Origin of the sequence: Duganella guangzhouensis, from assembly GCF_009674535.1 — a bacterium.
GTDB lineage: Bacteria > Pseudomonadota > Gammaproteobacteria > Burkholderiales > Burkholderiaceae_D > Rugamonas > Rugamonas guangzhouensis.
The window spans coordinates 1-56349 of sequence record NZ_WKJK01000016.1 but is presented as its reverse complement, the minus strand read 5'-3'; the positions used below and the strand labels follow the sequence as shown (position 1 = coordinate 56349).

The 56349-nt window shown below is 62.7% G+C and carries 50 protein-coding genes (1 of these 50 only partly in view); 25 read left to right on the top strand and 25 right to left on the bottom strand.

Annotated elements, in window-relative coordinates; all coding sequences use genetic code 11:
• Nucleotides 1–525: the beginning of a tryptophan halogenase family protein gene (locus GJ699_RS25405; protein WP_154381626.1), read on the bottom strand. 1047 nt of this gene lie to the left of the window's left edge; only the first 525 of its 1572 coding nucleotides appear in the window; its start codon is at nucleotides 523–525; its stop codon lies beyond the left edge, outside the window.
• 241 nt (nucleotides 526–766) lie between these two features.
• On the opposite strand from GJ699_RS25405, the gene GJ699_RS25400 reads away from it, so the two are divergent.
• From GJ699_RS25400 to GJ699_RS25380, 5 genes are all read left to right on the top strand, one after another.
• Nucleotides 767–3232, top strand: coding sequence for a TonB-dependent receptor (locus tag GJ699_RS25400; protein WP_154381623.1), 2466 nt, complete (start codon nucleotides 767–769; stop codon nucleotides 3230–3232).
• A 120-nt stretch (nucleotides 3233–3352) separates the two neighbouring features.
• Nucleotides 3353–4279: an alpha/beta hydrolase gene (locus GJ699_RS25395; RefSeq protein ID WP_154381621.1), complete on the top strand. Its 927-nt coding sequence runs from the start codon at nucleotides 3353–3355 to the stop codon at nucleotides 4277–4279.
• Nucleotides 4280–4307: 28 nt separating this feature from the next.
• The gene (locus tag GJ699_RS25390; protein WP_195763646.1) at nucleotides 4308–5120 is read left to right on the top strand and encodes a substrate-binding periplasmic protein; all 813 of its coding nucleotides are present in this window, start codon (nucleotides 4308–4310) and stop codon (nucleotides 5118–5120) included.
• Nucleotides 5117–6253 (top strand): TMAO reductase system periplasmic protein TorT, encoded by a 1137-nt coding sequence (gene torT, locus GJ699_RS25385; protein WP_229262295.1) that lies wholly within the window; start codon nucleotides 5117–5119, stop codon nucleotides 6251–6253. The genes GJ699_RS25390 and torT overlap by 4 nt, the downstream gene beginning before the upstream one ends.
• Nucleotides 6254–6326: 73 nt before the next feature.
• Nucleotides 6327–6566 carry a hypothetical protein gene (locus GJ699_RS25380; RefSeq protein WP_154381617.1) on the top strand — a complete coding sequence of 80 codons (240 nt, stop codon included), beginning with the start codon at nucleotides 6327–6329 and terminating at the stop codon, nucleotides 6564–6566.
• 3 nt (nucleotides 6567–6569) lie between these two features.
• Here GJ699_RS25380 and GJ699_RS25375 read toward each other — a convergent pair whose 3' ends face one another.
• Together GJ699_RS25375 and GJ699_RS25370 are read right to left on the bottom strand one after the other, a co-directional pair.
• A complete protein-coding gene (locus GJ699_RS25375) occupies nucleotides 6570–8003 on the bottom strand; it encodes an MFS transporter (RefSeq protein ID WP_229262294.1) in 1434 nt (477 codons plus the stop codon).
• Nucleotides 8004–8052: 49 nt separating this feature from the next.
• The gene (locus tag GJ699_RS25370; protein WP_154381615.1) at nucleotides 8053–9402 is read right to left on the bottom strand and encodes a GH1 family beta-glucosidase; all 1350 of its coding nucleotides are present in this window, start codon (nucleotides 9400–9402) and stop codon (nucleotides 8053–8055) included.
• 219 nt (nucleotides 9403–9621) lie between these two features.
• Here GJ699_RS25370 and trmB point away from each other — a divergent pair, with 219 nt between their 5' ends.
• Nucleotides 9622–10302: a tRNA (guanosine(46)-N7)-methyltransferase TrmB gene (gene trmB / locus GJ699_RS25365; RefSeq protein WP_154381845.1), complete on the top strand. Its 681-nt coding sequence runs from the start codon at nucleotides 9622–9624 to the stop codon at nucleotides 10300–10302.
• Here trmB and GJ699_RS25360 read toward each other — a convergent pair whose 3' ends face one another.
• The 3 genes from GJ699_RS25360 to GJ699_RS25350 are packed head-to-tail and all read right to left on the bottom strand — an operon-like array spanning nucleotide 10303 to nucleotide 13086.
• Nucleotides 10303–10704: a hypothetical protein gene (locus GJ699_RS25360; RefSeq protein ID WP_154381613.1), complete on the bottom strand. Its 402-nt coding sequence runs from the start codon at nucleotides 10702–10704 to the stop codon at nucleotides 10303–10305. It lies immediately after the preceding gene.
• Complete coding sequence (locus GJ699_RS25355) at nucleotides 10701–11270, bottom strand: hypothetical protein (protein WP_154381611.1); 570 nt, start codon at nucleotides 11268–11270, stop codon at nucleotides 10701–10703. The genes GJ699_RS25360 and GJ699_RS25355 overlap by 4 nt, the downstream gene beginning before the upstream one ends.
• A 31-nt stretch (nucleotides 11271–11301) precedes the next feature.
• A complete protein-coding gene (locus GJ699_RS25350) occupies nucleotides 11302–13086 on the bottom strand; it encodes an amidohydrolase (RefSeq protein ID WP_154381609.1) in 1785 nt (594 codons plus the stop codon).
• Nucleotides 13087–13147: 61 nt separating this feature from the next.
• Between GJ699_RS25350 and GJ699_RS25345 the strand changes: the two genes are divergently transcribed.
• Complete coding sequence (locus GJ699_RS25345; protein ID WP_154381607.1) at nucleotides 13148–15031, top strand: hypothetical protein; 1884 nt, start codon at nucleotides 13148–13150, stop codon at nucleotides 15029–15031.
• A gap of 1 nt (nucleotide 15032) precedes the next feature.
• Here GJ699_RS25345 and GJ699_RS25340 read toward each other — a convergent pair whose 3' ends face one another.
• On the bottom strand, nucleotides 15033–15932 hold the full coding sequence (locus GJ699_RS25340) for a DMT family transporter (protein WP_154381604.1): 900 nt from the start codon (nucleotides 15930–15932) through the stop codon (nucleotides 15033–15035).
• Between the two features lie 103 nt (nucleotides 15933–16035).
• Between GJ699_RS25340 and GJ699_RS25335 the strand changes: the two genes are divergently transcribed.
• The 3 genes from GJ699_RS25335 (at nucleotide 16036) to GJ699_RS25325 (ending at nucleotide 17886) form a co-directional block, all read left to right on the top strand.
• Nucleotides 16036–16959 (top strand): helix-turn-helix domain-containing protein, encoded by a 924-nt coding sequence (locus GJ699_RS25335; protein WP_154381602.1) that lies wholly within the window; start codon nucleotides 16036–16038, stop codon nucleotides 16957–16959.
• An 82-nt stretch (nucleotides 16960–17041) separates the two neighbouring features.
• Complete coding sequence (locus tag GJ699_RS25330) at nucleotides 17042–17431, top strand: BPSL0067 family protein (protein WP_154381600.1); 390 nt, start codon at nucleotides 17042–17044, stop codon at nucleotides 17429–17431.
• 2 nt (nucleotides 17432–17433) lie between these two features.
• Nucleotides 17434–17886 (top strand): STY0301 family protein, encoded by a 453-nt coding sequence (locus GJ699_RS25325; protein WP_154381598.1) that lies wholly within the window; start codon nucleotides 17434–17436, stop codon nucleotides 17884–17886.
• On the opposite strand, the gene recQ is transcribed toward GJ699_RS25325, so the two are convergent.
• From recQ to GJ699_RS25310, 3 genes are all read right to left on the bottom strand, one after another.
• On the bottom strand, nucleotides 17887–19710 hold the full coding sequence (gene recQ, locus GJ699_RS25320; RefSeq protein WP_154381595.1) for a DNA helicase RecQ: 1824 nt from the start codon (nucleotides 19708–19710) through the stop codon (nucleotides 17887–17889).
• 27 nt (nucleotides 19711–19737) lie between these two features.
• Nucleotides 19738–20574: an undecaprenyl-diphosphate phosphatase gene (locus GJ699_RS25315; RefSeq protein WP_154381593.1), complete on the bottom strand. Its 837-nt coding sequence runs from the start codon at nucleotides 20572–20574 to the stop codon at nucleotides 19738–19740.
• Between the two features lie 198 nt (nucleotides 20575–20772).
• Nucleotides 20773–21588: an NAD-dependent epimerase/dehydratase family protein gene (locus GJ699_RS25310; protein WP_154381591.1), complete on the bottom strand. Its 816-nt coding sequence runs from the start codon at nucleotides 21586–21588 to the stop codon at nucleotides 20773–20775.
• Nucleotides 21589–21722: 134 nt separating this feature from the next.
• On the opposite strand from GJ699_RS25310, the gene GJ699_RS25305 reads away from it, so the two are divergent.
• Together GJ699_RS25305 and bglX are read left to right on the top strand one after the other, a co-directional pair.
• A complete protein-coding gene (locus GJ699_RS25305) occupies nucleotides 21723–23540 on the top strand; it encodes a glycoside hydrolase family 2 protein (RefSeq protein ID WP_154381589.1) in 1818 nt (605 codons plus the stop codon).
• The gene (gene bglX, locus GJ699_RS25300) at nucleotides 23537–25759 is read left to right on the top strand and encodes a beta-glucosidase BglX (protein ID WP_154381587.1); all 2223 of its coding nucleotides are present in this window, start codon (nucleotides 23537–23539) and stop codon (nucleotides 25757–25759) included. Before GJ699_RS25305 ends, bglX begins: the two co-directional genes overlap by 4 nt.
• 9 nt (nucleotides 25760–25768) lie before the next feature.
• On the opposite strand, the gene GJ699_RS25295 is transcribed toward bglX, so the two are convergent.
• Nucleotides 25769–26476 (bottom strand): substrate-binding periplasmic protein, encoded by a 708-nt coding sequence (locus GJ699_RS25295; RefSeq protein ID WP_154381585.1) that lies wholly within the window; start codon nucleotides 26474–26476, stop codon nucleotides 25769–25771.
• Nucleotides 26476–27372, bottom strand: a complete 897-nt coding sequence (locus GJ699_RS25290) for a LysR substrate-binding domain-containing protein (protein ID WP_154381583.1) — start codon at nucleotides 27370–27372, stop codon at nucleotides 26476–26478. The genes GJ699_RS25295 and GJ699_RS25290 overlap by 1 nt, the downstream gene beginning before the upstream one ends.
• 122 nt (nucleotides 27373–27494) lie before the next feature.
• On the opposite strand from GJ699_RS25290, the gene GJ699_RS35015 reads away from it, so the two are divergent.
• The 3 genes from GJ699_RS35015 (at nucleotide 27495) to GJ699_RS25280 (ending at nucleotide 32305) form a co-directional block, all read left to right on the top strand.
• Complete coding sequence (locus tag GJ699_RS35015; RefSeq protein ID WP_267877741.1) at nucleotides 27495–27629, top strand: hypothetical protein; 135 nt, start codon at nucleotides 27495–27497, stop codon at nucleotides 27627–27629.
• 158 nt (nucleotides 27630–27787) lie between these two features.
• Nucleotides 27788–28657, top strand: coding sequence for an ABC transporter ATP-binding protein (locus GJ699_RS25285; RefSeq protein WP_154381581.1), 870 nt, complete (start codon nucleotides 27788–27790; stop codon nucleotides 28655–28657).
• A gap of 9 nt (nucleotides 28658–28666) precedes the next feature.
• Nucleotides 28667–32305 (top strand): ABC transporter permease/M1 family aminopeptidase, encoded by a 3639-nt coding sequence (locus GJ699_RS25280; protein ID WP_154381579.1) that lies wholly within the window; start codon nucleotides 28667–28669, stop codon nucleotides 32303–32305.
• 9 nt (nucleotides 32306–32314) lie between these two features.
• On the opposite strand, the gene GJ699_RS25275 is transcribed toward GJ699_RS25280, so the two are convergent.
• The 5 genes from GJ699_RS25275 to GJ699_RS25255 all read right to left on the bottom strand — a co-directional run bounded on the left by GJ699_RS25275 (nucleotide 32315) and on the right by GJ699_RS25255 (nucleotide 36239).
• Entirely contained in the window at nucleotides 32315–33025 is a 711-nt protein-coding gene (locus GJ699_RS25275; RefSeq protein WP_154381577.1) for a LytR/AlgR family response regulator transcription factor, read from the bottom strand.
• Nucleotides 33019–34083, bottom strand: coding sequence for a sensor histidine kinase (locus GJ699_RS25270; RefSeq protein WP_371867668.1), 1065 nt, complete (start codon nucleotides 34081–34083; stop codon nucleotides 33019–33021). Before GJ699_RS25270 ends, GJ699_RS25275 begins: the two co-directional genes overlap by 7 nt.
• A gap of 87 nt (nucleotides 34084–34170) precedes the next feature.
• Nucleotides 34171–34449: a YkgJ family cysteine cluster protein gene (locus tag GJ699_RS25265; RefSeq protein ID WP_229262293.1), complete on the bottom strand. Its 279-nt coding sequence runs from the start codon at nucleotides 34447–34449 to the stop codon at nucleotides 34171–34173.
• 12 nt (nucleotides 34450–34461) lie between these two features.
• Nucleotides 34462–35226 (bottom strand): alpha/beta fold hydrolase, encoded by a 765-nt coding sequence (locus GJ699_RS25260; protein ID WP_154381575.1) that lies wholly within the window; start codon nucleotides 35224–35226, stop codon nucleotides 34462–34464.
• On the bottom strand, nucleotides 35223–36239 hold the full coding sequence (locus tag GJ699_RS25255) for a M14 family zinc carboxypeptidase (RefSeq protein ID WP_154381573.1): 1017 nt from the start codon (nucleotides 36237–36239) through the stop codon (nucleotides 35223–35225). Before GJ699_RS25255 ends, GJ699_RS25260 begins: the two co-directional genes overlap by 4 nt.
• Nucleotides 36240–36413: 174 nt before the next feature.
• Here GJ699_RS25255 and GJ699_RS25250 point away from each other — a divergent pair, with 174 nt between their 5' ends.
• Nucleotides 36414–38495 (top strand): putative bifunctional diguanylate cyclase/phosphodiesterase, encoded by a 2082-nt coding sequence (locus GJ699_RS25250; protein WP_154381571.1) that lies wholly within the window; start codon nucleotides 36414–36416, stop codon nucleotides 38493–38495.
• Nucleotides 38496–38502: 7 nt separating this feature from the next.
• On the opposite strand, the gene GJ699_RS25245 is transcribed toward GJ699_RS25250, so the two are convergent.
• On the bottom strand, nucleotides 38503–38940 hold the full coding sequence (locus GJ699_RS25245; protein ID WP_154381569.1) for a hypothetical protein: 438 nt from the start codon (nucleotides 38938–38940) through the stop codon (nucleotides 38503–38505).
• A 223-nt stretch (nucleotides 38941–39163) separates the two neighbouring features.
• Between GJ699_RS25245 and GJ699_RS25240 the strand changes: the two genes are divergently transcribed.
• The gene (locus GJ699_RS25240; protein ID WP_154381567.1) at nucleotides 39164–40780 is read left to right on the top strand and encodes an ATP-binding cassette domain-containing protein; all 1617 of its coding nucleotides are present in this window, start codon (nucleotides 39164–39166) and stop codon (nucleotides 40778–40780) included.
• Here the strand turns inward: GJ699_RS25240 and GJ699_RS25235 are convergent.
• Nucleotides 40761–42743, bottom strand: a complete 1983-nt coding sequence (locus GJ699_RS25235) for a glycoside hydrolase family 97 protein (protein ID WP_154381565.1) — start codon at nucleotides 42741–42743, stop codon at nucleotides 40761–40763. The genes GJ699_RS25240 and GJ699_RS25235 overlap by 20 nt on opposite strands.
• Nucleotides 42744–42858: 115 nt before the next feature.
• On the opposite strand from GJ699_RS25235, the gene GJ699_RS25230 reads away from it, so the two are divergent.
• Complete coding sequence (locus GJ699_RS25230; protein ID WP_154381563.1) at nucleotides 42859–43911, top strand: serine hydrolase domain-containing protein; 1053 nt, start codon at nucleotides 42859–42861, stop codon at nucleotides 43909–43911.
• A gap of 3 nt (nucleotides 43912–43914) precedes the next feature.
• Here the strand turns inward: GJ699_RS25230 and GJ699_RS25225 are convergent, their stop codons facing one another.
• Nucleotides 43915–44412, bottom strand: a complete 498-nt coding sequence (locus tag GJ699_RS25225; protein ID WP_154381561.1) for a hypothetical protein — start codon at nucleotides 44410–44412, stop codon at nucleotides 43915–43917.
• Between the two features lie 198 nt (nucleotides 44413–44610).
• Between GJ699_RS25225 and lpxO the strand changes: the two genes are divergently transcribed.
• The 6 genes from lpxO to GJ699_RS25195 all read left to right on the top strand — a co-directional run bounded on the left by lpxO (nucleotide 44611) and on the right by GJ699_RS25195 (nucleotide 50259).
• Entirely contained in the window at nucleotides 44611–45510 is a 900-nt protein-coding gene (gene lpxO, locus GJ699_RS25220; RefSeq protein ID WP_154381559.1) for a lipid A hydroxylase LpxO, read from the top strand.
• Between the two features lie 203 nt (nucleotides 45511–45713).
• Entirely contained in the window at nucleotides 45714–46580 is an 867-nt protein-coding gene (locus GJ699_RS25215) for a branched-chain amino acid ABC transporter permease (RefSeq protein ID WP_154381557.1), read from the top strand.
• On the top strand, nucleotides 46577–47566 hold the full coding sequence (locus GJ699_RS25210) for a branched-chain amino acid ABC transporter permease (protein ID WP_154381555.1): 990 nt from the start codon (nucleotides 46577–46579) through the stop codon (nucleotides 47564–47566). The genes GJ699_RS25215 and GJ699_RS25210 overlap by 4 nt, the downstream gene beginning before the upstream one ends.
• A complete protein-coding gene (locus GJ699_RS25205; protein WP_154381553.1) occupies nucleotides 47563–48315 on the top strand; it encodes an ABC transporter ATP-binding protein in 753 nt (250 codons plus the stop codon). Before GJ699_RS25210 ends, GJ699_RS25205 begins: the two co-directional genes overlap by 4 nt.
• Nucleotides 48308–49009 carry an ABC transporter ATP-binding protein gene (locus GJ699_RS25200; RefSeq protein ID WP_154381551.1) on the top strand — a complete coding sequence of 234 codons (702 nt, stop codon included), beginning with the start codon at nucleotides 48308–48310 and terminating at the stop codon, nucleotides 49007–49009. Before GJ699_RS25205 ends, GJ699_RS25200 begins: the two co-directional genes overlap by 8 nt.
• 59 nt (nucleotides 49010–49068) lie before the next feature.
• Complete coding sequence (locus GJ699_RS25195) at nucleotides 49069–50259, top strand: ABC transporter substrate-binding protein (protein WP_154381549.1); 1191 nt, start codon at nucleotides 49069–49071, stop codon at nucleotides 50257–50259.
• Here GJ699_RS25195 and GJ699_RS25190 read toward each other — a convergent pair.
• From GJ699_RS25190 to GJ699_RS25170, 5 genes are all read right to left on the bottom strand, one after another.
• Nucleotides 50240–50800: a hypothetical protein gene (locus GJ699_RS25190; RefSeq protein WP_154381547.1), complete on the bottom strand. Its 561-nt coding sequence runs from the start codon at nucleotides 50798–50800 to the stop codon at nucleotides 50240–50242. The two genes, GJ699_RS25195 and GJ699_RS25190, sit on opposite strands and share 20 nt — an antisense overlap.
• Nucleotides 50801–50918: 118 nt before the next feature.
• Nucleotides 50919–51869, bottom strand: coding sequence for an aldo/keto reductase (locus GJ699_RS25185; RefSeq protein ID WP_154381545.1), 951 nt, complete (start codon nucleotides 51867–51869; stop codon nucleotides 50919–50921).
• Between the two features lie 10 nt (nucleotides 51870–51879).
• A complete protein-coding gene (locus GJ699_RS25180) occupies nucleotides 51880–53784 on the bottom strand; it encodes a RiPP maturation radical SAM C-methyltransferase (RefSeq protein WP_154381543.1) in 1905 nt (634 codons plus the stop codon).
• On the bottom strand, nucleotides 53781–55022 hold the full coding sequence (locus GJ699_RS25175) for an aKG-HExxH-type peptide beta-hydroxylase (protein WP_154381541.1): 1242 nt from the start codon (nucleotides 55020–55022) through the stop codon (nucleotides 53781–53783). The genes GJ699_RS25180 and GJ699_RS25175 overlap by 4 nt, the downstream gene beginning before the upstream one ends.
• Before the next feature lie 83 nt (nucleotides 55023–55105).
• Complete coding sequence (locus GJ699_RS25170; protein WP_154381539.1) at nucleotides 55106–55321, bottom strand: hypothetical protein; 216 nt, start codon at nucleotides 55319–55321, stop codon at nucleotides 55106–55108.
• A 156-nt stretch (nucleotides 55322–55477) separates the two neighbouring features.
• On the opposite strand from GJ699_RS25170, the gene GJ699_RS25165 reads away from it, so the two are divergent.
• The gene (locus tag GJ699_RS25165) at nucleotides 55478–55642 is read left to right on the top strand and encodes a hypothetical protein (RefSeq protein ID WP_154381537.1); all 165 of its coding nucleotides are present in this window, start codon (nucleotides 55478–55480) and stop codon (nucleotides 55640–55642) included.
• Nucleotides 55643–56349 lie beyond the last annotated feature (707 nt).

Here is a 56349-nt window from a genome sequence, read left to right as displayed (position 1 = left end):
GCCGGCGTCGAAGTGATAGGCGTAGTTCAGTGGTCCCATGAAGTCGCTGTCCGCAGCGCGCTTGGGCGCGTGCGAGGCGTCGGCCACGCGCTTCTGCATGGTGGTGGCGGCCGCAAAGGCCACGCCGGGGCCGGCCGCACCCTGCAGCCAGTAGGGCAGCAGTTCCGGTCCGCCGGGGCGCTGGCTGGGCAGGCTGAAGGGATGGAAGTAATGGTCGGCACCGGCCGCTCCCGGTTCGCGTACCCAGTGGTTGAAGCGGATGCCCTGCTTGAAAGTGCCATTGCATTCGCGGATGAAGCGCGCCTCGTCGATGCCGATGGTGGCCAGCGTGCCGCGAATCGACGGGAAAGTGCCTTCGCCGACGCCGATGATGCCGATGTCCTTCGATTCCACCAGTGTGACGCGCACCGCGCCATCGGCGCCGGTGCCCAGTTGTTTGGCTAAAAAGCAGGCGGTCAGCCAACCGGCGGTGCCGCCGCCAACGATCAACACTTGCTTCACGCCATGCTTTGGTAACGTTTTCATAGCCTTTGGGTCTCCTGTGCGCCGCACCGTTGCCCGAGCGCAAATCGCCCTGAAACAACGCTGCAACAATTTTTAAATTGACATCTCCGATTTGAATTATGTACCATGAAATCGATTTCACAAATAAAGAAAACGATTTCAGTGAAAATGAAAACGTTTTCAGTTAACATGAAATCGTTTTCCACGATAAATGGTAGCACCGCCCCATCCCCCCGGCGATCGCTACGCAAAAGGAGACTTGATGAACGTCCACGTACCGCAGTCCGGCAAGCGCCTGCTGTCCCCGATCCAATTGGCCATTCTCGCCCTGATGGCCGGCACCAACGTAGCTTATGCCGCGGAAGCGGCCGATGCACAGGCGGCTCAGGCCGCGACCGTCGCCGAGCAGGCGGCACCCGCAGCAGCCGCAACCAACAGCGGCCAGATCACCGAAGTGTATGTCACCGCGACCAAGCGTACGACCTCGCTGCAGAAAACCCCGGTGGCGGTGACCGCGCTGAATGCGGCCGCGCTGGACGACAATCATGTACAAACCATCCAGGACGTGGTGAACCTGGTGCCGGGCTTCTCGGCCACCGGCCAGGGCGACCATGGCGTCATCACCATGACCATGCGCGGCATCGGCAATGACTCGGCCAAAACCGAGTACGCCGACCCGGAAGTGGCCACCTTCGTCGACGGCATTTACTCGCCGCGTCCGGAAGGCGCCACCGCGCTGCTGTTCGATCTGGAAGCGATCGAGGTGCTGCGCGGCCCGCAAGGCACGCTGTGGGGCCGTAACTCCACCGTCGGCGCGGTCAACATGCAGACCGTGAAGCCTGAAATCGGCAGCAACGCGGGCAACTTCGAGCTGGGCTACGGCAACTACACCCGCCTGGGCGCGCGCGGCGCGTTCAATATTCCGCTGAGCCCAACCATGGCAATGCGGGTGTCGGTGGTGCATGAACAGCACGACGGCTATGTCGACTATCAGGCGCCGGTGATTCCATCGCTGGCCGCGCAGCAGGCCGCCGCCGCGCCGGTGATCGCCGCCTGGAACGCGGCCCATCCGGGCAGCCCGATCGCGTTTCAGCCGCTCAACCCGAATCTGTACGTGCGCAACGGCCAGAAGTACAACGCCCAGGATCAGAGCGCGGCGCGCCTGAGCTTCCTGTGGCAGCCATCGGCCGACCTGAAGTGGAATATCTCGTACGAGCACTACATCGATCGCGGCACCCCGAACATGAACCTGCTGCAGAACCAGCGCGCGGGTCAGGACTTCTGGTCGGCGCTGATCGACACCGCGCCTAACGTCAACCGCGATTCCAACTCGGTGCGCAGCCGCGTCGACTGGCAGATCAACAACGATATCGCCCTGGCCTACATCGCCGGTTACTCGCGCTTCAACGGTTCGTCGACCTTCGACCAGGATGGCGGCGCCAATCCGGCCACCAGCTACACCACCGCCACCAGCTCGGCCAGCTCCGGCTACCAGGCGAACAACACGGTATGGTCCAAGTACAAGAACTACAGCCATGAACTGGAAATCATGTCGACCGGCAAACGCGACGTCGACTGGCTGCTGGGTCTGTACTATGCCAACGAAGACAACGGCATTCGTTTCGATATCCCGATCATGAACGGCACCGAGCAGGGCACCGTCAGCTGGCAGGGCGCCTTCATTCAGCCAAAAGAAACCGTGGATTCGAGCGCGGCCTTCGGCCAGGCAACCTGGAATCTGGCGGACGCCTGGCACCTGACCGGCGGCTTCCGTTACACCTCGGACAAGCGCAAGAACATCGGCGGTACCGCCAGCACCCTGGCCGCCGATGGCCCGCAAGTGCCGCTGAGCCCAGCGATCGATCCGCTGTCGCCATCGTCGGGCTTCACCGTCTATCAGCATAACGATGGCGAATACACCGGCCACAAGCTGACCGGCTTGGCGCGGGTCAGCTACGACATCGACAAAAACAATATGGTGTTCGCGTCGATCTCGACCGGCTACAAGTCCGGTGGCCTGCAGGACGGCGGCCGTCCATATGGCGCGGAGACCTTGACCAACTACGAAATCGGCTCCAAGTCGACCTTCCTGGGCGGCAAAGTGCGTATGAATAACTCGGCCTACTACGAGAAGTTCAAGGACTTCCAGTTCAGCGCACCGATCACCAACGCTGACGGCACCCGCGGCCTGGCCACCAACAATGCCGAAGGCGCGAACGTCTGGGGCCTGGAAACCGAGATCGCCGCCAAGATCACGCCGGCTGACCGCGTGCAGTTCACCGCCGCCTACACCCATGCCACGCTGAAGCACCTGGTCGGCGGCAGCAACGACTACAAGCTGCCGGTCTGCCCGCTGGACCCTAGCATCACCTGCCTGGACGTGAGCGGTAACACCATGCCGCACACGCCGAAGTTCAGCGCGCAGCTGCAGTACCAGCACAGCTTCGAGCTGGCCGAAGGCACGCTGATCCCGCGCATCAGCACCCACTACGAAACCGCCAGCTGGCTGAGCGTGTTCAATCTGGGAGATCCGGACCGCCAGAAAGCCTATAACCGTACCGACATCGGCCTGCGCTACGACGCCCAGTCCAAGTGGTACTTCGACGCCTTCGTCCGCAACGTCGAAGACGGCAAGATCAAGACCAGCGCCATGAACGCCAACGGTCCGTGGCAAGCGCAGTACCTGCCGCCACGCACCTTCGGCATCAACGTCGGCCGCTCGTTCTAAGCAAAGAGTTTTTCATGTAGTCCAGTGTTGTCTGTGGTTTTACCGCCCCTCGCGCCTCCCCGGCCGAGGGGCTTTTTTTTATGCGATACTGATAGCCGTGTGATTTGCCTTGAGGTGTAGATGCCTGTCCTGAGTGCTGTCCTTGCCGCCGCCCTGGTTGCCACGCCGCCTTGCGTGGAGCCGCCCGCCGATCCATCCAATACCTACGATGTGCCGCATACTTACGAGAAGCTGGTGCGCGAATTTCCCTTTATTCAAATCGCCAGCGATGCGCTGCCGGACGGCGTGACCAAGCTGGCCGACCAGGTGTATGCGCAGTACGGTGCGCGCTGTCTGAAGCTGGATGCGTATCTGCCGGCCGGCGAGCGCTTGCCGGTGGTGGTCTTTGTGCATGGCGGCGGCTGGAAGGCGGGCTTCCGTTCGGAGTTCGTGCCGATGGCGCTGCGGCTGACGCAGCGCGGTTATGCGGCGGTGACGGTCAGCTATCGGCTGTCCGGTGAAGCACCGTATCCGGCGGCGGTGCAGGATGTGCAGCAGGCGGTGCGCTGGGTGCGCGCGCATGCGCGGCAGTTGCATATCGATCCGCAGCGCATCGTGCTGGCCGGCGGTTCGGCCGGTGGCCAGATCGCGGCGCTGGCCGGCGTCACCGGCAAGGATGGCGCCGAGGTGCAGGCCATCATCAATATCGATGGTCTGTCCGATTTCACCAGCGAGCTGGCGCTCAAGTATGAGGATGATCCGAAAAAGAATCCGTCGTCGGCCGGCGCCTGGTTCGGCGGCCGTTATGCCGATCAGCCGGCGCGCTGGCGTGAGGCGTCGCCGATCCGCTACGTGCGCGCCGGCATGCCGCCGATACTGTTCATCGGCAGCGCGCAGCCGCGCTTCTCGGCCGGGCGCGAACAGATGATGGCGCAGATGACGCAGCTGGGCGTGGCCAGCGACAAGCTGCTGCTGCCCGATACGCCGCATTCGTTCTGGCTGTTCGATCCCTGGCTGCAGCCGACGGTGGAGGCCAGCGTGGCATTCCTGCGTCGGCAATTGCCCTAGCCCATGCTAGTATGAAGCCACTATGCGCGTGACCACTCCTCTCTTGCTGGCATTGATCCTGGCGCTGGGCGCCGGTGTGTCGCAGCCGGTGCGCGCGGTGGAGCGGTTGGCGGTGGGTGCCAGTTTCAGTCATATTTTTGAGCAGGGCGCCGATGGCCAGTGGCAGGGGCTGGGCGTGGATGTGGTGCGCGCGCTGGCGGCGCGGGCCGGCGATACAGTGCGCTTCAAACTGTATCCGTGGCCGCGCGCGCAGGCGATGGTGGAGGCGGCGCAGGCCGATATTCTGGTCGGCCCCTACAAGTCGCCGGAGCGGCTGGCGCGCTTCAGTTTTCTGGATCATCCGTTTTACCGCGACCGCATGATTTTCTATGCGCGCCGCGATACGCAAATCAACTGGCAGGGCGAGCTGGCGATGCTGAAGCAGCGCCGCATCGGCGCCGTGCGCGGCTGGCATTACGGCCCGCAGTTCGAGCAGGCGCGCCCGCAGCTGGATATCAGCGAAGTGCCGCAACTGGAAAACGGTCTGCAGATGCTGAACCTGGGCCGGGTCGATCTGCTGGCCACCAATGAACGCAATACCACGCAACTGGTCGAGAGCCTGCACCTGGGCGATACGCTGACCGTGCTGTGCCCCGATATTACACAGCTGGATGGCTATCTGGCCTTCCCGCGCAGTTCCAAATTTGCCGCAGTGCGCGCGCGTTACAATGATTTGTTCAACGCGATGGTGCGCTCGGGCGAGCTGGCCCGGCTGGGCGCGCGCAATGGCGTGCTGGTGCCGCTGGGCGATGGCGCGCCACGCACCGGCGCCTGCGGCGATCTACATAAGGTGCAACGATGAAGACGATTTCCCTGTCACTGCTGGCGGCATGCAGTCTGGCGATGGCGATGATGCCGGCGCTGGCCGAGCAGCCGGCCAGGTTTGCGCCGATCCCGGTCACCTCGATCTACCGCCCGCTGCAGCCGAACGGCACCGCCGACGATGCGCTGGCCAGCGGCCGCCTGGTGCACGGGCAGTACGCACCGGCGCTCCACGCCAGCAAGCGCTGGCGCATCGCTTTCCTGTTCCCGCATCTGAAAGATCCGTACTGGAGCGGCGTGGCGTATGGCGTCATCAGCGAGGCACGTCGGCTGGGCGTGGTGGCCGACATCCTGCCTGCCAGCGGCTACGACGATCTGCAGGGCCAGTTGCACAAGATGGATGAAGCCATCGCCGCCAAATACGACGCCATCGTGATTTCGCCGATCAGCCTGACGGCCAACAATCCGTCCATCGTGCGGGCGCGCGCGGCCGGCATTCCGGTGCTGGAACTGGCTAACGATAGCCGCAGCGACGAGTTGCACCTCAAGATCACCACCTCGCTGCGCGCGATGGGCATGGAGGCGACGCGCTGGGCCATCCGCGACGCCCAGCAACGTGGCCTGAAGTCGATCAACATCGCGTTGCTGCCGGGGCCGATGGGCGCTGGCTGGGTCAAGGGCGAAGTGGATGGCACGCGTATCGCGTCGCAGGAGGCGCCGATCGAAGTCAATATTCTGGACATCCGCTACGGCGACAGCGAACGCGGCCTGCAGGCGCAGCTGGCCAAGGCGATCCTGGTCAAGCATGGCAAGCGGCTGGATTATCTGATTGGCTGCACCGGCTGCGCGCCGGCGGCATTGGAGCCGCTGAAGGCGTCCGGTCTGGGCGACCACATCCGCGTGGTGGCCTATGACCTGACCGGCGAAATCGCTCACCTGATCCGCAACAAGGAAATCTACGCGGCGGCCGACACCAAGGGCGTGAGCCAGGCGCGGGTGGCAGTCAACGCCGCCGTCAACTTGCTGGAGGGCCGCAACAAGGAGCAGCCGCACACCATCCTGGTCAAGCTGGGCATGCTGGATCAGCAGAACTGGAGCAGCTATCCTTTTGATACCTCGATTGCGCCGGAAGGCTACAAGGTCCAGCTCTCATATGACCCGGCAAAAGAATGAGGGCTACCGTACGCGCACGCGAACCCATCTTGCGTTACTCTATGCGCCTGCGATGTACAACGAGGAGGACATCATGATACCCGAGCACGACAGACGCCAGCAGCTGCGGCCGCAAACGTCGGACACGGCTGGCTGGCATTCCTATGATTTCATCGTTCGGCAGGCGCTGCAGGTGCAGCGCGATGTCGGTACCACGGGCGCGGTGGAATTGCTGCAGAACATGGGCCTGAACCCGCAGGTCATCGCCCGGGTGCTGGCGCCGGAGCGCCGCATCCGCGAGGAAGACCTGCGTTCGCTGTCAGGCGAAGCCTGAGCCTTATTCCTTGTGGTGGAAGGGTGCGAACCAGGTCACCAGGAAGGATGGGATGGTGGCGGCCATCACCAGCCAGAAGTAGTGCACATAGCCCAACGCTTGCTGCAGGTGGCCGCTGACCACGCCGGTCACCATCATGCACAGGCCCATCAGGCCGGTGCCGAAGGCGTAGTGGGTGGTGGTGTACTTGCCCGGTGCCAGCTGCTGCATCAGGTAGATCATGAAGCCGACCGAGCCGAAGCCGAAGAAGAATTTTTCCACCGCCACACCGGCGCAAATCACCACCAGGTTGTCCGGCTGGTAGATCGACATCAGCAGGAACGTCACATTGGGGATGTTGACCGCGCAGCACAGCGTGAACAGCGTCTTCTGCAAGCCGCGGCGGGCCACGAAGATGCCGCCCAGCAGCGAACCCAGCAGCACGGCGATCAGGCCGTAAGTGCCGTAGATCAGGCCCAGCATTTCATTCGACAGCCCCAGCCCGCCCTTGGCCACCGGATCGACCATGAAGAAGGGACCGATTTTTTCCAGCAGCCCGATGCTGAGGCGGAACACGAAGGCAAAGCCCACCATCAGCCACACATCGCGCTTTTGGAAGAAGGTGATGAAGGAGTCCTTGAGGATGAAGGCCGCGTCGGCCACCGAGGTCGGCGCGTTTTCGGCCTTGGCGCCGTCCGGCATCACGCGCATATGCCACAGCGCGGTGACGATGGTGATGGCGGCCACGATGAAGAAGATGATGCGCCAGGAATCGATCCACTCCGGTCCGAACACGCCGGGCTGGTGATGGAAGTAGTGGGTGTGCAGCCAGCCGCTCAGGTACACCATGCCGCCCGAGGCGACGATGGGGCCGATGTTCCAGCTCAGGCTCTGGATGCCGCAGAACAGCGACTGGGTTTTGGTGTCGAGCGCGGTGACGTATACGCCGTCCGAGGCGATGTCCTGGGTCGCGCCCACCAGCGACAGCAGGCCGAACAGGAACACCATGATGACCATGTAATCCGGCAGCGACATCGCCAGCGCCACGCCGGCAAAGCCGACGCCGACGATCAGCTGCGCCGCCAGCACGAAGAACTTCTTGGTGCGGTACATTTCAACAAAGGGCGCGAACAGCGGCTTGATGGTGTAGGCCAGAATCAGATAGCTGGCGTATTGCGCCGCCTGGCCGTTGTCCATGCCCAGGTTCTTGAACATGATGGAGGTGACGCTGGTCAGCATCATATAGGTCAGCGCCATCGCGAAGTAACCGCTCGGCACCCACAGCATGGGCGTGCCGCGCGCGAACATGGCGCGCAACAGTGATGGCGGGGCGGATGCCGGCGCCGGATCGTTGGCGGCGGGCTGCGGTGGTTGCGGCATGGCGGATGGCGCGGTGCTCATGGTGTCGTCCTCGTTGTTCTCGGTGGAGTGTATCACCGGCTCTGCGGCCAGCTTCAAACGGGAGCCGCCGGCTTTATGGGCCGGCGGCGGTACTACGTTGCGTTGCTCAGGCAGCGTGCGCAGCGTTCAACTGCGTCTGCGGACGTTGTTGGATCAGGTAGTCGCGATACCACAGCGCGCTGTGCTTCAGCGTGCGCTTCTGGGTCGCGTAGTCGACGTGGACGATGCCGAAACGTTTGGCGTAGCCCGAGTTCCATTCAAAGTTGTCCAGCAGCGACCACAGGAAATAGCCCTGGATGTTGACGCCCTGCAGGCGGGCATCGTTCAGCGCTTTCAGGTGGCGCAGCACGAAATCGATGCGGGCCGCGTCCGGTACTTCGCCGTTGACGATGGTGTCCGGATTGGCCATGCCGTTTTCGGTGATGTAGATCGGCGGCAGTTCGTAGGCCGCGTGCAGCTTCAGCAGCAGCTCGGTCAGGCCGTCCGGATAGATTTCCCAACCCATGTCGGTTTTGCCCAGTTTGCACTCGGGCTGGCGCGGCGGGGTTTCGGTCGAGCAGAAGGCGCGGAAGTAGTAGTTCACGCCCAGGAAGTCGATCTTCTGGTGGGCGATTTCCAGATCGCCGTCCTGCACCACTGGCGAGTTGTCGCCATGGACCTTCAGTGCGTACTCCGGATACTTGCCCTTGAAGATAGGGTCCATAAACCATTCGACCGAGCGCGAATATTCGAATTCGGCGGCGGCCTTGTCGGCCTCGCTGTCGGTGGCTGGGTCGGCGGTCCATTGATTCAGCACGATGCCCAGCTGGGCGCTGCTGCCGACCTTGCGCATGGCGGTCATCGCCAGGCCGTGCGACAGCACCAGGTGGTGCGATACCTGAATCGATTGCTTCAGATCGGCCACGCCCGGCGCGAACTGCGCGTTACCGTAGCCCAGATTGGCCGTGCACCACGGCTCGTTGTGCGTTGCAATCGTTTTCACGCGATTGCCGAAGCGGCGCGCCACTTCCGCCGCGTATTCGGCGAAATGGTAGGCGGTGTCGCGGTTCAGCCAGCCGCCTTCATCCTGCAGACCCTGCGGCAGATCCCAGTGGTACAGCGTGATGTGGGCGTCGATGTTCTTGCTTTCCAGTTCCTTCAGCAGGCGGTCGTAGAAATCCCAGCCGGCCTCGTTCCACGCGCCCTTGCCCTGCGGTTGCACGCGCGACCAGGCCATCGAGAAGCGGTAGGCGTCCACGCCCAGACCGGCCATGATGGCCACGTCTTCCGGGTAGCGGTGGTAGTGGTCGCAGGCGACGTCGCCATTGGTGCCGTCGATGACCTTGCCGGGAGTGTGGGAGAAAGTGTCCCAGATCGAAGGGCCTTTGCCGTCGGCGCTGGCGCCGCCTTCAATCTGGAAGGCGCTGGTGGCGACGCCCCAGGTGAACGAGGGTGGAAATTGCGTGAAATCGGTCATGTATTTATCGTTTTACAGGATTGACGGGTGCGGAAGGGAGGACATAGCAACGTTTGAAAACGATTTCACGCCTCAGATGATGATTAGACCTCAACTGTCAGTGAGTGTCAATCGATTTGAAAAAACGGCAGACCAAGCCTGATATAATGCCGCCTCAACAAATTCTGCCGATTTCCGACCATGTCTTCCGATACGCCTAAAGACGCCCCAGCGCGGGGCATGCTGTACGACCCGAGCGAACACCGCATCCGCAGTTTCGTCACCCGTGCCGGCCGCCTGTCGACCGCGCAGGCGCGCGCGCTGGAAGAACAGGGGCCGAAATTCCTGATCGAATACACCAAGGCGCCGCTGGATTACCAGCAGACCTTCGGCCGCAAGGCGCCGGTGGTGTTGGAAATCGGCTTCGGCATGGGCGGCACCACCGCGCACATCGCCGGCGTGATGCCGGAGAAAGACTTCATCGGCGTCGAAGTGCACACGCCGGGCGTGGGCAGTCTGCTCAAGCTGATCGACGAACAGGGGCTGAGCAACCTGAAAGCGATCCAGCACGACGCGGTGGAAGTGCTGAACTTCATGATCCCGGATGGCTCGCTGCACGGCGTGCACATCTACTTCCCCGACCCATGGCACAAAGCGCGTCACAACAAGCGTCGATTGATCCAGTCGCCGTTCGTCAAAGTGCTGGTGCAAAAGCTGGAGCAGGGCGGCTACCTGCACCTGGCCACCGACTGGGAAGACTACGCGGTGCAGATGCTGGAAGTACTGAGCGCCGAAGAAGGCTTGCAGAACACCGCCGACGGCTACGCGCCGCAGCCGGCCTATCGTCCGCTGACCAAGTTTGAAAACCGCGGCCTGAAGCTGGGCCACGGCGTGTGGGATCTGGTCTTCACCAAGAAGTAACTACTTCAGCAGCGCCTGATTCAGGCGCTGCATCCATTGCTCAGGCACCACCTTGGTACACCACAGGCGGCGTTCCGAGCCTTTCGGTTCATCCCGGTAAATCACTTCCGAGAACTTGCCCTTGTCATCGCGACCGGGCAGGGCCACCCACGCCAGCATGCAGGCGCGTTCATGATTCGCCTGCAGAATCACCAGCTGCTCCTTGGCCGGCATAGGGCGGATTTCGTAATCGATGTTGGCGGCCTTGAGCGCGGCCGTCACCTTATCGATGGCCGGCCCGCGCGGCGCGCCATGCTCGGTAAAGTGCTGCGGCGGCCGATCGTTATAGTAAATCACCAGCGGCGGCTCAGCCGCCCAGGCCGGAACCGCGACCATCAGCATAGCGAGCAGACGCATCATCATTTCTCCAGCGGCTCCACATCCAGCACCACCACATACTGCAGACGCTTACCCTGCCACATCGTCCCACCGCGTATCTGCGCATCACAAGTCGACAACTGCCCTGCCGCCTCCTTCTTGCGCAACAGCTCACGGAACTTGATCGACGCCTTCTGCGACAGATAACCCACCATCTGACGCTGAATAAACACCGCCACCGCCTCATTCTCATAAGCATTGCGATCATCCGGCATCAGCGTCGCCACAAACACAGCCGAGCCCGTGTCCACTTCGGGGTCAGACCCCGAAATAGGACATTCGATCGCACTCGATTCAATGTCCGATTTCGGGGTCTGACCCCGAAGTAGGACATGCAGGGTGGGTTGGTAGCGCGATTCGGTCATGACTTCGACCATGAAGCGGCCGCCGTCGGTCCAGTGCAGCGCGGGGGCGCTGTCGGGTAGCTTGGGTTCGTAGGGCACGCCGGTCGGCTGCGGCAGGGGCTTGGCCTGGTTGGGGTTGGTCTTGATGATGGCGTAGACCACCGCTGCCGTGGCGACGATGATGAGCAGGGAGATGAGGAGCTGCATGGCGTGCTGTTTTTAGACAAAGGCCGTTATCTTACCGCATGCCTTTGGACTCATAGACGATTTTGCCCCCCACTACGGTTTGCAGTACTTTGATGTTGGCGATGTCTTCGGCCGGTATGGTGAAGAAGTTGCGGTCCAGGATAATGAAGTCGGCCAGCTTGCCCACTTCCAGTGAGCCGACCTGGGTCTCCGAGCGCAATGTGTAGGCGGCGTTCAGGGTGATGGCGCGCAGTACGGCGGCGCGTGGCATGCCCGGCTGCTCGGTGAGGCGGCCGGCGTAGTCCTTGCCAGCGTCCGGCGCGGCGGTGCGGGTGACGCCGACTTTCAGCGCGAACCATTCATCCAGCGGGTCGACCGGCCAGTCGCTGCCATAGGCGATGCGCGCGCCGGCATTCAGCAGCAGCGCTTGCGGTTCGACCAGCGCGTAGCGCCTGGGTCCCATGTAGTCTTTCAGCGCGCCGAGCGTGTCCGGCGCCGGTTTGCCCCACTGGAAGGACAGCACCGGCGTCACATCCAGTTGGGCGAAGCGCGGATAGTCGGCCGGGTCGACGATTTCATCGTGCGCCAGCGCTGGGCGTACCCGTTTGCCTTCCGGCGTGGCGCGCAGGTCTGCGATCGCGTCCAGCGATTCGCGCACGGCGCGGTCGCCGTCGACGTGGATGTGCGGGTCGATGTGGGCGTGCGCCAGTTCTTTCAGCGTGGTGCGCAAGGCTTCGGCTGAGAAGTAACTGGCCGGGCCGTTGCTCGGGCCGGGCTGCCAGTCCGGCTTGTCGGCCGTGCCTTTGTTGACCAGGTAAGGTTCGATCATGGCGCCGGTGAAGGCTGGTGCGGAGATTACGCCGTCCATGAACAGCTTGGCGTGGCGCACTTGCATCGATGGCGCCACTTTAGTCGCTCCCTGGTCGAATTGCTTCTGCTGCTTGAGCAGTTCGGCCACCGCGCTTTGCGGCGTCGCACCTTTATCCAGATCGATCAGCACCGCGAAGTGGGCGCGCGCGGTCAGCTTGCCCTGCTTTTGCAGCGTGGTGTAGGCGGTCATGGTTTCCGGATCGGTGTAGGCGTCCAGGAAGCTGGTGATGCCTTGCTGGCGCATCGCCGCCAGCGCGGCCTTGGTGGCGGACAGGTTCTCGGCGTCGGTCAGCGGCGGCAGTAAATTCATGGCCATGTCCTGTGCCGCGTCTTCCAGCAGGCCGGTGGCGTTGCCCTTGTCGTCGCGGGTGATTTTGCCGCCGGACGGATCGGGCGTATCGCGTTCTATCTTCGCGGTTTTGATGCCTTTGGAATTCAGCAGCGCGGAGTGGCCGAACGAGGAGCGCACGATGATGGGGCGGTCGGTCTTCAACGCGTCCAGCGTGGCGGCGGTGGTTTCCACGCCGTCCGGCAGCATCCCTTGCTGGAACCAGTTCACCACGATCATCCAGCGCTCCGGTCCCGATTTTTTGTCGCGGTCCAGGCAGGCCTGAATGCGCTGCTGGAATTGCGCCACCGTCAGCGATTCGTAATTCAGGCTGCAGTTGAGCAGGCGGCTGCCGCCCGATTGCGGATGCATATGACCGTCGATCAGGCCGGGCATCAGCATGCGGCCCTGCAGGTCGATCACTTCGGTCTTTTTGCCGGCCAGCTTTTGCGCGCCGGCGTTGTCACCGACGTAGACGATGCGGCCGCCGCGCACGGCCAGCGCCTGTTGCACGCTGTCCTGCGCATCCACGGTGTAGATGTAGCCGTTGCGGTAGATGGTCTCGGCCGGCTTGGGTGCGGCGATCGCTTCGGTACCAAGGCCACTTGCAAGAATAAGTAAAAAGAGTTTCTTGATCATCTGTTTCCCGAAAGTTGATGATAGTATTTCTGCATTCTTTTTTAACATCATAAGGCGATTCATGCACAGCCCACTAAAAGCGGTACTTGTATTACTCAGCTTCGTCACGGCGTCTGCTCAGGCTACAGTCTATTACGTTGACAGTGTAGCGGGGAACGATAGCAATAATGGCGCATCGACTTCCACGGCCTGGAAAACCATCGACAAAGTGAATAGCGCCACGTTGCTACCTGGTGATTCGGTGCTGTTCAACCGTGGCGGTGTTTGGCGTGGAAATCTGCAGTTAAAGCCTGGCTCGGAAGCGGGTGGCAAGATCGTGTATGGTGCTTACGGCACTGGCAACAAGCCACGCCTGTTAGGTTCCGTGGCGTTGAAAGACACCGCCGATTGGCTGGAGACCGCCAGCGGCAGCCATATATGGGAGTCGCAGGTCGGCACGTCGGGCTCCGAGGTGTTCAACGGCAGTGCATATTCGACGGCTAGCATCGACAGCGTCACCAAAGTGGCGTACGCGAAGATTTCTACCGATACTGCAAATCACTCTTCCGAAGCCACGCAGAGTGTGAAATTCGAACGCAGTGCTGATGTGAGCACCCAGTACAGCGATGTCATGATATTCAAGCCAGCAGCGCCTATCGTCGCAGGGCAGTGCTATAAGCTCACCTTCAATGCGCAGGCCGACACGCCGGTAACGCTGGCCTGGCCCGCCATCAAGCTGATGAAAAACGGCGGCAATTTCGATTCCTACGGTGATGCCGTGATTGGTGTCGCGCCGACCATCGGCGTCAACTGGGCCACTTACGAGGCCTATTTCAAGCCTACCGTCAGCGCTTCCGACGCGCGGGTCAATATCTACCTGGGCAAACTGCCGACGGGCATCACTCTGCGCGTGGATACCTTCCGGCTGCGCGTGTGTGACGGCAGCAAACTGCTCACCAGCGATGTCGGCAATCTGATTTTCGATGAGACTCAGGCCCAGGTCGGGTTTAAAAAACTCAATGTCACGGACCTGGCACAGGCTGGCGATTTCTGGTACGACGCAGCGCGCGGCAAGGTGCGCCTGTACTCCGTACTGAACCCGGCGGATGCCAACCCGCAGCTGGAGGCCGCGCTTAACAAGAGCATCGTTGGTGGTGCCAGCGATGTGGAGGTGCGGGATCTGGATTTACGCTACGGCGGCGCGCACGGCATCGGATTCGCGAACAACACCCAGCGCGTGCTGGTGGATGGACTCGATATCTCTTTCATCGGCGGCAGCTTGCTGACGTCGACGCTGCGTTATGGGAATGGCCTGCAGTTCTGGTTGTCGACGCAGAACGCGGAAGTGCGCAACACCCGTATCTCGCAGGTGTATGACGTTGGTTTGACGGCGCAGGGCGACGCGGTGAATACCGTTGACGGCATCGTGTTCCGCAATAACTATGTCATCAATTCCGAGCAGTGTTTTGAATTGTGGACGCGCACCGAGGCTTCGTCCATGAGTAACGTTACCTTTACCCGCAATACCTGCGTTGGATCGGGCCATGGCTGGAGTCATCCGCAACGCGGCGCGAACGGCTACGATGTACTGATGTATAAAAATACCGCGGTCACGTCGAATATCGCCATCACCGACAATATCTTCTACAACGCGGTTGACGCGGTGGTGCGTCTGGATGTCCCCTGGAATAGCTACCAGGCCATCAACTTCAGCGGCAACTGCTACTATCCTCAGCAAAGCAGCGTGGCCACGCAAGGGCTGCTGCTGAATTACACCGCCTACGACGATGCGCAATATACGATATTGACCAAGAACGTATCCACCTTTAACTCGACCTTCGCCACCAATACCTCGGCATCGACTTACGGCGATCCTCAGTTGATCATGTCGGCGGACGGCGTGTGGGTACCGAATCCGGTGGGAGGCTGTGCCGCCAAGGGCTACGCCGTCCCATCCGGAAGCTGAGTTATTTGGCCGGCGCAGGCATCGGCTTGCCTGCGAAGGCCGGCAGGAAGGCCAGCAGGTTCCCGGCCAGGACCAGCGCCAGGCCGCCCAGCGCGAGCGGTGTCCACTGATAGCCTTCGTAGACAGTGGACACGCTCAGTGCAACGATGGGGAACAGCACGGTGGAATACGCCGCGCGGTCAGGTCCGATGCGGCCGACCAGTACCAGATAGGCGGTAAACGCGATCACCGAGCCGGGTATCGCCAGGTACAGCAGCGCGCCCAGGTAGCGCGGCGATGGATCGAGCGCAAACGGCATGCCCAGTGCCAGCGCCGCCACGCCCAGCGTGGTGGAACCGATCAGCATGGCCCAGGTGTTGGTCAGCCATGGCGTCAGGCCGAGCGATTGCATGCGGCTGGACAGCAGATTCCCGCACGAGAAGCACAGCGTGCCGCCGACGCTGAGCGCAAGGCCCAGCAGCGTATCCGAGTCGTGCCAGTGGCCGGCCATCTGTGGCGCGAACAGCAGCAGGATGCCGCCCAGGCCAAGCAAAGCGCCCAGCATCACCTGCGGTTTGATCGGGCGGCCAAGGAACAGCCGGCCGTTGAGGGCGTTCCACAGCGGCGCGGTGGAGAACACCACGGCTTCCAGCCCGCTGGTGATCCATTGGCTGGCGTAGTAGAAGCACAGGAAGTTCAGGCAAAACAGCGCGATGCCCTGGGCGAACAGGTAGCGCCAAGCGGCGCGCGGCGGCAGCCATTGCCGGCGCGCGAGCAGCAGGCCGGTCATCAGCACGGCGGCTGCAATCCAGAAGCGGAAGGCGATCGATACCGGCGCCGGCACCACGCCGAGCTGGAAGGAGATGGCGATCCAGGTGGTGCCCCAGATCAGAACGGTGAGGGCATAGAGTAGAGTATTCATGCCGCCAGCATGCCGGGCCGGCGGCGTGGCGGCTTGTCTGAAATTGCGCATTTCGGCGCGGCGGCCGGCAGCGCTGGCGGCCGCGTGCTAGACTTTCCCCATCATGTCTATCCGTCCCGCCATTGCCAGCGTTCTTGAATCTCCCAAGCCGGAAGGCGCGCTGTCGGGCTCCGTGTTCAAGACCATGTCGGAAACCGACGCCACGCTGGAGCGCTTCGCCTGGCTGGGCGATGAGCTGGCGGTGGCGATCTGGCGGCGCGACACGGAACGGGCCGAGACCAGTTACGACAAGCCGGGCCACCACACATTGTCCTGCTATATGAATGGCGGTCATCGCACCGAGCGCTGGGAGCTGCCCGGCCTTTACGGCGGGCCGAAACGTCTGTGCACGCTGCCGGACTGGCACGAGTCCAGTTGGACGGTGCGCGGGCATATGCACTTCATGCATCTGTACTTCCTGCCCGAGCACTTCACGCGGCGCGCGGTGGTGGAGCTGGACCGTGAGCCCCGCGAGCTGACGCTGAGCGACCGCACTTACTTCGAACATGAAGGCATCGCCCGCATGTGCGGCGCGCTGGCGTCGATGTCGTGGGAGGGGCCGGACGCGCAACTGCGCGCCAACGAGGTGGCGCATGAGACCTTGAGCCAGCTGCTGCTGGCGCAATCGGTGCCGCAACATCAGCAGCGCGTGCGCGGTGGACTGGCGCCGGTGGTGCGACGGCGGCTGGCCGATTACATCGAGGCGCATCTGGGACGGAACATCACGCTGGGCATGCTGGCGGAGCTGGCGTGCATGTCGGAGTATCACCTGGTGCGGATGTTCAAGCTGTCGTTTGGCATGACACCGTCGGCCTGGATCGCGGCGCGCCGGGTCGACCGTGCGCGCCTGCTGCTCAAGATCAGCGATCAGCCCTTGCAGCAGATCGCCGATGCCTGCGGCTACGCGGACCTGAGCCACTTCAGCCACCGCTTCCGCGACGCCATCGGCGCTTCCCCCAGCCGCTATCGCAGCATCGTGCTTGCCTAGTTCCTCGACGTCTGAGGCCAATCAAATTCTCTTTATGCCCAATGGGCGATAGTGGGCGTTCGCGCTATCAAAGGAGATCCTCATGCCATACGTGTATTCCAAGGTTGATAACCTTGAAGGCAGTTCGAAGGTTGGGACGCATCAATGTGTAGTGCTGATTCAGCACTACACCGATGCCGGTCCGGCTAGTGGCTGGCGCCAAGGTGAAGCAGTGTTTGGCAATCAGATGATTCGTAAAGGGACGGCGATAGCGACCTTCAAAAATGGTCGCTATCCTAATGAGAAGCATGGGAATCATGCGGCGTTCTTCCTGCGTCAAGCGATCAATGGCATCTACGTTATGGACCAGTGGAGCGATAAAAAGAAGCCTCGAATCTCCGCGAGGTTTCTGGAGTCACAGGGTACGAATAAAGATGGTAGTTTTAAGAATCCGAGTAATAACGCCGATGCCTTCTTTGTGATCGAGCACTGATCATGAAAGCTAACCTGAGCAAAGGCGTACGAACGACCTTGGTAGCGGTGCTCTTGGTGCCTGCGCATGTACTCGCCGCTGAGGTATCTCCGTTAACCTGCCCAGACGTCATTCCGGCAGTGGCAATCAAGGTTGATCCGGTGTTAGAGAAGTGGGCGCCAAGTGTGCCAAGTGATTTTCGACTGAGCGCCGCAGGCTTTAATAATGGCCCACCTGAAAAGCATGCTGATCTTAAACCGGACTCTGTTACCGAGAAAAGACAGCGCTCTGTCGCGATCTGGCGATTTGATGGAGACGGGTTTGTCGATGGTCTCTGGCTGGCTTGCTCTTACGGCGGTGCAGCTGGCGAGGTCGTTTTGGCTCGCAAGCTGCCAAGCGGCTACCGCAGCTGTTCGGTCACTTATAGTCCCAGTCCCAAGGCCGGCGCACAAGTGATTGATATCGCCTGTCGCTGATTATTCCATCTCGTTGATCAGATCGACGATCTCTTCGCCGTAGGAGGCGAGCTTTTTCTCGCCGACGCCGGAGATGCCACGCAGGTCGTCCAGCGCGGTCGGGCGGGCCTTGGCGATTTCGCGCAGCGTGGCGTCGTTGAAGATGATGTAGGCGGCGACGTTGTGTTCGCGCGCGGTGCCCATGCGCCACGAGCGCAGGCGATCGAAAATCTTTTGTTCGTCGGTCGACAGGTCGGTTTCCACATAGCCCTTGGCGGCGCGGCTCGGCTTGGCCGCCTTGACCGGTTTCTGGTACTGCCGCAGCTGCACCTTCTGCCCGCCCTTCAGCACCGGACGCGCGGCGTCGGTCAGTTTCAGCGAGCTGTATTGTTCATGGTCGACCGTCAGCAGCCCAAGCGCGATCACCTGGCGCAGGATGGCGCGCCATTCCTGTTCGCTGCGGTCGGCGCCGATGCCGAACACCGACAGCGAGTCGTGATGCCAGGTCTTGATGCGCTCCGTCTCCTGCCCGCGCAGCACGTCGATCACGTGGCCGGCGGCGAAGCGCTGGTCGACCCGGTACACCGTCGACAGCAGCTTTTGCACCGGCACCGTGCCGTCGAACGACACCGGCGGAATCAGGCAGGTATCGCAATTGCCGCAAGGGCCGGCCTGTTCGCCGAAGTAGTCGAGCAGGCGCACGCGCCGGCAGCTCAGCGTCTCGCACAGGCCCAGCATGGCGTCCAGCTTGTTGCCCAGCACGCGCTTGAAGGTTTCGTCGGCTTCGGATTCGTCGATCATCCGTCGCTGCAGCACCACGTCCTGCAGGCCGTAGGCCATCCAGGCGTTGGCCGGCATGCCGTCACGGCCGGCGCGGCCGGTCTCCTGGTAATAGCCTTCGATACTTTTCGGCAGATCGAGGTGGCAGACGAAGCGCACGTCCGGTTTGTCGATGCCCATGCCGAAAGCAATGGTGGCGCACATGACGATGTTCTCTTCGCGCAGGAACTTGGCCTGGTTGGCGGCGCGCTTGGCGTGGTCCATGCCGGCGTGGTAAGCCAGCGCGCGCACCCCGTTCTCGTTGAGGAATTCGGCGGTCTCCTCGACCTTCTTGCGCGACAGGCAGTAGACGATGCCGCAATCACCGCCATGTTCGGCGGTGATGAAGTCCAGCAGCTGCTTGCGGCCATTGCCCTTTTCAACGATCGCGTAGCGGATGTTGGGACGGTCGAAGGAGGAAACGAATTGCGCCGCGTCGTCCAACTGCAGGCGATGGACGATTTCGGCGCGGGTCTGCGGATCGGCGGTGGCGGTCAGCGCGATGCGCGGCACGTCCGGGAACTGCTCGTGCAGGATCGACAGCTTGATGTACTCGGGCCGGAAGTCATGACCCCATTGCGACACGCAGTGCGCTTCGTCGATGGCGAACAGCGATATCTTCGAGCTCTGGAACAGGTTGAGGCAGCGCTCGGTCATCAGGCGCTCGGGCGCCACGTAGACCAGGTCGATCTCGCCGCTGCGCACTAGCCGCTCGATGCGGCTGGCTTCTTCGTAGGTCTGGGTGGAGTTGAGGAAGGCGGCGCGCACGCCGACTTCTTCCAGCGCGTCCACCTGGTCCTGCATCAGCGCGATCAGCGGCGACACCACCACGCCAACGCCGTCGCGCAGCAGCGCCGGGATCTGATAGCACAGCGACTTGCCGCCGCCGGTGGGCATCAGGACCAGTGCGTCGCCACCGCCGGCCACGTGGCCGACGATGTCCGCCTGCTGGCCGCGGAAGGCTGGATAGCCAAACACGGTTTGCAGCAAATGGAGTGCGCGTTCGTTATTGTCCTGATGAATCATGATACTGCTACTGCTTTACAAAAAAGATTAGTCGGCCCAGACGATGGTGCCAGTATACGCGGTCGCCAGCACCAGCAGGCCAAAAGCGATGCGATACCAGGCAAACACGGTGAAAGTATGCGAGCTGATATAGCGCAGCAGCCAGCGTACGCACAGGAAGGCCGAGATGAAGGCCGACACGGTGCCGATGGTGAACAGCGGCAGGTCGGCGGCCGACAGCAGCGCGCGTTCCTTGTACAGCGAGTAGACGGTGGCGCCGACCAGGGTGGGAATCGCCAGGAAGAACGAGAACTCGGTGGCGACCTTGCGCGACAGGCCGAAGATCATGCTGCCCATGATGGTGGCGCCGGAACGGCTGGTGCCTGGAATCAGCGCGAAGGCCTGGGCGACGCCGATTTTCAGCGCATCGACCGGGGTCAGCTCGTCGACCGAGTTGATGCGGGCGGCGGCCGGATTGTCCTTGGCGCGCTTTTCCACCCACAGGATGACGAAGCCGCCTATGATGAAGGCCAGCGCCACCGGCACCGGCGCGAACAGCACTTGCTTGATGGCTTTGTTGAACAGCACGCCCAGCACGGCGGCCGGCAGGAAGGCGATCAGCACGTTGATGGCGAAGCGTTGCTGTTTCGGATCGCCCAAGCCGGTCAGCACTTCCAGGATGCGGGCGCGGAATTCCCAGATCACGGCCAGCATGGCGCCGGCCTGGATGACGATCTCGAACACTTTCATTTTCTCTTCCATGCCCTGGAAGCCCAGTAGATGTTCAGCCAGGATCAGGTGGCCGGTGGAGGAAATCGGCAGGAATTCCGTGAAACCTTCAACCAGGCCCATGATGAGGGCTTTCAGCGCGAGAACGATATCCATGAATTTAGTATTTACACGTGGAAGTTTGGAGAAATAGGAGCGGCGAGGAGGGCGCCGGGGTCGAAGCTTACCATGTTCGACGCCGTCTTTTGCCAATCTGACTCAAGCGTAATGGCATCGGACAAAAAAAATCCCCCATCAGCCTGCGCTGCGGGGGCAAAGACAAGCGACTGGAGAGTCGCGAGAACGCGGTACGGTTTATTTGTACATCGGGCCGGCGGTGACGAAGGGGCCGCCCTGGTAGATGGTGGGCGCGTCGCCTGGCGCCGGATAGTTGGCGTTGTCCGGGAACTGGCCGGCGAATTCGGCGGAGCTGTGCTTGGGCACATAGCCCAGATGCGCCGCGTGCTTGTTGTCCCACCATTTGGTGGCGTTGTTGGAGGTGCCGAAGGTGATGGTGTGGCCGACGCGCGGCGTGAACAGCGAGCAGCGGATCAATTCCACCAGGTCGTCGTAGGCCAGATAGGTGACCATCATGCGCGGGTTCTTCGGCTCGGGGAAGGAGGAGCCGATGCGCAGGCACACGGTTTCGGTGCCGAAGCGGTCGTAGTAATAGCGTGACAGCGCTTCGCCGAAGGCTTTGGAGATGCCGTAGAAGCCGTCCGGGCGCAGCGGCATGTTGGCGTCCACCAGTTCGGTGGTCTGGTAATAGCCCACCACGTGGCTGGAGCTGGCGTAGATCACGCGCTTGACGCCGCACTTGTGCACCGCTTCGTACAGGTGATGCAGGCCGAGGATGTTGGCGTTCATGATAGGCTCGAATTTGTCTTCGACCGAGATGCCGCCAAAGTGCAGCACGGCGTCCACGCCTTCCATCATCTGCATCACCTTGTCGCGGTCGCCCAGGTCGCCGATGACGATTTCCTCGCCCTCGCGCGCAGGGCCGAGATCCTTGACGTCGTTTAGGCGGACGATGTCGGCCCAGGCCTTGGCGCGTTCGCGCAGCACGGTGCCGAGACCGCCGCCGGCGCCGGTGAGGAGGATGCGTTTGAAGGGTTTGCTGGTGTTGGTCATGTTGGTTTGGTGATTTATTTGGTGATTTAGTTAAACGTTTAACTTCAAGTATAAACAAGCTTCTGGAAAAAATCACCTGTTTTGATAAAACGTTGTACAGTATCCGAGTTTCAATAAAAACAAGGAGACTGCGCATGAGGAGATTTCTGTTAGCGGCGTGCCTGGCTGTCAGCGCTGCGGTGGCCACTGCAGCACCGCTGCAAAACATCTACGGCCGCCAGCATCAGTTGCTGGATGGGCGCTGGAATTACATCGTCGATCCGTATGAAACCGGCTTCTACAATTATCGGCGTGAGCCCTACGACCAGTCGGCCAGCGGCGTTGGCGGCTTTTACGACGACCGCAAGCCGCGCGACAAGGACGATGTGGTGGAATACAGCTTCGACGGCTCGCCCACGCTGGCCATTCCCGGCGACTGGAATTCGCAGAATGCGAAGCTGGAATTTTACGAAGGCACGGTGTGGCTACGCCGGCAGTTCAACGCCGCGCCGCAGGCCGGCAAGCGCTATTTCCTGTACTTTGGCGCGGTCAATTACGAGGCCCACGTCTACCTGAACGGCAAGAAGCTGGGCAGCCACAAGGGCGGCTTCACGCCTTTCCAGTTCGATGTCACCGGCCGTTTGCAGGCCGGCGAGAATACGCTGGTGGTCAAGGCCGACAACACGCGCCATCAGGACGATATCCCCACCGTGAACACCGACTGGTGGAATTACGGCGGCATCACGCGCGACGTGCTGCTGGCCGAAACGCCGGACAGCTATATCGAGGACTACCAGATCCAGCTGGCCAAGGGCGACATGGGCCGCATCGAAGGTTATGTGCAGCTGGCCGGCGTGCAGCACGCGCAAGAGGTGACGGTATCCATCGCGGAGCTGGGCGTGAAGACGGCGGTGCGCACCGACGACCATGGCCGCGCCGTCGTCAGCATCGCGCTGCCGAAGGCGAAAGTGCGTTACTGGTCGCCGGAAGATCCCAAGCTGTACGCGGTCAGCATCGCCGCCGGCGCCGACAAGCTGGATGACCGCATCGGCCTGCGCAGCATCGTCACGCGCGGCCAGGACATTCTGTTGAACGGCAAACCGGTGTTCCTGCGCGGCGTGTCGCTGCATGACGAGAATCCGCTGATTCCCGGCCGCCTGCGCGGCGCAGGCGACATGCGCATGATGCTGCAATGGGCCAAGGAGATGAACTGCAATTACGTCCGCCTGGCGCACTACCCGCACAGCGAGGAGATGATACGGCTGGCCGATGAAATGGGACTGATGGTATGGGCCGAGGTGCCGGTGTACTGGACCATTTCGTGGGACAAGCCGGAAGTCTACGCCAACGCCGCGCAGCAGCTGACCGATCTGGTGGTGCGCGACAAGAACCGCGCCAGCGTGGTGATCTGGTCGATCGGGAACGAGACGCCGGTGAGCGCGCCGCGCAATGTCTTCATGGGCAAGCTGGCCGATACGGTGCGGTCACTGGATGGCACGCGGCTGGTGGGCGCGGCGCTGGAAGTGCATCGCAACGGCGACGTGGTGACGGTGGAAGATCCGCTGGCCGACAAGCTTGATCTGGCCAGCTTCAATGAATACGCCGGCTGGTACTGGTCCAATAACCGCGAGATGCTGAAGTTCTCGTTCAAGGTCAATTACAACAAGCCGGTGCTGGTGACCGAATTCGGTGCCGATGCGCTGGGCGGTTATCACGCCGACAGCGACACCAGGTGGAGCGAGGAATATCAGGATCAGCTTTATAAAAACACCTTCAAGCTGTTGGATGCGATACCGGGCCTGCGCGGCATGACGCCGTGGGTGCTGACCGATTTCCGTTCGCCGCGCCGTCCGAATCCGGTGTATCAGGATTACTGGAACCGCAAGGGCCTGATCTCGGAGACCGGCAAGAAGAAGCAAGCCTTTTATACGCTGAAGTCCTACTACGAACAGAAACAGGAACAGTACAAATGAAGACACGACACATCGTTGCCGCGCTGGGCGCGGCGTTGTCTCTGTGCGCGCAGGCGCAGGTGCAGGATGCGCAGATCGAGCGCAAGGTCACGGCGTTGATGCAGAAGATGACGGTGGCGGAAAAAGTCGGCCAGTTGAACCAGCTGTCGGACAGGGAGGCCACCGGCCCTGTCACCAGTGAGTACGCGGCCAAGCTGGAGGCGGTCCGCAGCGGCAAGGTCGGCTCGCTGCTTAACGTGGCGGGCGTGGCCAGCACGCGCGCCATGCAGGAACTGGCGCTGCAATCGCGGCTGAAAATTCCGCTGCTGTTCGGCCTCGATGTGATTCACGGCTACCGCACCGTGTTCCCGGTGCCGCTGGGCGAGGCGGCGTCGTGGGACCTGGAGGCGATCGAACTGTCGGCGCACATCGCCGCCAAGGAAGCTTCGGCCGCCGGCGTGCACTGGACCTTCGCGCCGATGGTGGACATCGCGCGCGATCCGCGCTGGGGCAGGGTGATGGAGGGCGCTGGCGAGGATACCTATCTCGGCTCACAGATCGCGGTCGCGCGCGTGCACGGTTTCCAGGGCAAGAAGCTGGGCGCTACCGATGCCGTGATGGCCACCGCCAAGCACTTCGCGGCCTACGGCGCGGCCATCGCCGGCCGTGATTACAACGCGGTCGACATGAGCGAGCAGCAGCTGTACGAGGTGTATCTGCCGCCGTTCAAGGCGGCGGCCGATGCCGGCGCCGCCACCTTTATGAACTCATTCAATTCGTTGAACGGCGTGCCGGCCACCGGCAACAGCCTGCTGCAGCGGGACATCCTGAAAGGCGCGTGGAAGTTCAAGGGTTTTGTAGTCAGCGACTGGGGCTCGGTGCGTGAGATGGTGCCGCACGGGTACGCAGCCGATTTGTCGGATGCCGCCGTCAAGGCCATCAACGCCGGCAGCGACATGGACATGGAGGGCTATGCCTACACCCAGCATCTGGAGCAGGCCATCAAGGACGGCAAGGTCAAGATGGCGACGCTGGACGATGCCGTGCGCCGCGTGCTGACCAAGAAGTTCGAACTGGGCCTGTTCGATGATCCGTATCGCTATTCCGATCCGGCGCGTGAGCAGGCGGTGCTGGGCAACGATGCGCACCGCGCCGCCGCGCTGGACGTGGCGCAGAAGTCGCTGGTGCTGCTGAAGAACGACGGCCATCTGCTGCCGCTGGCGCGCAGCGGCCAGCGGATTGCGGTGATTGGCCCGCTGGCCGATTCTCGACGCGACCTGGAGGGCGGCTGGGTGCCGGGCGACGAACGCACGCGCGCCCGCGTGATCAGCATCCTCGAAGGCATGCGCGGCAAGGCGCAGGTCAGCTATGCGCAGGCGTGCGCGCCGGGATGTGCCGGCACCGAAGGCTTTGCGGCGGCGGTTGAAACGGCGTCGCAGGCGGACATCATCGTGCTGGCGGTAGGCGAAACCTGGGACTTGAGCGGCGAGGCCAAGTCGCGCACCGACATCTCGCTGCCGGGTCAGCAGGAAGCGCTGTTCAGAGTGTTGAAAGCCACCGGCAAGCCGATCGTGGCGGTGCTGCTGGCCGGCCGTCCGCTGGTATTCAACACCATCGCCGATCAGGCGGACGCCATCGTCTACGCCTGGTTCCCCGGCAGCGAGGGCGGCAACGCGGTGGCCAATGTGCTGTTCGGCGATTACAACCCGTCCGCCAAGTTGCCGATTACGCTGCCGCGCAGCGTGGGACAGATTCCGCTGTCGTACACGCAGTACAGCACCGGGCGGCCGGTGGTCAACAAGAAGGACATCGTCTACAAGTCGGCCTACATCGATGCGCCCACCACGCCGCGCTACGCTTTCGGCCATGGCCTCAGCTACACCGACTTCAAATATTCCGGCCTGACGCTGAGCAGCCCGAGCATGGCCGGCAGGCAGAAGGTGACGCTGTCGTTCGATCTGGCCAACAGCGGCAAGGTGGAGGGCACGGAGATTGTGCAGTTCTACCTGCGCGACATGGTGGCGTCGGTGGTGCGGCCGTTGAAGGAGTTGAAGGGATTTCAGAAAGTGCATCTGAAGCCGGGCGAAACGCGCCGTGTCAGCTTTACCATCGACCGCGATACACTGTCCTTCTACAACAGCAAACTGGCGTGGGGCGCGGAGGCGGGGGACTTCAAGCTGATGGTGGGCAGCGCTTCGGACGATATCCGGCTGGAGACCAGGCTGACGCTGACGCGCTGATGCGCTGACTCAGCGCAGGCGCAGTATCTTGGCCAGCTCGCCGCTCTTTTCCAGCGCGTGGATGGCGGCGTTGACCTCGCCCACGCTGATGGCGCTCTTGCGCGAGACGGCGCACATGGTCATCACATCGTACACCGTCAGCATGTGATAGCCGGGAGGGATATTGCCGGCCTCCACCTGCTTGTTGAAGATGGTGGTCGGCGTGACCAGGTAGTCGAAGCGGCCGGCCACCCATTTTCGGATCGACAGCGGGGCAGAGGGCGCGTCGTCACGGATGTAATCCTGGCCGATCACCTTTTCCAGTTCCGGATAACGGAAGCCCAGCACCATGCCGAGCCGCTTGCCGCGCAATTCCTGCAGTGAGGCGGGCGGCTTGACGCCGGGGCGCGTGATCACCACTTCGCTGATCGGGATGAAGGCGCGGGTCCAGTCCACGTCGCCCGGCAGCCATTGCGGCAGATAGCTGCACAGAACATCGCCGTCGCCGTTTTCCAGCGCCGCCATCACGCGCGTGCGCGGCAGCTCGACGTATTGCAGCGGACGTCCCAGCTGGCGCGCCAGCGCGGCGCCCAGCTTGTCCTGGAATTCGGTCTTGGGCGGCTGGTTCGGGGACGGCATGCCATCCACCTTTTCCACATAGCGCAGCGGCGCCTTGTCGGCGGCGTGGGCCGCCGGCAGCGCGGCCAGCGTGGCGGCGAGCAGCATGTGCGCCAGCATCAGCACAAGCCTTTCTGCATCTGTGCCACTTCCTCGCGCAGCCAGTCGCAGAAATGGGTGATCTTGCTCATGCCGCGCATGTCGCGGTTGACCAGGATGTGGTAGCCGCGGATATATGGCGCCGAGGCGCAGGCCACCTGCTTCAGCGTGCCGTTGCACAGGTCTTCGCTGGCGATGGCTTGCGACACCAGAGCGATGCCCTGTCCCGCCACGGCCGACTGCACCATCACCGCAAAGTTGGTGAAGCTGCGCGAGAAGTTGAACTGGCCCTTGAGCGCATTGTTATGCCGCAGCAGGGCGATCCAGGTATCGGTGGTCTGCTCGTGCAGCAGCGGGTAGCGGTGCAGCGTGCTTAATGTGATCTCGCTTTCGCCGGGTGCTAGCAGCGACGGGCTGTAGACCGCCACCAGCCGGTCTTCGAACAGCAGATCGGGATCGCCCGGGATGACGTCGTAGGTGCGCAGCGCGATGTCGGTGCGGCCATCCTTCATGTCGGCCAGCTGGTCGCTGGAATCGATGCGGATGTCCAGCTCCGGATAGCGCTGGGTGAAGCGGGCGATGCGCGGCACCAGCCATTTGATGGCCAGCGAGTGGGTGGTCGAGATACGCAGGATTTTTTCCTCATCGCCGCCCTGCAGGGCGCCGATCTTGGTATTCAGTTCGCCCAGTACGCGGCGCACGGTGGCGGCCAGTTCCTGGCCTTTTTCGGTGAGCGTGATATGGCGCGGATGGCGCACGAACAGCTCGAAGCCCAATGCCTCCTCCAGCTGCTTGACCTGCAGGCTGATGGCGGCCGGCGTCTTGTGCAACTCCTGCGCCGCCAGCTTGAAGCTGCCCCAGCGCGCTGCGCAGTCGAAGTCGATCAAGCCGGAGAGGGAGCGCAGCAATTTGGGCATGGCTAAGTTTTTCTTGCGCTCGGGTCGAAAATAACTCGTTTGATAACAGTTTAGGCCTGTCCGAAAATATAACCCATACCCAGACAAAACTCCATGCACAAGTTTTCTTAACCGGAGCCATCATGACCCAGCCCGCCGCCCCCACCCTCAAACCGGCCAACGCGCCACCCGCCGCCAGCCAGCCGCCAAGCCCGTTTCCGGCCCGTTACTCAGCCGAATTAATGAAAATGCTGTCGCAATTGGTGATGTTGCGCTGAAGCATCGGAAAACCTGGCGTTTTGAGATCAAGCGCTGCACCATTCATCCGGATTAAACGCCGTTCATCATGTATCTCGACCACTCCTCCGATTGTGTGTCGATGAACGGCCTGGCTGTACTACCCTCGCGGCTTATCGCTACCCTGAGGAAGAAGCCAATGCTGTGCCTGCGCAATCTGCATAAAACCTATGCCAATGGCGTACACGCCACCCGCGATATATCACTGGAGATACCGACCGGACTATTTGGCCTGCTGGGGCCGAATGGCGCTGGAAAGTCCTCGCTGATGCGCACCATTGCCACCTTGCAGCGACCCGACAGCGGCAGCATCCATCTCGATGGCATCGATGTGCTGGCCCAGCCGCTGGCGATGCGTCGCCAACTGGGGTATCTGCCGCAGGATTTTGGCGTCTATCCCAAAGTATCGGCACTGGAGTTGCTCAATCACTTCGCTATCCTGAAAGGCATCACGGCGCGTGGCGAACGGCGCGAGATGGTGGAAGCGCTGTTGCAGCAAACTAATCTGTGGGAGGTGCGCCGGCGCGCGGTACACAGCTATTCGGGCGGCATGCGGCAACGCTTCGGTATCGCCCAGGCGTTGCTGGGCGCGCCACGGCTGGTGATCGCTGATGAGCCGACGGCGGGGCTGGATCCCGATGAGCGCAACCGCTTCCTCAATTTACTGGCCCGCATTGGCGAGCAAGTGGTGGTGATACTCTCCACCCACATCGTGGCAGACGTCACCGATCTGTGCCAGCGCATGGCCATTATCGCGGCCGGGCGGGTGGTGGCCAGCGGCGAGCCGCAGGTTGCCATTGCCGCTTTGCAGGCATCGATCTGGCAGCGCAGCATCAGCGAGTCGATGCTGGACGATTATCAGCAGCGCTATACCGTTCTCTCCTCACGCTTACAGGGCGGCAAGCCGCACATCCGCGTGCATGCCACCGAGGCGCCCGGTGATGGATTTGTCCCATGCCCGCCTAGCCTGGAAGACCTGTACTTCCTGACGCTACGCGGCGCGCGTTAAGGAGGCGCCATGTGGAGCGAATTCTTCCGTTTTGATCTGCGCTACCAACTACGCCAGCCCATGCTGTGGATGGTGACGCTGGTACTCATGTCGCTGGGCTGGTTCTCCGCCAGTAGCGATGCCATCCGCATCGGCGGCGCGGCTGGAGCCGCCTATTTGAACGCGCCTGTCCTCATCGCCAATCAACTGGGGATATTGAGTGTGCTGGCACTGTTCCTGGTCACGATGCTGATCGCCGGCAGTGTGTTGCGTGATACGGACAGCGGCATGTCGGATTTGCTGTATGCCACTCCCATGCATAAAAGTGCGTATTTGCTGGGGCGCTTTCTGGCCGGCTGGGTCTGTTGTCTTGTGGTGTTTGTGCTCGTGACGATGAGCATGCTGGTCGCGAGTGCGATTGGCGGTGCCGATCCCGAGCGGATCGGGCCAACCTCGCTGTGGCCCTATGTCTGGAGCATGGGCGTGCTGGTACTGCCGAATTTGCTGTTCGTGACCGCCTTGCTGATGTTGCTGGCTGCCTTGACCCGTTCACTGTTGATGGTCTACGTTGGGGTGCTGGCATTTATGGTGCTGTGGTCGGCGGCAGGCTTGCTGGCGCAACGCCAGGAAGGCCTGCTGCTGGGCTCTCTGCTGGATCCGTTTGCACTACGTGCGCTGGCGCATGCCACGCGTTACTACACCAATGCCGAGATGAATCAACGCTTGCCGGAGCTGAGCGGTGCATTGCTGGCCAACCGCCTGCTATGGATGCTGGTCGCCTTGACCCTGCTGACACTCACCGTATGGCGCTTTCAGCCCCTGCACGCTGGTACGGCGCGGCAGAGCTGGCTGGGCCGGATGGCCAGCCGTCTGACGCGCACGCCAGGCCGCGGGCAGGCGGTTACCGCGCCAGCGCAGCCCGTTGCTGCCCGCTTGCGTCGTGCGCCGCGCTGGAAACTTTCCAGCGCATGGCGGCAATGCTGGAGCATGCTGGCGCTGGATCTGCGCGGCATCCTGCGCAGCCTGCCTTTCATGATCATGCTGCTGCTGGGCCTTGCCAACTTCGTGGTCAACTATCTGGTGGGGGGAATCCGCATCGACAGTGTTCCTTATCCGCTAACGCGCTTGATGCTGCAAGAACTGGATGGCGGCCTGAATCCTGCACTGGCGCTGGTGCTACTGTTTTATAGCGGCGAACTGGTGCACAAGGATAGGCAGGCCCGGATCGATGCCCTGAGCGATGCGATGCCGGTGGCGGACTGGGTGCCGCTACTCGCCAAGTGCGGCGCACTGCTGGTGTTGGTGCTGGTGTACATGGGAGCAGGCGTGCCGGTCGCCATGCTGATACAGGCCGTGCAGGGCGGGGTCGACTATCAGCCAGGCTTGTACGTGCAAGGCACGCTACTGGCAGCGAGCTGGTATGGTCTGATGGCGCTGGCCTTGCTGGCGTTACAGGTGCTGGCCGGGCATCGCTATCTGGGCTATGCCTTAGGGGAGGCATTGCTGTTGTCCGAGCGCCTGTTGCAGGGCATGGGCATGGATAACCATCTCTACAGTTATGCCGCGTTGCCGACATTGGTGTATTCGGATATGAATGGCTATGGCCATTATCTGGCGGGCTGGAGCTGGTTTGTGATGTATTGGACCTTGTTTGCGCTGGCCTTGCTCTTGCTGGCGCAGGCGTTCTGGCAACGTGGTCAGATGCCGCGCTGGCGCCTGGCCCTGGCCCTGGCCCTGGCGCCGAGCGGAGCCTTGCGCGGCTGGCGCGGCGCCGCCCTGCTGGTGTGCCTGGCAGCCTGGGCGGCGTGCGGCCGCTGGATCGATTACAACACCAGCGTGCTGAATCTGTATCTGAGTCCGGCTGAACGCCTGGATTGGCGGGCCGATTATGAAAAGACCTGGCGCAGTACGCTGGCGACTCCCCAGCCACGGCTGGTCAGCGTGCAAACCGAGGTGGCGCTGTTTCCGCAGCAGCAGCGGGCCGAGATTCGTGGGCACTATCTATTGCAGAACAAGGAAAGCACGGCCTTGGCTACCTTGCAGTTGCAGCGCAGCAGTGGTGCGGACGGTGGCATGGTGTCGCGCGTCGACACGGCATTCCTGAATTTGCCACCGCATACGGTGTTACGCGACGACCAACGTCACGGCGTTTTGTTGCTGCGATTGGCGCAGCCCTTGGCGCCGGGCGCGCAACTGGCGCTGGACTTCACGGTCAGCATTCGCCATCCCGGTTTCACCAACAGTGGCAAGCCAGTACCGATCAATGACAATGGCACGCTGTTCACGTTCGACGAGTTTTTCCCGCAACTGGGTTATCAGGCGGCACGTGAGCTCGACGACCGCAATGCGCGCCGCGCGCGCGGACTGGGCGAGCCGCACCGTCATCCCGCCCGCACCGAGCAGGCTGCCGTGCGGGACAATTATCTGAAGCCACTGGGGATACAGGCGGACCTGGTCGCGTTCGATGCCATCGTTTCCACTGCGGCCGACCAGACCGCGATGGCACCTGGCAGCTTGCTGCGTCAATGGCAGCAGCAGGGGCGCAACTATTTTCATTACAAGCTGGTGCGTCCGACGCTGCCTTTCCTGTCATTCCAGTCGGCGCGCTGGAGCGTGCGTTCGGCGCAGTGGCAAGGCATACCGATACGCGTTTACTACCATCCTCAGCATCCCTACAACGTGGAGCGGATGCTGGCCGGCGCCCGCGCGGCATTGGCATATAACAGCCGTCACTTCGGACCCTACCCCTATGATGAGTTGCGGATACTTGAAACACCGCTCTATCAGAGCTATGCACGCAGCTTCCCTATGACCATCCCGATCTCGGAGTCGCTGGGCTTTATCAATGATGTGCGCGACCCGGCGCGTTTCGATCACGTATTCTATGTGACCGCCCACGAGGTGACACATCATTGGTGGGGCGAGCAAGTGATGGCTGCGGATATGCAGGGCGGGCCGCTGATCACTGAATCGCTGAGCGAATATGTCGCGCTGATGACGGCCGAGCAGCAATATGGCAAGGCGGCGGTGTTACGCCTGTTGCGCTGGAATCTGGACGAATATCTGCGTGGTCGCGGCGCCGACCATAACGGCGAGGTCGCGCTGGCCGAGGTTGACGATCAGGTCTATCTGCAGTACCGCAAAGGTAGCCTGGCTTTTTACCGCCTGCGTGCCGAGCTGGGTGAGCCCGCCGTTAATCTGGCGTTGCGCCGCCTGCTGGAGGCCCATCGCTATCAGCCCGCACCGTATGTCACCAGCAGCGACTTGCTGACCGAGCTGCGCCTGCAAAGCCCGCCCGAACGACAGCAACTGCTGACGGATTTGTTTGAACGGATCGTTGTGTACGATAACCGTATAGTCGCGGCAAGTGCCCGCCAGCGTGCCGATGGCCGCTGGGAAGTGCCGCTCAAGCTCAGGCTGGCCAAACTGGTGGCCGATGCCGGCGGGCGCGAAGTGGCGCAGGCCTATGATGAGCCGATAGAGCTGGTGGTGTATGGGAGTTCGGGCCAGCAGCTTTACCATGGCTGGCACCGGCTGCCTGCGGGCGATGCCAGTCTGACGCTGGTGCTGGATGGCAGCCGCGAGCGTCCGGCACGGGTGGCGCTCGACCCCGGGCAATTGCTGATCGACCGCAATCTGGCCGATAACAGCCGCCAGATCAGTCCCTGAGCATCCGGGCTAGAGCTGATGCTCCTGTTTGAACGCGCTGCTGCGGCGGCGCGACATCTGTAGCCGCATCTGGTTGTGCAGTACCAAGGTCAGGCCACCCGTCGGGGCTGTGGTGATCTGTGAAACGCTGCGCAGGTTGACAATCTGGCTGCGGTTGATGCGGATGAACTGGCTGGGATGGAGCCGTGCTTCGAGCTGACTCAAGGAGCGCAACATCAGTGGCCTGTGCTGTTCGAAGTAGACCCGGGTGTAATTGCCCTCTGATTCAAACAGCGTGATCTGGTCCAGCGCAACGAACCAGCAACGCTCGCCCTCCTGCAGGAAGATTTTTTCCTGCGCGGCGGTCGGCTCGCCGCTTGACGCCGGCGCTGCTGGTGTCACCTTTTGCAACGCCTGTTCCAGCCGTTCCGGTTCGATCGGTTTGAGCAGATAATCCAGTGCATTGACGGCAAATGCACGCAGTGCATAGTGATCGTAGGCGCTGGTGAAGATGACCGGCGGGACGCGATCCAGCGCCGCCAGCAGATCGAAGCCGGTGCCATCCGGCAGCTGGATGTCGAGCAGGATCAGATCTGCCGGATGGTTGGCGACGGCTTCCAGGCCTTGCTCGATGCTGGCCGCCTCCGCCACGATGTGACAGTTGACGCGGCTACGGCTGAGCAGGCGCCGTAATTCGTCCCGCGCCAGGCGTTCATCATCAATCAGCACGACTTTTAGCATCCCGCCTCCTCAGGCAATACGATGGTGGCATAGACCCAGCCGGCGTCGGCCGTCAGGGTACAGCGCGCCGCCGGGCCGCATTGCAGCAGCAGTCGTTGCCGCGCATTGGCCAGCCCCAGCCGGGTTGATTGGCTGTGCTCGGCTAGCTGGCCCTGATTGGCGACACAGATTTCCACGGCGCCATCGCGGCGCCGCGCCTCCACGCTGATCTGGCATGGGGCTTTGCTGCGTTCGACGCCATGGCGGATGGCATTCTCCACCAAGGTCTGCAGCACCAGCGGCGGCAGGCGCACCTGGCCCACATCGTCCTTGATGTGAGCGCTAAAGACCAGCCGCTCGGCAAAGCGTAATTGCTCCATCGCCAGATAAGCCTGTACCGCTTGTAGTTCGTCGGCCAGTGGCACCAGGGCAGTATGATGGGTTTGCAGAGTGTGCCGCATCATGCTGGCAAGCGAGTTGATGGCACGCGCACAGGCGTCGGCATCCTGATACGCCAAGGCGCGTATGCTGTTCAGGCTATTGAAAAAGAAATGGGGATTGATCTGCGCTTGCAGCGCGCGCAGTTCGGCATCCTTGACGCTGACGCCCAGTTGCAGCTTTTCCAGTGCGAAGCGGTTGGCGCGGCGGCGCGTCAGGGCCACGGCGTAGCACAAGGTCCAGATGGCGAACACCACGAACCACAGCAGCAATACCAGCACAAGATTGATGGCGATGGCGGCGCGGCCATCGTCGAAGATCGCCGCGTGATTGAAAATCAGATCGACGCAGAGCAGCACCCCGGTTTGCAGCAGCGTCATGATGGCCACGCCCGACGCGATGGCCGCGAGTGGCAGGCGCTTAGGCTGCTCCAGCCAGCCGCGCCGCTGCAACTGCCGGCGCCATAGATGGGATAGTCCCAGCCCTGCCAGGGTACAGATTAGCTTTGCCGCGCTCATGCGTAGCGCACTGTGCCAGTCACCTAAAGAGGAGGACAGAATGCTGAGCAGGCCCAGTACCCCCCAGCCCATGAGCTGGCAAAACCAATAGTCGCGCTCGTAGGTGGTAGAGCTGGCGTTCACACGAAGCTTTTCAAAGACGGAATGTTGCTATAGTAGCATGCCTGGCTTGCGGTTGAACGGATAGCGCCAGAACGCATGGGCGTTTCTTTAAGCTGGCGCGGTAGCCCGTTCCAGCTCATCCAGCCAGTGGATTGCTTGTTCCCGGCTGGTCCCGCACATTTCTTCGGACGGCTGCAACCCGGCGCAGAAGGCCGGCCTCTCTGGCTTGCCAAAGACGCCACATCGATTGTCGTCGGCTAGCTGAATACACCGAACCCCAGCCGGCTTGCCATTCGGCATGCCGGGGATGGGACTGGTGATGGAGGGGGCCGTGCAGCAGGCGCCGCAGTTGGGCCGGCACTCCAGGATGGCGGCAGAGTTTTGCATAGGGGCGCTATTTTACCGCGCTTTGTCTTGCGCCAGCCATTGCGCCACCGCCTGCGCCACCCAGTCGCCGGCGTCCAGCGGCAGGTCGTGGCCGGCGCCGGGGTGCACCATGTGCGCGGCTTGCCAGGCGCTGGCCAGGCTGGCCGAGCAGCGTGGATCGACCAATTGGTCGCCGGCGCTGCTCAGCACCAGCAGCGGCATCGTTGGCCGCGTGGCTGGGGCGCGGAAGCGCGCCGCGGCCCACAGCTGGCGCAGCGCGTTGGCGCGGGTGACCGGGTATTCGCGCTGGAACGTCAGCCAGCGGGTCAACACGCCTTCGCGCTGTGCCTGGTCGCCAGCGCGACTGGTCAGGCGCAGGATCAGCCGTTCCTGGTTTTCCACGCCGCCTTGCCACAGTTGCTTGAGGATGGCCGAGTAATTCTGCCAGCGCAGCCGCTGGTGGAAGCGGCTGTACGGCCGCATGCTGGTGTTGACCAGCACGCAGCGCGCGATTTCCTGTGGATAGCGGCTGGCCCATTCCACCGCCACCATGCCGCCCAGCGATAGCGCCAGCAGCGAGTACGGCGCCGGCACGCCGCGCGCGCGCAGTTCGGCGCGGCAGTATTCCACCATCGCCACCACCGTGGTCGGGCTGCGCTGCGCATGTAGCTGGCCATTGCCCGGCAGGTCGGGCGTGACGATGACGGCGCCCGGCAGCGCCTGCGCCAGCTCGCCCGGGAAGCGGCCCCAGTGGCGCTGCTCGCGGATCAGGCCACGCAGCAGGATCCAGCTGCTCATCGGTAATACCACTGCGTCAGCGCGCGCCGGTGGTGGAAGGTGCGGGCCATGCCTTCCGGCGTCCAGCGTCCGTGGCTGCTGGCGGCGCGCATCAGGAAGTCGAACAGGATCAGGTGGCGCCGCAGCACCCGCTGCAGGCGGTGGCGCGCGGTCGGGTTGAAGATGGCGATGCGGTCGAAGATCTGGCGCGGGTTCTTTTTCACCCACAGCCACGAGCCCATCTCCAGCGTCAGCGGCAGGAACACGCGCGGGCTGTAGCTGGTGCCGTTCAAATACAGGTAGTCCCACAGGTCGCCGTGGGTACGGTACTGACGGCTTTGCGGTTCGAACACGTAGTTGTGGTTGGGGTAGGCCTGGCTGAATAATTGTTCCAGCGCGCCGATGTCGGCCAGGTGCGGAATCGGGGTGGTGGTATGGGCGTGCGGGAACCAGATGCGGTCGCGCAGGCCAAAGCCGGAATGGCAGTCCAGCGCCATGCTGAACTGGCGCGTCAGCAGTTCGCGCTCGACCAGCTCGCACACGGCCTGGCTTTCCGGTTCCATCGGCGCGCCGGCGGCGCCGCGATACCACGGCAGGTGATGGCTGTAGCGCTGGCCGCCCAGCATGAAGGGCACGCGCTCGATGGCGCTCAGCGGCGCATTGCGCATCAAGTCGACACCCTGCGGATTGCAGCGCGTGGCCTGCCACATGCCGCCTGGATTCACCAGCGGCATGAACACCAGCCGCATCGACTCCAGTTGCTGGTGCAGCGTGCTGTCCCAGCGCAGCCGCGCTAGCAGGCTTTCGAGGAAGGACAGCACCACCTGGGTGCCGATCCGCTCCAGCCCGTGGATGCCGCCGAAGAAGCCCAGCGCCGGCACGTCCGGGCTGGGGTTGCCGAGGGCGATGGCGTAGACCGGGAAGCTGCGGCCATCCATCTGTACCGTGTGGGGCGTCGCCACTTCAAGATGCCGTCCGCCTTCATCAATCAGACGTTTGAGGGTGATGAGCTCGGGCAGATTCTTCTCGGGCATGGCAGGCGACGCAAAAAGAGATGAGCGACAGTGTAGCCGATATTGCCCACGGCATCGTTACCGTGCCATTGCGGAGCACCGATTCGGTACGACCGGCCGTATGCGCGAACCCCGGATATGGTACTGTGGACCGATGGCCGCTGATCTGCGGCGACGAAGGGGACGATGATGGACATGAGGCTGTTGATCGTCACGTCCGATCCTGTCGAGCGAGCTCAGCTGGAGCGGCTACTCGGTCCGGCGGCGGATGACGCCACCCGTACCGTGCTGAGCTTTGCCGACACGCTGGCCGAGCTGCGGCTGCCGCCACGGCTGCCGTTGCCCGACCTGGTGCTGCTGAATCAGCATGTGGAGGGCACCGGCCCGGCCGAGGTGTGGCGCGCGCTGTCGGTGCACTATCGCCACCTGCCGGTGGTGATCCTGGCCGATCAGGAACGCCTGGCCGAGGCGCGGCGCGCGTTGCGGCGCGGCGCGCTGGCCTTCATCAAGGTGGCCGTGATCGGCCGCGAGTTGCTGCTGCCCTTGTTGCGGATGGCGGTGACCGCGATGCGCCAGCGACGCGCCGTCAACCGCGCCGCGCCGGGGCGCGAGGTGATCGACGCCATGGCCGATGGACTGTTGACCACGGACGCCCGCGGCCGTATCGAATATGCCAACCCGGCGGCGGTGCGCCTGCTGGGCGGCTCGCTGGCGACGCTGCGCGGACGCGCCATCAATGAGCTGATGGCCTTGCGCGACTCCGGCACCCATGCCGCGCTGGAACATCCGGTGCTGCGGGTGCTGGCCACCGGCGGCATCGTGCGGCTGCCCACCGCCAGCATCCTCGAACAAGGCCAGCGCGCCGACATGACGATCAGCGACGCCACCGCGCCGATCCGCGACAACAGCGGCGCCGTCAGCGGGGTGGTGATGACCTTTTATGACAGCAGCGAGACACGGCAGTTGCAGGCCCAGGTCGATCACCTGGCCTGGCATGATTATTTGACCGGCCTGCCGAACCGCTTTGCCGCCGAGCTGCATCTGGAACAGATCCTGGTCGAGGCCCGGCAGCGCCAGGTGCCGCTGGCGGTCATGTATCTGGATCTCGACAAATTCAAGGCGGTCAACGATGTGCATGGCCATGCCGCCGGCGATGCGCTGCTGGTGGCGGTGACGGCGCGCCTGCGCGGCTGCTTTCGCAGCATCGACCTGATCAGCCGTCAGGGCGGCGACGAATTCCTGATACTGATGGCGCCGGGCACCAACCGGAACGAGGTCGCCCAGGCCGCCGCCCGCATCCTGGCTGCCCTGGCGCGACCGTGCAAGGTGGAGGACAATCTGCTGTCGATCGGATGCAGCATCGGCATTGCGCTGTATCCGCAGCATGGCGAGCGTGGCGAATTGCTGCTGCAGCATGCCGACGCGGCGCTGCGCAGTGCCAAGAGCAGCGGCCGCAACACCTGGAAGTTTTTCAGCCGCCGCTTGATGGAGCGCGTGGTTGAGGGACGGCAGATCGACGACGGCTTGCGGCGCGCGCTGGACGAGCGTCAACTGATGCTGCACTACCAGCCCAAATTCCGTCTGCGCGATGGCGCCCTGTGTGGCTGCGAGGCGCTGTTGCGCTGGCATCATGCCGAGTGGGGCTGGGTGGAGCCGGAGCGCATCATCCGCAGCGCCGAGGCGTCGGGGCTGATCGTGCCGCTGGGACGCTGGGTGCAGCAGCAGGCGGTGGCGCAAGCCGTGCAATGGGAGCGCGCCGGTTATGCCCACTGCGCGATCGCCATCAATGTGTCGGCACTAGAGGTGATGCAGGCCGACTTTGCCGCCTTCCTGCAACAGCAAGTGGCGGCCGCCGGGCTGGCGCCACAGCGCTTGCAACTGGAATTGACCGAGTCGGCGCTGATGCAGGACTTGCCGGGGGCGGCCGAGACGCTGCGGCGCTTGAGCATGAGCGGCCTGTCACTGGCGATCGACGATTTTGGCACCGGTTATTCCAGCCTCAGCTACCTGGCCGAGCTGCCCATCGATTTGCTCAAGCTGGATCGCAGTTTCGTGCACCACATCGATGACGCCGCGCCGCGCCGCCAGACCCTGCTGCACGCGGTGCTGACGCTGGCCGAGAATCTAGGGGTGCTGACGGTGGCCGAAGGCGTCGAAACAGCTGCCGAGGCCGCCTTCCTGCAGGACGCCGGCTGCGCGCAGGGCCAAGGCTTTCACTATAGCCGCGCGCTGGATGCGGACAGCTTCACGCAGCGCTATCTGGCGACGCCGGCCTGAGCACGCCTTAGCCGTTTTCAGGCGCGCGCCGGCGCCGGTGCGGCTCGAACAGCACGCGCATCACGGTGGCGGTATTCAAGCCGTACATGCGCAGCAGGCTTTCAGCATAATGACGATCGGCGCTGCTCGATAGCGCGATGGCGCGCTCGACCGCCACAGCCGCCGACTGATTGCTGCGCGGCGCCGGTTTGGGCGTGTCGACGGCGGCCCGCTGCGTCATGCCATGTTCCGCTTGCTTTGCCCGTGCATCGCGCACGGCCGGGTGCAGCGCATCGCCGCAGCGGCGGGGACCGTCCTTGGACAAGACCCTGACCGCCGTGGCCGGCTTCACCTGCCGGCCGGCCAGATAATGCCAGGCACGGATGCATCCCCACTGGGTATCGATCTGGATCGCGGCATTGATGACTTGCGCGGCCTGGAGGTCGACTCTTTTCTCGATAGACATAAGGACTCCTTGCACCGTCCAGCCTGTACACCAGGTTGGGCCGGCCAGGCGGCAGGCCCCACTATACGCCGATTGCGCGCCAGCGGGTTGCCGTCGTGACCCTGTGTGTTATAGTCGACGTTCACCACTCATGAGGTATTCGTCCGATGCGCAAATGATGCCGCAGTCTTGCTGACCGCGTGTCCCCACCGGGGACGGTTTTCACACATCATTTGGAATCCCCATGACGAATACCTGTCTGACGCTGCAAGGCGTCTGCTTCACGCTGGCCGATGGCCGCATCCTCTTTCATGATCTGAACGAAGTCTTCGACCAGCGCCGCACCGCGCTGGTGGGCGCCAACGGCGCGGGCAAGAGCGTGCTGGCACGGCTGCTGGCCGGCGCCTTGGCGCCATCCGCCGGCCACTGCCTGCGTGGCGGTACGGTGTATTACCTGGCGCAGCAGATCGCGCCGGCCGCCACGGTGGCCGAGCTGGCCGGCGTGCAGCCGGCGCTGGCGGCCTTGCGGCGCATCGAGCACGGCAGCGCCGATCCGGCCGACTTCGATCTGCTGGCGGAGCGCTGGGACTTGCGCGAGCGTCTGAAGGCCGAACTGGATCGCTGCGGCCTGCCGCATCTGCAGCCCGACACGGCGGCCGCGACGTTGAGCGGCGGCGAGGCCATGCGCGTGGCGCTGGCCGGCGCCTGGTTGTCCGATGCCGATTTTCTGATCCTCGATGAACCCAGCAACCATCTTGACCACGCCAACCGGACGGCCCTGTTGGCACAGTTGCGGCGCTGGCCGAACGGGCTGCTGGTGATTAGCCACGATCGCGCGTTATTGGCGCAGATGGAGCGCATCGTCGAGCTGTCGCCGCTGGGCCTGCGCAGCTATGGAGGCGATTATGCCTTCTACGCCGACTGCAAGCGCGCCGAAACCGACAGCGCGCAGCGCTTGCTGGAGCAGCGCAAGCTGGAACGCAAGCGCGAGACGCAGGCCATGCGCGAGCAGCAGGAGCGGCAGCAGCGCCGCCAGGCCCATGGCGCCAGTGAGGGGCGCGATGCCAATCAGGCCAACATTCTGCTGGGCGGCCAGAAGAACCGCGCGCAGGCCAGCGCTGGCAAGCTGCGGCAGCAGCACGCGGTACAGCAGGAACGTCTGTCGCGTCAGGTGCGCGAGGCCGCGCGGCACATCGTGCCGACTGGCGCCATCGCCATGCACGCCATGGCCGGGGAGCAGGTTGCGCGTCAGCGCATGGCGCAGCTGGATAGCGTGGTGCTGCCTTATGGCGTGCCGGACGCGCTGTCGCTGACCATCAGCGGCCAGCAGCGCATCGGCGTCACCGGCGCCAACGGCAGCGGCAAATCGACTCTGCTCAAGTTATTAGCCGGCCAACTGGCGCCGCGCTCAGGTCATTGCGAGGTACGTGCGCGTACGGCTTATCTCGATCAGCAACTGGCGCAGCTGGAGCCGCAGCGGTCCGCCGTGGCGCATCTGCTGGCGGTTAACCGCGAGGCTGGCGAAGCCGCGCTGCGCACCCATCTCGCGCAAATGGGCATGGACGCGCAACTGGCGGCGGCGCCAGTCGGCACGCTGAGTGGCGGCGAGCGCCTGAAAGTGGCGCTGGCCTGTGCCTTGTATGCGGCGCCAGCGGCACAATTGCTGTTGCTGGATGAGCCGAGCAACCACCTTGACCTGCCAACGCTGCAAGCGCTGGAAGCCATGTTGCGCCAGTATCGGGGCGCGTTTCTGGTGGTGTCGCATGACGAAGTGTTCCTGCAGGCGCTGCAATTGAGCCATCGCCTGCAGGTGGGCGCCGATGGTTGGACGCTGGAGGCGGTTAGCGAGGAGTGGCCTTGAGTACCGCCACCGCGCCGCCGGATGGCGCCAACGTGAGTGTCAGGGTTTGCCCGGCGCTGACGGTGCTGCCGCTGGCGGCGAGATGGTTGGCGTCGGCGCCGTCCTGCAGCAGTTGCGCGCTGTAGCTGCCCTTGTCGAGGAAGGACAGCGGCACTTTCAGCGTGCGGCCGGATTCGTTGGTCATGGCACCGATATACCAGGTGTCGCCCTTGCGCCGCGCCGAGACGATGTACTCTCCGATGTCGCCGGCGAGGATGCGGGTTTCATCCCATGACGTTGGCACGGTCTGGATGAATTGCGCGCCATCGGCCCAGCTGCCGTCGGCGTTCTTGTAGGCAGACGGGCTGTCGGACACCATCTGGAACGGGCTGTCATACACCACGTACATGGCGATCGCCTGGCCGCGTGTGGTCATCACCTGTGGCTCGTGGTTGCGCGATATGAAGCTGGATGGTGTGGCGTTGTGGAAGCCGCCCGGCGTGTAATCCATCGGCCCCAGGATCATGCGCGTGAACGGCAGCGTGACGTTGTGGGTCGCGGTGATGCGCGCGCTCCACTTGTTGTTCTCGGCACCGAGCACGCCTTCCTGCGTGATGTAGTTGGGCCAGGTGCGGTTCAAGCCATTTGGCGGATAGGCGCCGTGCAGATCGACCATCAGATGGTACTGCGCGGCCTTGCTCAACACCTTGTGATACCAGTCGACCATCTCCTGATCGTTACGGTTCATGAAGTCCACCTTGACGCCTTTGATGCCCCAGGCGGCATACTGCTTGAAGGCGGCGTCCATCTGGTTGTCCAGCTGCTGCCACTGCACCCACAGCCACACGCCCACGCCTTGCGACTGCGCGTATTGCATCAGTGCCGGCATGTCCATTTCCGGCTTGGCGCGGGTGACGTCGGCCTGCGGGTTCGGCTCGATGTCGCTGCCGACCGACCAGCCTTCATCGATCAGAATATCGTCCAGCTTCATCTCCTTCGAGAAGTCGATGAAGGCTTTGTAGGTGGCGGTGTTGACGCCGGCGTTGGGCACGTTCACCGCCCAGTCGTTCCACCAGTCCCACGAAGTCTTGGCCGGCTTGATCCAGCTGGTGTCCTGGATTTGCGACGGCGCCGCCAGCGTTGGGATCAGCGAGGAGGCGGCCAGGTCGCCCGGCGCGTCGCCCAGCATCACCACCCGCCACGGCGTGCGGAAGCCTTGGCCGTTCAGCTGCACGCTGGCGGAGACGGTTTTGCGGAAGCGATAGTCGCGGTTGTTGTCGAAGCGCGGCGGTAGCGTCACCATCACGCCCAGGCCGGCGTCGCCGCGACCGGACAGGTAAAAGCCGGGATAATCCTTGACGTCCGATTCGGCGATGGCGAAGGTGGTGCCGCCGGTGCCGGTCTTGCACACCAGCGGCGCCATGTAGTTGTGGAAGTTGCGGATTTTGGACGCGCGCACCTGATCGTATTCAGCCTCGAAGCTGGTGTCGAAGCGGCCCATGTTGGCGCCCCAGCACTCGTAGTCGCGCGCGAAATTGAACTGCGTGGCCTCGTTCATCACCTTGAACGATTTGAGGCCGGCCTGCTCCGGCACCACGTAGCGCACGGCGACGCCGTGGTCGTAGGCGCGCACCAGCAGATGGAATTGCGGTTTGCCGTTGAAGGACAGGTCGGACTGGTTGTAGTGATCCGGCGCGCTGCGCGCCTTGCCGACCACGATGTCGTAGGTGTCGCGCACGCTGGTCTCGGCGTGGCCGGCCAGCTTGGCGCCGGGGCCGATGGCGCCGATGTCCAGATTCAGACCGAGTGGCGATGGTTCGAGTATGCGCTTGCCGTCGCGGCTCAGCGACCAGGTCAGCTTGTCGCTGTCGATGCTGACCGCGTTGCGGCCATCGGGCGATTTGACGGTGACGATGTCGGCGTGCGCGGCTGAAGCCAGCGCGGTGAGGACAAACAGGCTTGCGGCGCGGGTGGTGTGTGCCATGGATGCGGGTCTCCGGATTTATTTTATGATTGCTGCTTATTCTGCAATTCTCGCAATCGTCCCGCAATTGCGAAATTCACCAAGCGCGGGCATATTTATTCATCCTGGAGGGAAGATGGTGAGTCGTCGTCAATGTATGGGCGTGGCCGGCGCGGCGGCTTTCGGCCGGCTGATGCCGGCGCTGGACGCGTATCCGGACTTTAACGGCACCATCGTCGCCGGACGCGGTGGCGATATCTGGTTCAGCAAGGCGGTGGGCTGGGCCGATCCGCAGGCCGGCACTCGCATGACGCTGAACACGCGCTTTGAAACCGGCTCGGTGTCGAAGTGGATCGCGGCGATGGTGGTGCTGAAGCTGGCCGACCAGGGACGCTTGTCGCTGCAGGCGCCGATCACGCGCTATGTGCCGGAGTATCGGGCCGACACCGGCGCGCGCCTGACGCTGCGCGATTTGATGAGTCATTCCAGCGGCATCCCCAACGACATCATCGCCGCCCGCAAGGCCGATCCACAGATACGCTCAGTGGAACTGGAGCAGATGGACGCGGTGCGGCGCTACGCCAGCGGCGATCTGCGCTTCGAGCCTGGCAGTACCTTCGACTACTCGCATTCGAACTGGCTGGTGGTGAAGGCGATCGTGGAGCGCGTCAGCGGACAGGCTTACCGCGACTGCGTGCAGCAATGGCTGGTGCAGCCGCTGGCACTGCGCGACAGCGGCATCTTCCACGGCGAGTTCACTCCCGCCGTTGCTGGCGCGGCGCTGGCGTATGCGGGCGTGGCGCCGGCCATCGAGCGCAAACTGAGTCCGATGCCGGATTTCCTGGCCATGGCGGGCGGCTACTACAGCAGCGCGCCCGACATGCTGCGCTTGATGGACGGCGTGCTGGCGGGCGACATCCTCAGTCCGGCCTCGCGCGCCACGCTGATGCGGGTGGTGATGCCGGACCAGCACTATGCGCTGGGCGGCCGCACGCAAGTCGAAACCATCGCCGGCCAAGCGCGCGAGGCGGCCTGGGAAGATGGCTCGAATGGCGGCTTCCGGCTGGTGTCACGCCGCGTGCTGGCCGATGGCTACAGCGTGGTGGTGTTCAACAACAGCAGTTATGACCACCGCAAGCTGGGCGAACTGGCCAGCGCGGTGATGGAAGCCATCTACGCGCCGGCCTGACGCTTATTCGAACTGGATGCGGGTAATGTAGTAAGCGCTGTACGGATTGGCCTGCGCCTGCCAGGCGATGCCGTCGATGGTCTTGCCGTCTACCGCGAGTTCCTTCAGCGGCACTTCCACCTGGGCCCAGGTCTTGGCCTTGGGTTGGATCACGTAGCTGGATTCGACCGGCTTGCCGTCGACCATGGCCTTGATGGTCAGGCTCTGGCCGCCCTGGGCGCCGCCGTTGATGGTGAAGGTCAGCTTGGTGTAGCCGGTGGTGGGGAAGGCATCGTGATGCAGGGCCAGCGCGCTCCACGGATCGCCCTGCACCTTGATCGGCTTGGCGCCGCTGACCGGCACGCTCAGGTCGACCTTGGCCCAGCTCCAGCTTTGCCAGCCGTTTTTGAGTTCATCGTCGTACACGACGAAAGGTTGGGTTTGCGTTTGAGCTTGGGCGGGGCGCATCAGCCCTGCGGCCAGGCCGGCCAGGGCCGCCAGCGCGCTGCGACGGTTAGTCATGGGTGTCTCCAGTGTGATTTTTGTAGTAGCGAAAAATGTACCGCCGACGCGCCGACTTTTCAATCCGTAGCCGCTTTTTGCATGGCTGTTTAGTCAGTTGCACGCAACTTAACAGCCGGCCGGAAGAGGGGCTGCTGAGCAAATCGCGGGAGATGATGCGATAATAGAAGGTCCATTCATTCAGAGAGTAGAGGGGCTATGAAATTAGCCTTAGTTGGTTTTTTCTTTTTAGCAGTATTGCATATTCACTTCCGCGGCAAAGTGCGGCTGCCGTTCGCGCGTCAATTGTTCGACCACTCGTCGTTCATGGCGCCGATCAATCTGTTCATGCACGTGTTCTCGCGCGCGCCTTCGAAGCCGTATCTGGACCTGCGCCAGTTCCCGGAACTCGATCCGCTGCAGCAGAACTGGCAAATCATCCGCGCCGAAGCGGAGAACCTGCTGGCGCTGCAAAAGATCAAGGCGGCCGAGCAGAATAACGATGCCGGTTTCAATTCCTTCTTCAAGAGCGGCTGGAAGCGCTTTTACCTGAAGTGGTACGACGCCAGCCACCCATCGGCCGAGCAGCTGTGCCCGCAGACTTTTGCGCTGCTGCGCAACATCCCGACGGTGAAGGCGGCGATGTTTGCCGAGCTGCCGCCGGGCGCCAAGCTGAATCCGCACCGCGATCCGTATGCCGGTTCGCTGCGCTATCACCTGGGCCTGATCACGCCGAATGACGACAGCTGCTTCATCGATGTCGACGGCGAGCGCCACAGCTGGCGCGATGGCCAGGGTGTGATGTTCGACGAGACCTATATTCACTGGGCGCTCAACGGCAGTAATATCGATCGCGTGATTCTGTTCTGCGACGTCGAACGGCCGATGCGCTTCCGCTGGGCGGCGGCGATTAACCGCTTCCTCGGCCGCACCATGATGACCGCCGCCAGCTCGCCCAACGAGACCGGCGACCAGACCGGTCTGGTGAGCAAGCTGTTCAAGATCTCGTTCGTCATGGGCCAGTACCGTCGCCGCTACAAGGCGTGGAACAAGAGCGCCTACAAGGCCACCAAGGTGGGCCTGATCGTCGCCGTTGCCGCGCTGATCTATTACATCTGACCCACGGTTCCACTGTTGGTTTCGGTCCCTCCGATAAGCAAATTCGCGCAATAAACCTGTATTTTCCGCCCCTCGATTCCTGAATTAGATGAGAATCGAGGCATAAATACAGGATTACGCAAGAATAATCTTAAGGAGACACGGATGGCCGATGGCATTCGCTGGACCATGCTCGTCACTTTCTTTATGAAAGTGAGTGAGTCATGATGGGCAATTTCCTTGGTGTGCTGTTTGACGGCATCGCTTATGGCAGTCTGCTGTTTCTGATCGGAGTGGGCCTGTCGGTGACGATGGGCCTGATGAACTTCGTCAACCTGGCGCATGGCGCTTTTGCCATGTTGGGCGGTTATGTCTGCGTGCAGTTGCTGACGCGACTGGGACTGCCCTTCCTCGCCACACTTCCCCTGGCCTTCGTGGCCGCCGCCATCGCCGGCCTGGCGCTGGAACGTACTCTCTACCGTCGTCTGTATCGCGCCACCCATCTGGACCAGGTGCTGTTCTCGATCGGCCTGACCTTTATGGCGATGGCCGGCGCCACCTACTTCTTTGGCCCCAGCCAGCAGCCGGTGACGCTGCCGGATTGGCTGCGTGGCCAGATTCCTGTGCTGGGGCTGGATCTGGGCGCTTATCGTTTGTTCCTGATCGGTGCGGTGGTGTTGGTGACCATCGGCCTGGTGCTGCTGATTGAGCGTACCCGCTTCGGCGCGCAGATCCGCGCCTCGGTCGATAACCAGGTGGCAGCGGCCGGCCTGGGCATCAATGTCGGACTGGTGTTCAGCATGACGTTTGCGCTGGGCTCCGGCCTGGCTGGCTTGGGTGGCGCGCTCGGCATCGATGTGCTGGGGCTGGACCCGAATTTCCCGGTCAAATACATGGTGTACTTCCTGCTGGTGGTGGCGGTGGGCGGCGCCGGCACCATACGCGGTCCGCTGCTGGCCGCGCTGGTGCTGGGCGTGTGCGATGTGGCCGGCAAATACTATGTGCCGCAGATGGGCGCGTTCGTGATCTACGCGCTGATGGTGGTGCTGCTGATCGCCTTCCCGGCGGGTCTGGTCAGGAGGAAGGCATGAGTGGCGTCACTGCCGTGCTGCCGCCGCCGCGCCTGCCTGATGGTCGCTGGAAGCCGATGGAAATCGTGTTCTGGCTGTTGCCGGTGGCTGCTTACTTTGGTTTCCCCGGCCATCTGGTGCTGCTCAGCCAGATCCTGATTGTCGGCCTGTTCGCGCTGTCGCTGGACGTTATCCTCGGCTATGCCGGCATCGTCTCGCTCGGCCACGCCGCCTTCTTTGGGCTGGGTGCTTACACCGCCGGCCTGCTGTCAGTGCACGGCTGGGGCGAGCCGATCAGCGGTCTGCTGGCCGCCGCCGCCGTGGCCGCGCTGTTTGGCTGGATCACCAGCTTCCTGGTGGTGCGCGGTCAGGATCTGACCCGGTTGATGGTCACGCTGGGCATCGGCCTGATGCTGTTTGAAGCGGCCAACAAGGCATCCTTCCTTACCGGCGGCGTCGACGGCCTGTCCGGCATGATGGTCCAGCCGGTGCTGGGCGTGTTCGAGTTCGACCTGGAGGGCCGGGTGGCCAGCATCTATAGCTACTGCGTGCTGTTGCTGCTGTTCATAGGCGTGCGGCGTGTGGTGCAGTCGCCATTCGGCCTGTCACTGGTGGGCATCCGCGAAGGTGCGCGCCGCATGCCGGCCGTGGGCGCCGACGTCAACAGCCGGCTGCGCGCCGCCTTCACCGTCGGCGCCGGGCTGGCCGGCGTTGCCGGCGCGCTGCTGGCGCAAACCACGCAATTCGTCGCGCTGGACGTGCTGAGCTTCCCGCGTTCGGCCGAGTTGATGATTATCCTGGTGCTGGGCGGCACCGGCCGCCTGTACGGCGCGCTGGTCGGCGCTGCCGTGTTCATGGTGGCGCAGGACTACATCGCCGGGCTCGATCCGACCTACTGGCAGTTTTACCTGGGCCTGCTGCTGGTGCTGATCGTAATGTTTGCGCGCGGCGGCGTCATGGCCGGGCTGGAGCGCCTGTACCGTGTGTTCGTCAAGGAGCAAGCATGACGCCGACCCTGCGCACCGAGCTGCTGTGCAAACGCTGGGGCGGCTTTGCCGCCAACACTGATGTCTCGCTGACCTTCGAACCGGGCGCGCGTCACGCGCTGATCGGCCCTAACGGTGCCGGCAAGACCACCTTCATCAACCTGCTGACCGGCGCGTTTGCGCCGACCTCGGGCAAGGTGTGGCTGGGCGACAGCGACATCAGCGGCCTGTCGCAGCATGAGCGCGTCAAGCGCGGCATGACGCGCACTTTCCAGATCAACACCCTGTTCGGTGGCATGACGGTGCTGGCCTCGGTGGTGCTGGCGATTAACGAGCGGCGCGGCCTGCACCACGTGTGGTGGAAGACCGTGGCCGCGCACCGCGACGTGGTGGACGAGGCGATGGCGCTGCTGACTTCGCTGAAGCTGGCCGATCAGGCCAACACCATCACCGCCAGCATGGCCTACGGCAAGCAGCGCCTGGTCGAGATCGCGCTGGCGCTGGCCACCAAGCCGCAGATCCTGCTGCTGGACGAGCCGGCCGCCGGCATCCCGCAGGCCGAAAGCCGCGAACTGTTCGAGGTGATCGCGCAACTGCCGCGCGACGTCACCATCCTGTTCATCGAGCACGATATGGGACTGGTGTTCCGCTTTGCCGAACGCATCACGGTACTGGTGGCCGGCAAGGTGCTGACCGAGGGCACGCCGGAGCAAATCGCCGCCGATCCGCGCGTGCGCGAAGTCTATCTGGGAGAGGCCGAACATGCCTGAACTGATAACACTGGAGCGGGTGAGCGCCGGCTATGGCGCCGCCGTGGTGCTGGAAGATATTTCGTTCGCGCTGAACGAGGGCGACAGCCTGGCACTGCTGGGCCGCAACGGCGTCGGCAAGACCAGCCTGCTGGTGACGCTGATGGGACTGACCCGTTTGCATAGCGGCAGCTTACGCTGGAGCGGCGCCGATCTGGCGCGGCTGCCGACCTGGAAGCGCGCCCGCGTCGGCCTGGGCTGGGTGCCGCAGGAGCGTCACATGTTCCCCTCGCTGACGGTGGAAGAACACCTGACCGTGGTGGCGCGGCCGGGGCCGTGGAACCTGCGCAAAATTTACGAGCTGTTCCCGCGTCTGCAGGAACGGCGTCAGAACATGGGCAATGCGCTGTCCGGCGGCGAGCAGCAGATGCTGGCCATCGCCCGCGCGCTGATGACCAACCCGCGCATTCTGCTGCTGGACGAGCCGATGGAAGGGCTGGCACCCATCATCGTGCAGGAGCTGGTGCGGGTGCTGCGGCGGCTGGTATCGGAAGAGGGCATGACGGTGATCGTGGTCGAACAGCATGCGCGGCTAGCGCTGTCGCTGACCGCGCGCGCCATCGTGCTCGATCGCGGCCGCATTGTTCATGAATCCGACAGCGCCAGTCTGCTGGCCGACAACGCGCAGCTGGATCGGCTGGTGTCGGTTGCCTGAAGTGTGTTTTCATCCTCCCGGTTGCCGGGGTCATCTAGTAAAAAATCAAAGGAGACAAGATGTCCAAACCGATCGATACACAACGCCGCCAACTGATGCTGGGCGGCGCCGCCATGCTGGCCAGCGGCGTGCTGCCCAGCGCCCTGGCCGCCAGTTCGGGGCCGTTGAAGGTGGGGCTGATTTTGCCGATGTCCGGCCCGTTCGCGTCCACCGGCCGGCAGATCGACGCCGCCGTCAAACTGTTCCTGCAGCAGAATGGCAGCACGGTGGCCGGGCGCCAGATTGAAGTGATCCTCAAGGATGACGGCGGCGTGTCGCCGGACGTCACCAAGCGGCTGGCGCAGGAGCTGGTATCGCGCGACAAGGTCGAAGTGCTGGCTGGCTTCGGCCTGACCCCGCTGGCGCTGGCCACGGCGCCGATCGCCACCCAGGCCAAGGTGCCGATGATCGTGATGGCGGCCGCCACCTCGATCATCCCGCAGCGTTCGCCATACATCGTGCGCAGCGGCTTCACCGTGCCGCAGATCACCGCGCCGCTGGCCGATTGGGCACCGAAGAACAAGATCAAGAGTGTGGTCACGATGGTGACCGATTACGGTCCCGGCCTGGATGCGGAAAAGACCTTTGTGCCGCGCTTCACCAGTGGCGGCGGCAAGGTACTGGACAGTCTGCGCACGCCGCTGCGCAATCCGGATTACGCGCCGTTCCTGGCGCGGGTGAAGGATCTGAAGCCGGATGCGCTGTTCGTGTTCGTGCCGTCCGGCGAGGGCGCGGCGGTGATGAAGCAGTTCACCGATCGCGGACTGGGCGCGGCCGGCATCCGCCTGATTTGCACCGGCGACGTGCTGGATGACGATTTGATGGAGAGCATCGGCAGCGCGTCGGATGGCGTGGTCAGCACCTTCCACTATTCGGCCGCGCACCCATCGGCGGAGAACAAGGCATATGTGGCGGCGTTTGAAAAAGCCAACAAGGGCATGCGGCCGAATATGCATTCGGTGGGCGGCTACGACGGCATGAAGCTGCTCTACCTGGCGCTGGCCAAAACCGGCGGCGACAGCAGTGGCGACAAGCTGCTGGAAGCGATGAAAGGCATGGCCTGGATCAGCCCGCGCGGCCCGGTGCAAATCGACGCAGCCACCCGCGACATGGTGCAGGACGTGTACTACCGCAAAGCCGAGAAGGTCAATGGCGGCATGTACAACGTCGAGTTCGACAAGATCGAGAAGTTCAAAGATCCTGGCGTTTGATCGGGCGGGCGAGAGCAGCGCGGGCGATGCTTTCAGCGAACAGTGGCGTTTCGCGACGATTGTGATCGCCGGAGGATTGCTGGCGATCCGAGCAAGCCTTTTCCCACGAAATGTCGTGCTGCTTGATGAAGGCCAGGAATTCCTCGGCCGGATGCGAGATCACTGCGTTGGTGTACTCGGTGCGGTGGGCGTCGATCTTTTTCGCGCTCAGATCCCAGATCACCTGCACTTTGGTGCGGCCAAGCGGCGTGAAGACATCGGAAGTCGACACCATGCGGCAATGCGCGGCTTCGGTGACTTCACCCACGTAGTGCTGCACCACCAGGCCAGTGCCGATCATTTCGACATTGATCGACATGCGGCGGCCATCATCGGTGTAAGTGGCGCCAGCGGCGATATGGTCTGGTGGGGCGCAACGCTGGTACTCCGCATCCGGCAGCGTGAACAGCCATTTGGCGATGTCGACCTTTTCGAACGGCACATCAATGATGTGGCTGAACGCGGATTGCGACAAGACCAGATCGGAACGGATAACAGTCATGATAATTCTCCTGAAATGAAGTGTGTAAACACGGGCGTTTTTCAGGTTTCATCATCGCAAGCGGTGCATGCTCGGGACAATCGCATAGGATATGGGCAGGCGCCTCTCTTTGGATGAGTCAGCGCATGTCGCAGTCAGCTGTCGCCAGCTCCAGCTGGTGAAAGTGGGGCAAGGCGGTCGCCGCCGCGTTCTCGCGAGCCTGCTCGGGCGTCTTGATGCCGACGATGGTGGTGGCGATAGCGGGCTCGTCCAACACGAAGCGCAGCGCAGCCTGAGCCAGCGTGATGCCAGGCTGCTCCAGTCGCCGCACTGCCTCGACCAGCGTGCAGAACAGCTGTCGCCGAGCCTGCGGCCAGCGGCCGCGATTGTCGCCGGGGCCGTAGTGGGTGTCGATAGCATGTCGTCCGGACAAATAGCCTGCCGCCAGCGGCTCGCGCGCGATCACGCCCACGCCCTGCGCCATGGCCGGTTCGAACAGCACGTCCAGCGAAGTTTCCGGGTGCAGCAGCGAGAACAGGTTGTACACCAGTTGCAGCGTTTGCGGCCGGCCATCGCGCAGACAAATTTCCCCGTCCGCCGGCGTGTGGATCGATACGCCGTGATGGCGTATCTTGCCGGCCGTTTGCAAGCGCGCCAGCACGTCAAACACTTCGCCCCGCTCGACTACTTCCGGTGGCGGGTTGTGCAATTGGTAGAGATCGAGATAGTCGCGATCTAGCCGCGCCAGGCTGGCATCGAGCGCGGCCTCGATATAGCCGGGCGACCAGGTTTGATCGGTATCGCCATCGCTGAAACGCCCACCCACTTTGCTGGCGATGACGACCGCATGGCGGCTGCCGGCCAGCCGCAGCGCCTTGCCCAGCAGCGTTTCGCTGTGACCATTGCCGTACACATTGGCGGTATCGAAGAAGGTGATGCCAAGATCGAGCGCCGCATGAATGGCGGCAATCGAGGTTTGGTCGCTGGTTGGCCCGTAACTGTTGCCGGTGCTGTTGCCGCCGATGGCAAAAGCGCCGAAGCCGAGTTCCGACACCAGCAGGTCGGTATTGCCCAGGCGGTTGATGCGCATGTGTTGCTCCTCACCAGTTGGGATTGGCTGGCAGCGCCAGGCTCAAATATTTATCGTCCTCACCGAGCATCAGACCGGCGCCGCAGAATTCATCGAGCGCATCGCGGATGTCGGCCAGCTCGAACTGGTTGTCATCGGACAGCGTGAGCAGATGGTCGGCCACCTGCGCGGGCGAGCGCATGGTCTCGCTGCAATAGGTGTAGATCTCGGCATTGACGCCGCTGATGCGGTAAGTGCCGCTCTGCCCAGGGCCACGGTTGAAATCGATCAGGATCGCGCCATCGATGCGGCGATAGGCCAGCCTCGGTCGGACACCTTCGCGCCATGCCTGTTTCCATTGTTCGATATGCTGATTAGTGGCCGCGTGGACCGCGCTGCTCACCGTGTCGCCCATTTCGTAGTCGAAGAAATAGGCCGCCTTCATCAAGTCCACATGGGACGGGTAGACGTGGGCATAACTGGCTTCGGCCCGCATCTCGGTGACCGGAAAGGCTGGATCGTTGAAGTGCGGCGAGAATCGCTCCAGCCAGATGCGGCCACCCGCGACCGGTGGTTCGAAATGGGTGAGACAGCGCAGCACTTCCAGCTCGCGCTGGTAGTCGGCGCTGGTTTCTCCGGGAAAGCCCCAGATCAGGTTCCAGTTGACGCCGATGCCGTAGTAGGCGCACCACTTCAGGCAGCGCACATTTTGCAACATGGTGCTGCCCTTGCGCATCAGCTTGAGGATCGGCGTGCTCAGGCTTTCAATGCCGGGCTGAACCCGGCGCACGCCACCACGGTATAGCGCGTGGATTTGTTCGCGCGTCAGATTGGCTTTGACCTCGTAGAAGAAACAGTAATCGAGCCGGGCCTGTTCGATGGGGCCGAACAGCTGTTTCACATAATCGAGGTCGAGGATGTTATCGACCGCCATGAAGGAGCAGATGCGGTGTTTGTCCGCCAGTTCAGCCAGCTCGGCCAGCATGCGCGGCGCTTGCTTGGCGCGGTAGACCATGCCGTTTCCGTTCAGGCCGCAAAAAGTGCAATGGTGTTTTTGCCCCCACCAGCAGCCGCGCGAACTTTCGTAGGGCAGAGTCCAGGTGGGGCTGTAATGCTCACCCAGGCCGAGCTGGTTGGCGTGTTCGAAGTAGGGGGCGTAGTTGGGAACCGGCAGGGCGTCCAGATTGAGTACCGGCTGCGACTCGCCGCCGTCAACTAGAGATGCACCGCCGCGCGCCGTCACGCCGCCGATGCGCGGCAACCGTTCGCCGCGTGCGATTGCCCGCAGCAATGCGGGAAACGCCAGATCGGCCTCGCCTGAGACGACGTAATCGAGGAAGTCGAAGGCGCGCGCATATTCCCGGCCCATCTCGCCTTCCATATTGGCGCCGCCGAACACGATGGCCACATCGCGGCAGGCATCCTTGATGCGGCGCGCCAGCGCCAGTGAGGCCACGTTTTGCTGGAACATCGAGCTGAAGCCCACTAGCCGGTAGGCGCTCCAGTCGATGGCCTCGAAACTGCGCGCGATAAAGCGGGGCAGGATGCGCTGGCGCAGTTCGGTCAGATAATCCGCCTGCTTGCCCAAGCCCTCGATCCAGCTGAGCTCACTGGGAAAATCGCGCAGAAAGGCCGCTTCATCGGCCGGCGTGGCCGCGCCGAATGCGGCCGGACCGAACAGCCATTCACCCGTCATGTGCGCACGGCGCTCGCACAATTGCTCATAGAGTTCAGGGCCGAGCTGGGCCGACAGGTCCAGATTAAAGTGCAGCAGATCGACTTCGAAGCCGGCCTGTTCCGCGATCGCGCCGAGCAAACCCAGCTGAATCGACGGCCGGTCAGCCGATGCGAAGGGCATGCACACCAGGGCCAGCTTGAAGCTGGGCGCCGGCTTGCTGGAGAGCGGCGGGGTGATAGTTTGTTCCAGCGTCATCATGAGGGCATGCTCCGGTGATCGCTTCCAGGGTGCTGTAGCGCCTGGTGGAGCGGTTCCCACAGCGCGTTGCCAAGCTCGGTCAAGGCACCGCTGTTCTGCAGCGGGGCTTCAAGCTGGCGCAGCTGTGCTTCCAGCGTGCGCTCGCGGTGGATGAAGGCGTCGGCGCGGAACTCGTGATCGGGCACCATGCCGAGCGCGCGCGCGTTGCGGTAAAACAGCAGCACATTGCCAAAGGCGTGGTAGGCCGCGACGATGTAAAAGATCGGCCGCTCCTTGTTGCGAAATGGCGAGTAGTAGAGGCGGCTATCGCTGCCATCGTCGATTGGACCGAGGCGGTTGATGATGTGCAGGTATTGGTGGCTGGCTTCGTGCACCAGCATCTCGGCCAGCGGCCAGCGATATGGGTGGTCGCAGACGCAGATCACGCCAGGGGAATACTTTTCGCTGCCGCTGTTGAACATCGCCGGCCTGGCGCGCAGCGGCACCAGATCGCGCAGCACGCGGTCGACCCAGGTGACGTAGCTGGGCGAGGTGGCCGCCAGCAGCGCCAGTGCCTGCTGGCAGATGGCCGGCCACGCCGCGTTGCATTGCATGTCGTTGTGGTCGAACTGATAGGCATCGGCATGCAGCAGGCGCCCGGCGGCGGAGGGCGACAAGGCATGGTCGGAGGCAATCTGAAAATGAAAATCCGGATGGCCGCTGGACTGGAATGGGGTTAGCAAGCGCGACTCGCCCGCAGACCAGTTGCCCTGCGCCGCGCGCTGGAAGTGCAGCGTGCGCCAGTGGCCATTGGTCCTCAGTCGCAATGCGATCTTGCCTTGCGTGGCATCGACTTCCAACGCGTCTGCGCGTGGCAGCACCCACTGCGCGAAACGTAGCGAGGCCGGCGCCGGCAAATGCGTTTGCCAGCTGCCGCCATGACCGCATTCGTTCAGGCGCAGGCCGAGCGCCGCCGCACTGCGCGGCAGGTCGTCTTTGGCTTCCGACAGCAGCAGCGCATGGACATCGCCGAAGGCGGCATGCCAGGCAGTGTTGAATTGGGGCGGGTTATCGCGCGTGAGCCAGCTATCGAATAGCGTGTCCAGGCCGGCGGCGGCCTCGGCGAGCGCGCTGCGGTGGCGTTCCAGCAAAACCGCGATGAGGTGGTCGGCATGATCGGTGACGATCAGATCGAGAAGATCCTGGTCGAGTCCGACGTGGGGACAGGAAAAGCCGGCGAAGTTGATTTGCTCAGCCATGTTGAGCACTCCTGATTGACGTGGAAATGAAGACGCAGCCAGGCGCGGGGGAATAATGATTCCCCCGCGCCTGACGGACGCGCTTAGAAACTGATGTTTTGCCCGACCGAACTGCTGATGGCGACGGTGTCGCCCGGCTTGAGCCCGTGCGTGGCGCCGTGAGCGGCCAGCTCGGCGCTCAGTGCGTTTTTCAGTTGCGATCGAAGGCGTAGTTTTGAGTCTTCAGACAAGGTCTTTCCGGTATCGGCGACGGTAAGCGTGTGCTTGGCAACGGCACCGAGTTTTCTTGGATCAGGCATGGCGAACCTCCAGTTGAGCTATCGAATGATCATCGCGTCACGGCGCCGGTGTCGTTCGGTGGCACCGCAGACTTAGTGTCAGACAGGCGATACTGGTAATGGTTCAGCAAGATGGCAAAAAAGATATCAACCACTTTCCGATGGGCCGAGGTGCCAATGGCCATCGTCAAAGTTACACTCACGCCTAAACATAGTAAAAACAATAGCTTATTAGCTGAATCGTCATCCGCATTTTTTGAGAAATTGTCAAAGTTAAGCGCTCGCGGTGGTAAACCTTTGCCGGCGGTTGCTGAACTCTCAACGGCGATTCTTGGCGGATAAAAAACACCGTGACAACATGGATATCTGCATTCGAGGAATGGCGCCAGTTTCTGACCAGCGGTACGGACCAGCAGGTGTTCGCTGTAATGACAGGCCGAGATGAAAATTCCAATCGATTGCGTCAGACTGCCCCATATGCAGGGTTGCTAGCGAAAGCGGACGTTGAAGCTATTTGAATCATGGAAAGCCATTTCCACAATGCACTATGGACGCGACGATGTCTAGAGGAACGCTCAGCTCGCGCGAGGGCAACACGCTAGAACTTCCTTTTATGGCATCGATTTGCAAAATCCTAGGCATCAATTCAAAAGAATTAAACTTCGCGCTCTGTATGCTTTAGGCGAACAAAATCCACGAAAATTGTGACAATTGGTGATAATTTTCCTAATGGCAATCGGTTATTCTTCAGGAAAGAAAAAGATGGCGGTAAATAAATAACATTTACATTAAGTCAATATTTTATTCCTCAGTGTCGCAGAGCCTTATGGGTAAAGGTCAAGATCAAAAAGCTTGGTTGTCCAATGCACGAAAGCAGTTATCGGTTACACATCCGGGGCTGACTTGGGATGCTTTCGCTGAGTGTTAAGTTGCACTGAAATCTGACCCACCTTTCCCACGAATTTGCAACGGAATCTGACCCACGTTAGTAGCACAATTCCCCCTGTCTTTTCGGCAGGAGATCGGAGTGATCGACGTGGCATTGCTAG

What these genes read in the sequence shown, in the direction of transcription:
- GJ699_RS25400 (WP_154381623.1), top strand. Translation starts at nt 767, where the DNA reads ATGAACGTCCACGTACCGCAGTCCGGCAAGCGCCTGCTGTCCCCGATC.
- GJ699_RS25395 (WP_154381621.1), top strand. Translation starts at nt 3,353, where the DNA reads ATGCCTGTCCTGAGTGCTGTCCTTGCCGCCGCCCTGGTTGCCACGCCG.
- torT (WP_229262295.1), top strand. Translation starts at nt 5,117, where the DNA reads ATGAAGACGATTTCCCTGTCACTGCTGGCGGCATGCAGTCTGGCGATG.
- GJ699_RS25380 (WP_154381617.1), top strand. Translation starts at nt 6,327, where the DNA reads ATGATACCCGAGCACGACAGACGCCAGCAGCTGCGGCCGCAAACGTCG.
- GJ699_RS25370 (WP_154381615.1), bottom strand. Translation starts at nt 9,402, where the DNA reads ATGACCGATTTCACGCAATTTCCACCCTCGTTCACCTGGGGCGTCGCC.
- trmB (WP_154381845.1), top strand. Translation starts at nt 9,622, where the DNA reads ATGCTGTACGACCCGAGCGAACACCGCATCCGCAGTTTCGTCACCCGT.
- GJ699_RS25360 (WP_154381613.1), bottom strand. Translation starts at nt 10,704, where the DNA reads ATGATGATGCGTCTGCTCGCTATGCTGATGGTCGCGGTTCCGGCCTGG.
- GJ699_RS25355 (WP_154381611.1), bottom strand. Translation starts at nt 11,270, where the DNA reads ATGCAGCTCCTCATCTCCCTGCTCATCATCGTCGCCACGGCAGCGGTG.
- GJ699_RS25350 (WP_154381609.1), bottom strand. Translation starts at nt 13,086, where the DNA reads ATGATCAAGAAACTCTTTTTACTTATTCTTGCAAGTGGCCTTGGTACC.
- GJ699_RS25345 (WP_154381607.1), top strand. Translation starts at nt 13,148, where the DNA reads ATGCACAGCCCACTAAAAGCGGTACTTGTATTACTCAGCTTCGTCACG.
- GJ699_RS25340 (WP_154381604.1), bottom strand. Translation starts at nt 15,932, where the DNA reads ATGAATACTCTACTCTATGCCCTCACCGTTCTGATCTGGGGCACCACC.
- GJ699_RS25335 (WP_154381602.1), top strand. Translation starts at nt 16,036, where the DNA reads ATGTCTATCCGTCCCGCCATTGCCAGCGTTCTTGAATCTCCCAAGCCG.
- GJ699_RS25330 (WP_154381600.1), top strand. Translation starts at nt 17,042, where the DNA reads ATGCCATACGTGTATTCCAAGGTTGATAACCTTGAAGGCAGTTCGAAG.
- GJ699_RS25325 (WP_154381598.1), top strand. Translation starts at nt 17,434, where the DNA reads ATGAAAGCTAACCTGAGCAAAGGCGTACGAACGACCTTGGTAGCGGTG.
- recQ (WP_154381595.1), bottom strand. Translation starts at nt 19,710, where the DNA reads ATGATTCATCAGGACAATAACGAACGCGCACTCCATTTGCTGCAAACC.
- GJ699_RS25315 (WP_154381593.1), bottom strand. Translation starts at nt 20,574, where the DNA reads ATGGATATCGTTCTCGCGCTGAAAGCCCTCATCATGGGCCTGGTTGAA.
- GJ699_RS25310 (WP_154381591.1), bottom strand. Translation starts at nt 21,588, where the DNA reads ATGACCAACACCAGCAAACCCTTCAAACGCATCCTCCTCACCGGCGCC.
- GJ699_RS25305 (WP_154381589.1), top strand. Translation starts at nt 21,723, where the DNA reads ATGAGGAGATTTCTGTTAGCGGCGTGCCTGGCTGTCAGCGCTGCGGTG.
- bglX (WP_154381587.1), top strand. Translation starts at nt 23,537, where the DNA reads ATGAAGACACGACACATCGTTGCCGCGCTGGGCGCGGCGTTGTCTCTG.
- GJ699_RS25295 (WP_154381585.1), bottom strand. Translation starts at nt 26,476, where the DNA reads ATGCTGGCGCACATGCTGCTCGCCGCCACGCTGGCCGCGCTGCCGGCG.
- GJ699_RS25290 (WP_154381583.1), bottom strand. Translation starts at nt 27,372, where the DNA reads ATGCCCAAATTGCTGCGCTCCCTCTCCGGCTTGATCGACTTCGACTGC.
- GJ699_RS35015 (WP_267877741.1), top strand. Translation starts at nt 27,495, where the DNA reads ATGACCCAGCCCGCCGCCCCCACCCTCAAACCGGCCAACGCGCCACCC.
- GJ699_RS25285 (WP_154381581.1), top strand. Translation starts at nt 27,788, where the DNA reads ATGCTGTGCCTGCGCAATCTGCATAAAACCTATGCCAATGGCGTACAC.
- GJ699_RS25280 (WP_154381579.1), top strand. Translation starts at nt 28,667, where the DNA reads ATGTGGAGCGAATTCTTCCGTTTTGATCTGCGCTACCAACTACGCCAG.
- GJ699_RS25275 (WP_154381577.1), bottom strand. Translation starts at nt 33,025, where the DNA reads ATGCTAAAAGTCGTGCTGATTGATGATGAACGCCTGGCGCGGGACGAA.
- GJ699_RS25265 (WP_229262293.1), bottom strand. Translation starts at nt 34,449, where the DNA reads ATGCAAAACTCTGCCGCCATCCTGGAGTGCCGGCCCAACTGCGGCGCC.
- GJ699_RS25260 (WP_154381575.1), bottom strand. Translation starts at nt 35,226, where the DNA reads ATGAGCAGCTGGATCCTGCTGCGTGGCCTGATCCGCGAGCAGCGCCAC.
- GJ699_RS25255 (WP_154381573.1), bottom strand. Translation starts at nt 36,239, where the DNA reads ATGCCCGAGAAGAATCTGCCCGAGCTCATCACCCTCAAACGTCTGATT.
- GJ699_RS25250 (WP_154381571.1), top strand. Translation starts at nt 36,414, where the DNA reads ATGAGGCTGTTGATCGTCACGTCCGATCCTGTCGAGCGAGCTCAGCTG.
- GJ699_RS25245 (WP_154381569.1), bottom strand. Translation starts at nt 38,940, where the DNA reads ATGTCTATCGAGAAAAGAGTCGACCTCCAGGCCGCGCAAGTCATCAAT.
- GJ699_RS25240 (WP_154381567.1), top strand. Translation starts at nt 39,164, where the DNA reads ATGACGAATACCTGTCTGACGCTGCAAGGCGTCTGCTTCACGCTGGCC.
- GJ699_RS25235 (WP_154381565.1), bottom strand. Translation starts at nt 42,743, where the DNA reads ATGGCACACACCACCCGCGCCGCAAGCCTGTTTGTCCTCACCGCGCTG.
- GJ699_RS25230 (WP_154381563.1), top strand. Translation starts at nt 42,859, where the DNA reads ATGGTGAGTCGTCGTCAATGTATGGGCGTGGCCGGCGCGGCGGCTTTC.
- GJ699_RS25225 (WP_154381561.1), bottom strand. Translation starts at nt 44,412, where the DNA reads ATGACTAACCGTCGCAGCGCGCTGGCGGCCCTGGCCGGCCTGGCCGCA.
- lpxO (WP_154381559.1), top strand. Translation starts at nt 44,611, where the DNA reads ATGAAATTAGCCTTAGTTGGTTTTTTCTTTTTAGCAGTATTGCATATT.
- GJ699_RS25215 (WP_154381557.1), top strand. Translation starts at nt 45,714, where the DNA reads ATGATGGGCAATTTCCTTGGTGTGCTGTTTGACGGCATCGCTTATGGC.
- GJ699_RS25210 (WP_154381555.1), top strand. Translation starts at nt 46,577, where the DNA reads ATGAGTGGCGTCACTGCCGTGCTGCCGCCGCCGCGCCTGCCTGATGGT.
- GJ699_RS25205 (WP_154381553.1), top strand. Translation starts at nt 47,563, where the DNA reads ATGACGCCGACCCTGCGCACCGAGCTGCTGTGCAAACGCTGGGGCGGC.
- GJ699_RS25200 (WP_154381551.1), top strand. Translation starts at nt 48,308, where the DNA reads ATGCCTGAACTGATAACACTGGAGCGGGTGAGCGCCGGCTATGGCGCC.
- GJ699_RS25195 (WP_154381549.1), top strand. Translation starts at nt 49,069, where the DNA reads ATGTCCAAACCGATCGATACACAACGCCGCCAACTGATGCTGGGCGGC.
- GJ699_RS25190 (WP_154381547.1), bottom strand. Translation starts at nt 50,800, where the DNA reads ATGACTGTTATCCGTTCCGATCTGGTCTTGTCGCAATCCGCGTTCAGC.
- GJ699_RS25185 (WP_154381545.1), bottom strand. Translation starts at nt 51,869, where the DNA reads ATGCGCATCAACCGCCTGGGCAATACCGACCTGCTGGTGTCGGAACTC.
- GJ699_RS25180 (WP_154381543.1), bottom strand. Translation starts at nt 53,784, where the DNA reads ATGATGACGCTGGAACAAACTATCACCCCGCCGCTCTCCAGCAAGCCG.
- GJ699_RS25175 (WP_154381541.1), bottom strand. Translation starts at nt 55,022, where the DNA reads ATGGCTGAGCAAATCAACTTCGCCGGCTTTTCCTGTCCCCACGTCGGA.
- GJ699_RS25170 (WP_154381539.1), bottom strand. Translation starts at nt 55,321, where the DNA reads ATGCCTGATCCAAGAAAACTCGGTGCCGTTGCCAAGCACACGCTTACC.
- GJ699_RS25165 (WP_154381537.1), top strand. Translation starts at nt 55,478, where the DNA reads ATGGCCATCGTCAAAGTTACACTCACGCCTAAACATAGTAAAAACAAT.